The organism is Pseudoalteromonas sp. SG43-5 (assembly GCF_014164345.1).
GTDB classification, from domain to species: Bacteria; Pseudomonadota; Gammaproteobacteria; order Enterobacterales; family Alteromonadaceae; genus Pseudoalteromonas; species Pseudoalteromonas distincta.
Map to the genome: position 1 here is coordinate 1 of NZ_JACJFA010000016.1, position 57671 is coordinate 57671.

At 39.5% G+C, this 57671-nt stretch carries 45 protein-coding genes and 2 riboswitches (1 of these 47 running past the window's edge); of the genes, 18 read left to right on the forward strand and 27 right to left on the reverse strand.

The genetic code is table 11. The features are described from left to right. Positions 1-154: 154 nt before the first annotated feature. The 6 genes from H5161_RS15200 to H5161_RS15225 all read right to left on the reverse strand — a co-directional run bounded on the left by H5161_RS15200 (position 155) and on the right by H5161_RS15225 (position 7414). The gene (locus H5161_RS15200; RefSeq protein WP_182769600.1) at positions 155-1468 is read right to left on the reverse strand and encodes a PAS domain-containing sensor histidine kinase; all 1314 of its coding nucleotides are present in this window, start codon (positions 1466-1468) and stop codon (positions 155-157) included. Then, entirely contained in the window at positions 1468-2799 is a 1332-nt protein-coding gene (locus H5161_RS15205; RefSeq protein WP_182769601.1) for a sigma-54 dependent transcriptional regulator, read from the reverse strand. The genes H5161_RS15200 and H5161_RS15205 overlap by 1 nt, the downstream gene beginning before the upstream one ends. Positions 2800-2870: 71 nt before the next feature. Further along, positions 2871-4079, reverse strand: coding sequence for an ABC transporter permease (locus H5161_RS15210; RefSeq protein ID WP_182769602.1), 1209 nt, complete (start codon positions 4077-4079; stop codon positions 2871-2873). A gap of 11 nt (positions 4080-4090) precedes the next feature. Then, positions 4091-5404, reverse strand: coding sequence for an ABC transporter permease (locus tag H5161_RS15215; protein ID WP_182769603.1), 1314 nt, complete (start codon positions 5402-5404; stop codon positions 4091-4093). Positions 5405-5407: 3 nt separating this feature from the next. Beyond that, the gene (locus H5161_RS15220) at positions 5408-6118 is read right to left on the reverse strand and encodes an ABC transporter ATP-binding protein (RefSeq protein ID WP_004335374.1); all 711 of its coding nucleotides are present in this window, start codon (positions 6116-6118) and stop codon (positions 5408-5410) included. A gap of 42 nt (positions 6119-6160) precedes the next feature. Then, positions 6161-7414 carry an efflux RND transporter periplasmic adaptor subunit gene (locus H5161_RS15225; protein ID WP_182769604.1) on the reverse strand — a complete coding sequence of 418 codons (1254 nt, stop codon included), beginning with the start codon at positions 7412-7414 and terminating at the stop codon, positions 6161-6163. 698 nt (positions 7415-8112) lie between these two features. Here H5161_RS15225 and gltB point away from each other — a divergent pair. Both gltB and H5161_RS15235 read left to right on the forward strand, forming a co-directional pair. Beyond that, the gene (gene gltB, locus H5161_RS15230) at positions 8113-12570 is read left to right on the forward strand and encodes a glutamate synthase large subunit (RefSeq protein WP_004335377.1); all 4458 of its coding nucleotides are present in this window, start codon (positions 8113-8115) and stop codon (positions 12568-12570) included. Between the two features lie 9 nt (positions 12571-12579). Next, positions 12580-13995, forward strand: a complete 1416-nt coding sequence (locus H5161_RS15235; protein WP_004335378.1) for an FAD-dependent oxidoreductase — start codon at positions 12580-12582, stop codon at positions 13993-13995. A 59-nt stretch (positions 13996-14054) separates the two neighbouring features. Here H5161_RS15235 and H5161_RS15240 read toward each other — a convergent pair whose 3' ends face one another. After that, positions 14055-14591 (reverse strand): hypothetical protein, encoded by a 537-nt coding sequence (locus H5161_RS15240; protein ID WP_182769605.1) that lies wholly within the window; start codon positions 14589-14591, stop codon positions 14055-14057. A gap of 266 nt (positions 14592-14857) precedes the next feature. Between H5161_RS15240 and H5161_RS15245 the strand changes: the two genes are divergently transcribed. Next, positions 14858-15880: a GGDEF domain-containing protein gene (locus H5161_RS15245; RefSeq protein WP_404936167.1), complete on the forward strand. Its 1023-nt coding sequence runs from the start codon at positions 14858-14860 to the stop codon at positions 15878-15880. Between the two features lie 13 nt (positions 15881-15893). Here the strand turns inward: H5161_RS15245 and H5161_RS15250 are convergent, their stop codons facing one another. The 4 genes from H5161_RS15250 to nadK form a co-directional block, all read right to left on the reverse strand. Beyond that, positions 15894-16217, reverse strand: a complete 324-nt coding sequence (locus tag H5161_RS15250) for a hypothetical protein (RefSeq protein ID WP_182733692.1) — start codon at positions 16215-16217, stop codon at positions 15894-15896. 32 nt (positions 16218-16249) lie between these two features. Then, positions 16250-17923 (reverse strand): DNA repair protein RecN, encoded by a 1674-nt coding sequence (gene recN / locus H5161_RS15255; protein ID WP_182769606.1) that lies wholly within the window; start codon positions 17921-17923, stop codon positions 16250-16252. Between the two features lie 75 nt (positions 17924-17998). Then, positions 17999-18556, reverse strand: a complete 558-nt coding sequence (locus H5161_RS15260; protein ID WP_182695626.1) for a hypothetical protein — start codon at positions 18554-18556, stop codon at positions 17999-18001. 77 nt (positions 18557-18633) lie between these two features. Beyond that, positions 18634-19518 (reverse strand): NAD(+) kinase, encoded by an 885-nt coding sequence (gene nadK / locus H5161_RS15265; protein WP_004335384.1) that lies wholly within the window; start codon positions 19516-19518, stop codon positions 18634-18636. 154 nt (positions 19519-19672) lie between these two features. On the opposite strand from nadK, the gene H5161_RS15270 reads away from it, so the two are divergent. Together H5161_RS15270 and grpE are read left to right on the forward strand one after the other, a co-directional pair. Further along, positions 19673-20638, forward strand: coding sequence for an HrcA family transcriptional regulator (locus H5161_RS15270; RefSeq protein WP_004335385.1), 966 nt, complete (start codon positions 19673-19675; stop codon positions 20636-20638). 58 nt (positions 20639-20696) lie between these two features. Then, on the forward strand, positions 20697-21308 hold the full coding sequence (gene grpE, locus H5161_RS15275; RefSeq protein ID WP_024597391.1) for a nucleotide exchange factor GrpE: 612 nt from the start codon (positions 20697-20699) through the stop codon (positions 21306-21308). Positions 21309-21334: 26 nt separating this feature from the next. On the opposite strand, the gene H5161_RS15280 is transcribed toward grpE, so the two are convergent. Beyond that, the gene (locus H5161_RS15280; RefSeq protein ID WP_182197406.1) at positions 21335-22537 is read right to left on the reverse strand and encodes a Bcr/CflA family efflux MFS transporter; all 1203 of its coding nucleotides are present in this window, start codon (positions 22535-22537) and stop codon (positions 21335-21337) included. Positions 22538-22735: 198 nt separating this feature from the next. Between H5161_RS15280 and H5161_RS15285 the strand changes: the two genes are divergently transcribed. Further along, positions 22736-23533 carry a M48 family metallopeptidase gene (locus H5161_RS15285; RefSeq protein WP_004335391.1) on the forward strand — a complete coding sequence of 266 codons (798 nt, stop codon included), beginning with the start codon at positions 22736-22738 and terminating at the stop codon, positions 23531-23533. Positions 23534-23644: 111 nt separating this feature from the next. Here H5161_RS15285 and H5161_RS15290 read toward each other — a convergent pair whose 3' ends face one another. The 3 genes from H5161_RS15290 to H5161_RS15300 all read right to left on the reverse strand — a co-directional run bounded on the left by H5161_RS15290 (position 23645) and on the right by H5161_RS15300 (position 27094). After that, the gene (locus tag H5161_RS15290) at positions 23645-24661 is read right to left on the reverse strand and encodes an alpha/beta fold hydrolase (RefSeq protein ID WP_182769607.1); all 1017 of its coding nucleotides are present in this window, start codon (positions 24659-24661) and stop codon (positions 23645-23647) included. A 198-nt stretch (positions 24662-24859) separates the two neighbouring features. After that, entirely contained in the window at positions 24860-25648 is a 789-nt protein-coding gene (locus H5161_RS15295; RefSeq protein WP_149602436.1) for a nucleoside-binding protein, read from the reverse strand. Positions 25649-25780: 132 nt separating this feature from the next. Further along, a complete protein-coding gene (locus H5161_RS15300) occupies positions 25781-27094 on the reverse strand; it encodes a Na+/H+ antiporter NhaC family protein (RefSeq protein ID WP_182769608.1) in 1314 nt (437 codons plus the stop codon). 354 nt (positions 27095-27448) lie between these two features. Between H5161_RS15300 and dapB the strand changes: the two genes are divergently transcribed. From dapB to ribB, 6 genes are all read left to right on the forward strand, one after another. Next, positions 27449-28252: a 4-hydroxy-tetrahydrodipicolinate reductase gene (gene dapB / locus H5161_RS15305; RefSeq protein WP_004335398.1), complete on the forward strand. Its 804-nt coding sequence runs from the start codon at positions 27449-27451 to the stop codon at positions 28250-28252. A gap of 361 nt (positions 28253-28613) precedes the next feature. Beyond that, positions 28614-29759: a glutamine-hydrolyzing carbamoyl-phosphate synthase small subunit gene (carA, locus tag H5161_RS15310; protein ID WP_182769609.1), complete on the forward strand. Its 1146-nt coding sequence runs from the start codon at positions 28614-28616 to the stop codon at positions 29757-29759. A gap of 16 nt (positions 29760-29775) precedes the next feature. Beyond that, the gene (gene carB / locus H5161_RS15315; RefSeq protein ID WP_039487473.1) at positions 29776-32994 is read left to right on the forward strand and encodes a carbamoyl-phosphate synthase large subunit; all 3219 of its coding nucleotides are present in this window, start codon (positions 29776-29778) and stop codon (positions 32992-32994) included. 48 nt (positions 32995-33042) lie between these two features. Next, on the forward strand, positions 33043-33519 hold the full coding sequence (gene greA, locus H5161_RS15320) for a transcription elongation factor GreA (RefSeq protein ID WP_004335404.1): 477 nt from the start codon (positions 33043-33045) through the stop codon (positions 33517-33519). A gap of 158 nt (positions 33520-33677) precedes the next feature. Continuing rightward, entirely contained in the window at positions 33678-34736 is a 1059-nt protein-coding gene (locus tag H5161_RS15325; RefSeq protein ID WP_182733697.1) for a S66 peptidase family protein, read from the forward strand. Between the two features lie 76 nt (positions 34737-34812). Next, a riboswitch (FMN riboswitch) is annotated at positions 34813-34984 on the forward strand. Positions 34985-35230: 246 nt separating this feature from the next. After that, on the forward strand, positions 35231-35884 hold the full coding sequence (gene ribB / locus H5161_RS15330) for a 3,4-dihydroxy-2-butanone-4-phosphate synthase (protein ID WP_182671740.1): 654 nt from the start codon (positions 35231-35233) through the stop codon (positions 35882-35884). Positions 35885-35964: 80 nt separating this feature from the next. Here ribB and H5161_RS15335 read toward each other — a convergent pair whose 3' ends face one another. Together H5161_RS15335 and H5161_RS15340 are read right to left on the reverse strand one after the other, a co-directional pair. Further along, positions 35965-36621, reverse strand: coding sequence for a nitroreductase family protein (locus H5161_RS15335; RefSeq protein WP_182715806.1), 657 nt, complete (start codon positions 36619-36621; stop codon positions 35965-35967). Positions 36622-36982: 361 nt separating this feature from the next. Beyond that, positions 36983-38008 carry a zinc-binding alcohol dehydrogenase family protein gene (locus tag H5161_RS15340; RefSeq protein ID WP_182715805.1) on the reverse strand — a complete coding sequence of 342 codons (1026 nt, stop codon included), beginning with the start codon at positions 38006-38008 and terminating at the stop codon, positions 36983-36985. Between the two features lie 133 nt (positions 38009-38141). Between H5161_RS15340 and H5161_RS15345 the strand changes: the two genes are divergently transcribed. Genes H5161_RS15345 through rhlP form a run of 3 tightly spaced genes read left to right on the forward strand, consistent with a single transcriptional unit; the run spans position 38142 to position 40278 of the window. Then, positions 38142-39077, forward strand: coding sequence for a LysR family transcriptional regulator (locus H5161_RS15345; protein WP_138489302.1), 936 nt, complete (start codon positions 38142-38144; stop codon positions 39075-39077). Between the two features lie 13 nt (positions 39078-39090). After that, positions 39091-39435 carry a lactoylglutathione lyase gene (locus H5161_RS15350; protein WP_182715803.1) on the forward strand — a complete coding sequence of 115 codons (345 nt, stop codon included), beginning with the start codon at positions 39091-39093 and terminating at the stop codon, positions 39433-39435. Positions 39436-39453: 18 nt separating this feature from the next. Next, entirely contained in the window at positions 39454-40278 is an 825-nt protein-coding gene (gene rhlP / locus H5161_RS15355; protein ID WP_182720065.1) for a rhombotarget lipoprotein, read from the forward strand. A gap of 67 nt (positions 40279-40345) precedes the next feature. Here rhlP and H5161_RS15360 read toward each other — a convergent pair whose 3' ends face one another. From H5161_RS15360 to H5161_RS15380, 5 genes are all read right to left on the reverse strand, one after another. After that, positions 40346-41236 carry a dienelactone hydrolase family protein gene (locus H5161_RS15360; RefSeq protein WP_182715802.1) on the reverse strand — a complete coding sequence of 297 codons (891 nt, stop codon included), beginning with the start codon at positions 41234-41236 and terminating at the stop codon, positions 40346-40348. 99 nt (positions 41237-41335) lie between these two features. Continuing rightward, entirely contained in the window at positions 41336-42292 is a 957-nt protein-coding gene (locus H5161_RS15365) for an alpha/beta hydrolase (RefSeq protein ID WP_259398708.1), read from the reverse strand. 36 nt (positions 42293-42328) lie between these two features. After that, positions 42329-42499: a hypothetical protein gene (locus tag H5161_RS15370; protein WP_182715800.1), complete on the reverse strand. Its 171-nt coding sequence runs from the start codon at positions 42497-42499 to the stop codon at positions 42329-42331. Between the two features lie 144 nt (positions 42500-42643). Beyond that, positions 42644-45793 carry an efflux RND transporter permease subunit gene (locus H5161_RS15375; protein WP_182715799.1) on the reverse strand — a complete coding sequence of 1050 codons (3150 nt, stop codon included), beginning with the start codon at positions 45791-45793 and terminating at the stop codon, positions 42644-42646. 2 nt (positions 45794-45795) lie between these two features. Continuing rightward, entirely contained in the window at positions 45796-46974 is a 1179-nt protein-coding gene (locus H5161_RS15380; protein WP_182738327.1) for an efflux RND transporter periplasmic adaptor subunit, read from the reverse strand. A gap of 169 nt (positions 46975-47143) precedes the next feature. Here H5161_RS15380 and H5161_RS15385 point away from each other — a divergent pair, with 169 nt between their 5' ends. After that, entirely contained in the window at positions 47144-47407 is a 264-nt protein-coding gene (locus H5161_RS15385) for a YkgJ family cysteine cluster protein (RefSeq protein ID WP_007375812.1), read from the forward strand. Positions 47408-47790: 383 nt separating this feature from the next. On the opposite strand, the gene H5161_RS15390 is transcribed toward H5161_RS15385, so the two are convergent. After that, positions 47791-49644, reverse strand: a complete 1854-nt coding sequence (locus H5161_RS15390) for a TonB-dependent siderophore receptor (RefSeq protein WP_182769611.1) — start codon at positions 49642-49644, stop codon at positions 47791-47793. A gap of 340 nt (positions 49645-49984) precedes the next feature. On the opposite strand from H5161_RS15390, the gene H5161_RS15395 reads away from it, so the two are divergent. Beyond that, entirely contained in the window at positions 49985-50473 is a 489-nt protein-coding gene (locus tag H5161_RS15395) for a peptide-methionine (S)-S-oxide reductase (protein ID WP_182715797.1), read from the forward strand. Between the two features lie 289 nt (positions 50474-50762). Here H5161_RS15395 and H5161_RS15400 read toward each other — a convergent pair whose 3' ends face one another. The 4 genes from H5161_RS15400 to H5161_RS15415 form a co-directional block, all read right to left on the reverse strand. Next, entirely contained in the window at positions 50763-51314 is a 552-nt protein-coding gene (locus H5161_RS15400) for a DUF4136 domain-containing protein (protein ID WP_024595193.1), read from the reverse strand. Positions 51315-51422: 108 nt separating this feature from the next. Further along, the gene (locus H5161_RS15405; protein WP_182769612.1) at positions 51423-54200 is read right to left on the reverse strand and encodes an ATPase; all 2778 of its coding nucleotides are present in this window, start codon (positions 54198-54200) and stop codon (positions 51423-51425) included. Continuing rightward, entirely contained in the window at positions 54197-54745 is a 549-nt protein-coding gene (locus H5161_RS15410; protein ID WP_024605891.1) for a condensin complex protein MksE, read from the reverse strand. The genes H5161_RS15405 and H5161_RS15410 overlap by 4 nt, the downstream gene beginning before the upstream one ends. Before the next feature lie 3 nt (positions 54746-54748). Then, positions 54749-56020 (reverse strand): hypothetical protein, encoded by a 1272-nt coding sequence (locus H5161_RS15415; RefSeq protein ID WP_182769613.1) that lies wholly within the window; start codon positions 56018-56020, stop codon positions 54749-54751. 222 nt (positions 56021-56242) lie between these two features. Here H5161_RS15415 and nhaD point away from each other — a divergent pair, with 222 nt between their 5' ends. Next, positions 56243-57490, forward strand: a complete 1248-nt coding sequence (nhaD, locus tag H5161_RS15420) for a sodium:proton antiporter NhaD (protein ID WP_101217585.1) — start codon at positions 56243-56245, stop codon at positions 57488-57490. 101 nt (positions 57491-57591) lie between these two features. Then, a riboswitch (Lysine riboswitch) is annotated at positions 57592-57671 on the forward strand (it continues 93 nt past the right edge of the window).

Genomic DNA, 57671 nt, shown 5'->3' on the forward strand with positions numbered 1-57671 from the left:
GTTCGTTAATCATAATGTGCCCTCAAACAAGATTTGAAGATCTGATCATGACATTGAGATTTAGTTCAAAAAAATCCCCGCTAATTTCTTAGCAGGGATTTGTGTATAAGAGACAGCTTTTTAAGTGGCTTTGTTGTTTTTAATTTGTGTAAATTTATGAATAAGGAAGGCTCACTTGAACGTTTAAGCCGCCCTCTATTTTGTTATGTAAACTTATATGCCCTTGGTGCGCTTCTGCTATTTCTCTGCATAAGGCTAACCCTAAACCACTCCCCGTACTTTTTGTAGAATAAAAGGGCACTAAAGCATTTGCCATTACTTGCTCGCTCATTCCTTTGCCGCAGTCGCTTACATTTATAACACAAGCTTGGGGTACAAACTCGACCTGAATATGTATTTCATTAGCATTGGAACCTGACTCGTGTGAATTTTTTAATAGGTTTATGAGCAGCTGCTCGAGTTGTGTTTGATCAGCTTGTAATTCATTGTGTGAATTTTTTATTTCGTAGCTAAATTGCCAGTGGTTTTTTAAATTATTGAGGGTGTTTTGCCAGTTAACCCGCGTTTTTTGTGGCTGAGGTAATTTAGCAAACTTGCCATAGCCTTGTACAAATTCAGTTAAATGACTAATTCGCTCATCAATAGTTGCAAATACACGGGCAAGACGAGACTCATCAACTTTATTTGCGAGCAATTGTGCGCTGTGTAGCATGGATGACATAGGGCCGAGTGAATTATTTAATTCGTGGCTAATAATGCGTATTACTTTTTTCCACACCGCAACTTCTTGACGACTAAGTTCACGGGTTAACTGTTTAAATATATATAAATGATGCTTTTGATTATTAAGTAAAAACTCCCCAGTGGCTAAATGCCAAGTTTGCGAGTCTTGATTCTCTATTTCTATATTAAAGAGGCCATCAATACCGTGCTCTATAGCTGCTACTAATTGCAGAGGCGAATTTTCGAGTAATTTACTTAGCTGCATACCTTCAAGGCGAGTTGCGCTATTAAATAAACTACGGCTAATTAAATTACTAAATACCACCGTATTATTATCATTGACCAGCAATAACGCTTGCGGCGAGCTTTGCAAAACTTTATCAAGCATTAACTCGCGCTGGTAAATCCATTGTTTTTCTTGGCGAAGCTGTTTTGCGGTTTGATTATAAAGTTGGCATAGTTTTCCAAGTTCATCATTACTTTTATACGCAAGCAAACTGGAGAGCTCACCATCTTTAAAATTAAGTAATCCGGTTTCAAGCGATTGCATGCCAAGCTTTATTGGCTTGGTGAGAGCTCTTGAAAGCAGAGTGCTAAATGTAAGCGTTAGTAATATTAAAAACAGAGTGTAGTAAATATCAAAGCCACTTAGCGCGGCAATAATAACAACAGGCAGCGCGCTACAAAGCCCGCAAATTAATACAACCTTTTGGCTTAGGGTAAAGTTGCTAATAATGTTTGGCATTAATAATCAATACCCATTTTTTGTAATCGACGATAAAGAGCTTGTCGGCTTAAACCAAATTCACGGGCCACTTTGGCTATAACACCTTGATGAGCGCGCATTGCGTGTTCTATTTCCTGTTTGGTAGGCTCTGCTTTTGCTTCTTGTTGAGCAGTAACCGGTGACGATAGTGCAAAGTCATCGACTTTAAGCGCACCTGTAGGTTTTAGTACCGCTACACGCTTACAAGCGTTTTCTAGCTCTCGAACGTTACCCGGCCATTTGTAGTGTTGAAGTGCTTGCTCTGTGTGTATAGTCAGCTCTCGGTGAGGTAAAAAATGGCTAATAAGTGCTAAAACATCATCTTGTCTTTCACTTAGGGCAGGCAAATTGAGCTCAATTACATTAAGACGATAATATAAGTCTTCCCTAAATCGACCTTGTTGAATTGCTTGTAGTAAGTTTTCGTTAGTAGCCGATATAACCCGCACATTTACCTTTCGTGTTTGTGTTGAGCCTAAACGTTCAAACTCGCCGGTTTGTAGTACGCGTAGTAATTTTATTTGTCCTGAAAGTGGTAAATTACCAATTTCATCTAAAAATAACGTACCGCCATCAGCTGCTTCAAATCGACCAATACGTTGTTTGGTTATCCCCGTATATGCTCCGGCTTCAGCGCCAAAAAGTTCGGCCTCTATAAGTTCTTGCGGAAGTGCACCTGCGTTTACCTTAATAAAAGGCTGCGATACAAGCGGGGAGTTTTTTTGAATAATATGCGCAATACACTCTTTGCCACTCCCATTAGGGCCTGTAATTAATGCAGATATATCAGATTTAGCCACTTGAAGCGCCATAGTAACCAGTCGTTCCATCGCAGTACTTTTAAATATTAGCCCAGCAAGGTCTGCATTTTTAAATGTACCTTCACGTTCTTGTTGATGGCGATTATGCGTCGCCATTATTTTTTTAGCACTGCCTAGCTCTATTAAGTTACTGATACAAACTAGTAGTTTTGCATCATCCCAGGGTTTTGGTAAGTAATCAGCAGCACCGGCTTTTACAAGCTCAATGGCGGTGGCAAGTTCGGTCCAGGCTGTAATAAGTATAATAGGTAGGTGTGGGTTTATTTCTCGTAGTTCATAAAACAACGCTTTACCTTCTTCGCCAGAGGTGGTGTCGCTGGTAAAGTTCATGTCTTGGATTACAAGCTCAATTCGCTGATAGCGAACTATTTGCAAAGCATCAAATGGATTTGTTGCAGTGACTACCGAAAAATCGTGGATCTCGAGCAACAATGAAAGTGCGTCGAGTACTGCTTGGTTATCATCAACAATGAGTATTTTATGAGTCATAGGTTATTTTTATAATTTTTTAATGGCTACACTGCCTTACTAAGCAGTGTAGTATAGTGATTTACATATTATTAAATAGTGCGAGTTGCAATACTGGGCGAAATATTGGCAGCGCGTTTAGCCGGCGCTAATACTGCAAGTAAACTCATTAAAAATACAGCAATGGCGGTAACGGCTATATAACTTGGCGGTAGTGCGGCTACAGAAAAATACTGCATTAACATTTTCCCAAGTAGTATTGCTGTTACTACACCTAAGGCTAAACCTAGGCTACAAATTAATGCATTTTCTACTAAAAAGTAGCTAACAATAGCTGACTTTCTTGCGCCAAGTGCTCTGCGTGTACCAATTTGCTTAGTACGTTTGCTAATATTAAATAAGGTTAAGCCAAAAATACCGAGAGCGGTTATAAGCACTAAAATAGTGATTAATACTATGAGCATGCGCATCATAAGGCGATCTTGAGCGGTATACTCATTTTTTAATTCATCAAGCCCTTTAATGTTGTTAATAACGCGTTTGCTGTAATTTTCGAGCATGGCATTTTCTATTTTTTTCATTACAGCTGCTCGCTGACCAGGCTTAGTACGAACGGCAACTTGTGCATAACTTGCTGCTTTAATATAAGGAATTAACGCAAGATTATCGGGTTTACTGTCTTTGAGCCACGGGCCTTTCATTTTTCCGATCACGCCAATAATTTTAAGTGGTAGGTCGCCAAAATAAACTATTTTTCCTAAACCATCTCCATCAGGGTAGAGCTCATCAAGTAAGGCTTTAGTGACTATAGTGACGTTGGTGCGCTTTTGTGTAATTTCGTTTGTAACGAGCACTTCATCTTCGGTAAAGTTTCGCCCTGCAATTAAGTTAACGCCGTAGGTATTAATTGCGTGGTCATCTATAAAAATATAAGCGGTCCTGACACTTAGGCCTTCTTGTGGAGCAGGTTTTAAATTAAAGCTCGAAGCGCTGCCACCCCCTGATAGCGGAATACTACTGCTTAATGCGGCATCAGCTACGCCTGGCATTTTTCTAAGCATGCTTTCATCAAGCTCAAACTGCTGGCTTAAGTTAATATCAGTACCAAAGGTCATTACATTAAACTTAAATATATCTTGCTCAGGGTAGCCCGTTTCTTGGTTTAAATAGCTAATTCTATCTTGAATAATAAACGCAGCGTTACTGACTATAGCTGTGGTAATTGCAATTTGAATTAGCAGTAATACAGCGCCCACCTTTGAGCGGCATAAGGCGTTAAATATAGGTTTTATTTCTAACATTGTGACATTCCTTATTGGCTCTTAAGATAAATAGCAGGATTGGTTTTACACACTAACCAAGCTGGGTAAAAACCAGCTAAAATGCAGGTTGTAATTGCAATCAATGGGGCGCTCAATAGCATGGTTAAATCCATTGTCGCTAAGTTTTCATAGTAGTCGTAGCTTTGCCCTACGCCCATTAAGCCAAGTTGTGCTAGTACAATTCCTAGCATGCCACCTATAAAGCCAAGCAGGGCGACCTCAACTAAGTGCTGTAAAAATATTTGCCTTTTACTAGCACCTAATGCGCGTCTTACACCTACTTCTGGCGCTCTGCGTAAAAACTTAGCTAAAAGTAAACCTAAAATATTGGCTAAGCAGACACCTAAGAACATAAAGCTCAGGCCCACTAAAATTTTATTGTCTTCGGTGACGACGTTGTTGTATTGCATCCATTGGTTTACATCGCGAAGTTTATACTCAAGTTCTTTACGATTAAATCGACCACGTTTTTGTTGTTCTTGCATATAGGCTAATAAGTAATTTTGATAGGCTTGTTTTTGTTCAAGCGTATTTAGCTCTGCCCAAAACTGGATCCATACTTGCTCAGATTGCAGTTTATCTGCAAAGGTTGGTGTGTTTTCGTGTTTCCATCCGTTGCTATTGCCCCAACTTACTAGCTCTTTTGTCTTTATTAAGCTAAAGGGCATAAATAACTCTTCTACTTGATTAAATGCACCGTTATTTAAATCATAATATTTAATATTGAGAGGCCAATGGTTAATAACACCAACTACTTGATAGCTTGCATCATCTAAGTAAATCAGTTCTCCGACAGAGTTTTTTCCAGCAAATAGTTTATCGTTTATCTCTTGGGTAATAACAACCACAGGTGCGGCAGAGTCTTCTTGCTCTTTGCTCCAAGCCCCCCCGTATAAAAATGACAAATTAAACATGCTAAAAAAGTCAGGCGTTGTCATGCGAGCATTACCTATAAAAGGTTTTATTTTGTCGGAGTCTAGATAAACTGAGAAACCGGTACGCATCATAGCCACTTTTTTCTCTGGCGTGGGTGCGTTTAATAAGTTCTCAGCATCTTGATAGGTCAGTTGCAGTGGCATGTTATCTTCTGTCCACCACGTACTACCATCGTCCATTGTTTGTAATTGCACACTGTAAAGTTGGCTGCTTTTTTCTGGTATAGGATCGGCCGACATCATGTGATAAACACTAAGGCTGGTCATTGTTATGCCTATACCTATCGCAATGGCAAGTACCATTAAAAAGCTAACCAATGGGGTGCGCTTGAAGCTGCGCCAACTTAAATCTAAATAATGAATAAACATTAGTTAAACCCCCGATGCTGTTTTTATAGTTTGCGCGCCTTGATAAAGTGTAAAGTCGGCAAGTTGCCCATCAACTACTTGAATATTTCGCGGAGCACGGCGGGCTAATTCGCTATCATGCGTTACCATTACAATAGTGGCACCGTCGCGATTGATTTGTTCAAGTAACTCCATAACTTGGCGAGCCATTAAGCTGTCAAGGTTACCTGTTGGCTCATCGGCAAGTAAAAAACGAGGTTCACCAGCAAGCGCACGGGCTATTGCCACACGTTGTTGCTGGCCACCGGAGAGTTGCTGAGGTAAGTGTTTAGCGCGAGATGCTAAACCAACTTGTTCAAGGCATTGCTCAATTCGACGTTTTCGCTCATTTGCTTTAATCCCTCTATAGCGAAGAGGAACTTCTATGTTTTCATATAAATTTAAATCGGGGATCAAATTAAAGCCTTGGAATATAAAGCCAATTTTTTGATTACGTAAATCAGCACGTTGGTTATCGTTTAGGCTACCAACATTAACGCCATCTAACAGGTACTCACCTTCGTTAAAAGGCTCGAGCATACCTGCAATATTTAAAAAGGTTGTTTTTCCTGAGCCGCTAGGACCGGTAACAGCAATAAATTCGCCTTCGTTTACTTGCAGGTTAAAGTCTCGAAGCGCATGGGTTTGTACCATTTCTGTTTGGTATACTTTACTTACATTGTTCATTTGTAACATGGTTGTTCCTAATTATTTTTAGCGTTGGTTGAGAACGTCTGTTTAATTTAATAAAATCGTATCGGCTTGCTTAAAGTCGCTGTAGCTTGAAATAATAATTTCATCGTTTTCTTTAACACCGCTTAAAAGTTCAACCGCATTAATGCTGGTGGCGCCTATTGTAATAGGTATACGCTTTGCAATATTGCCTTCTACCTTATAAGCAAAAATTCCGCCTTGCTGCATAAAAGCGCCGCGTTTTACCTGCATTACACCTTCTCGGTTGTCGAGTAAAATACGTGCAGTTAAGCGTTGGTTTTGACGGATGTTGTTAGTAACACCTTTAAATCGGACGCGTGCTGTTACTTCACGATTATTAACTTCTGGTGATATGGCGGATAAATTCCCCATCGCTGTTTCATTGCCTAACTTAAGCTCTACTTCCATACCGAGTCCTAATTCGTTGGCGTAACTTTCAGGTACTTGGAGTTCGACTTCAAAATTACTTAAGTCGACGAGAGTCATAAGAGGTTGGCTTTGCGTCACTGCGGCTTTTTGTTGCACTAATAGGTTACCCACAATCCCTGTAACGGTAGCCTTAATAGATAGGTTTCTTACTTTTCGGATTAAGTCATCAACAATAAGTTGTTGGCGGATTACATCACTTTTAGCTGCTTGTAGTTCAAAGGCGAGCGTGTCTTTGGCAAGTAATACCTCTTGTTGTGCATGCTTATATGTGAGCCTTGCACGTGATAAATCATCAACTGCTTTTTCAAGATCAATTTGGCTGATTAAGTGCTTTTGAATTGATAACTGCGCACGACGATTTTCGCGCTCAGCGGCGTTAAGCTCAACTTGTGCCATATCGAGTGTTTTATTTAAGGTGAGTGTTTGGCGTCTTGCTTGCAAATGTTGCCTTTGCTGCTCGCCTTCAAGCCTTTTAAGTACAGACTCCTGTTGCTTTAATTCATTAGTCAACTCAGGACTTTGCAGCAGGGCAAGTGTGTCGCCTTGCTTTACTGTATCACCGGCCTTTACTTTTAAATCTATAAATCCACGTTCCGGGCTATAGATTTGAGGGGCATTGGCAGCAACAATTTTACCACTGGCGGCAATGTCCCGAATAAGTGCTTTAACATGTACTTTTGCAATTTGCACTATTGAGCGGCTAATAGAGCTTTTAGCGCTATGGCTAGTTAAAAAAATATAAGCAATTGCAGAGACCACAATGAAAACAATCGCAGTGATTATCGCGTATTTTTTATAGCTTATAGGAGCCTTTACTTGTACGTCTTGTGCGCTGGTATCTTTAATCATTTAATTTCCCCTACCTTGCTTTTATGTATTCTTCGCACAGCAGTAATAAAGCTGCTGTGCAAATTGCGGCAATAGGAGAGAGTAAAAATAAGCTTAGAGTAAACATAGTAATTCCAATTAGCGATTATATATAAAGCTATACGATTAATATGCCAACAATTATGGTATTGATATTTAAGTGATTTTATTTTTTTGTTCTTTAAATTCATGTCCGCGGACAGTTTGTGTGTCCGCATCGGACACTGGTTTAAATAAAAATTCACTATTAACGTACAAAAAATGACATGAACTTTCATAACTATACTAATGAGCTGCAATAATCGGGGATGTTAAGCCATTAAAGTAATGAAATAGCATAAAACTATCTAAATGTTAACTGAATAGCCCTTCATTTATTGAATACTTATTCACTTTTGCTTGTCTTTACGTTTACGTAAGCTGCGACTTTGAGCGCTTGTGTTTTTTACAATATGTTAAACTTGACACCAGTGTCATGAAAAAATAGTGGTTAAAATAACGCTAAATGTTAAAAATAATGATAAAAAGAAATCTTGCTATGAAGTGAGAAATATTCAAGAATGTGAATATGTATTCAAAGTGCTATTGACTCTATTTAAGATAGAGGCTAGTTTTGTCCGTCTGTTAGCAAATCGTCGAGCAGTTCATCCACGCTAACAGTGCAGCAAGGGGAGGGGTCTATGTTATACGACTCAAAGTTAGAAAAAGAAAATTGTGGCTTTGGCTTAATAGCCCAAGTTAATGGTCAAGCTAGTCATAGGCTTATTCGTACTGCTATTACGGGGCTTGATCGCATGCAGCACCGTGGCGGTATATCTGCCGATGGTAAAACAGGTGATGGCTGTGGTTTATTATTACAAAAACCAGATAGCTTTTTCCGTGCAATTGCCAGTGAACATAATTGGCACTTAGGCAAAAACTACGCAGTGGGTATGATATTTTTAAATTCAGACCCTGTTTTAGCACAAGCTGCAAAACAAATACTTAGCGAAGAATTAGAAAAAGAAACGCTAAATATTTTAGGTTGGCGTGTTGTACCAACCGACCCATCTATGTTGGGTCCTATTGCTGTACAGCAATTACCAGGTTTTGAACAAATTTTTGTTAGCGCGCCAGAAGGTTGGCGTTCTAAAGACTTAGAGCGTCGCTTATATGTAGCACGCCGCCGCGCTGAAAAGCGCATTGTTGATGATGAAGCTTTCTATATCGCAAGTCTATCTGGTTTGGTAACTATCTATAAAGGCTTAATGATGCCTGCAGATTTACCTAATTTTTATCTAGATTTAGCTGATATTCGTATGACAAGTGCGATTTGTGTTTTTCATCAGCGTTTTTCTACTAATACACAACCGCGTTGGCCTTTAGCTCAACCTTTCCGCTATTTAGCACACAATGGTGAAATTAATACTATTGAAGGTAACCGCCAGTGGGCACGCGCACGTTCATATAAGTTTGCGTCACCGCTTATTCCTGATTTACAAAGCGCAGCGCCGTTTGTAAACGAAACCGGTTCTGATTCATCAAGCCTAGATAATATGCTTGAGCTGTTTTTAGCTGGTGGCATGGATTTATTCCGCGCTATGCGTATGCTCGTGCCACCTGCATGGCAAAAAAACCGTGCAATGGACGATGATTTACGTGCATTTTACGACTTTAACTCTATGCATATGGAACCATGGGATGGCCCCGCCGGTATTGTTATGTCGGATGGTCGTTTTGCAGCGTGTAACCTTGACCGTAATGGACTTCGCCCAGCACGTTATGTAATTACACAAGATGGTTTTATTACGCTCGCATCAGAAGTGGGTATTTGGGATTACACTGCCGATGAAGTGGTTGAAAAAGGCCGTGTTGGTCCAGGTGAATTATTAGTTATTGATACTAAACTTGGCAAAATCTGGCACTCGGATGAAATCGATCAAGATTTAAAATCTCGCCATCCTTACAAGTCATGGCTTGAAGAAAACGTTAAACGTTTAGTTCCATTTGAAGAACTTACTGAGCAAGACGCTGGTAATCGCTCATTTGATGACGAAACGCTAGCTAAATATCAAAAAATGTTTGGTTATACCAACGAAGAGCTTGATAGCGTTATTCGTGTAATGGGTGAAAACGGCCAAGAAGCGACAGGCTCAATGGGTGATGACACGCCATTTGCTGTGCTTAGTGAAGGGCATCGTTCACTTTATGATTACTTCCGCCAAAAATTTGCGCAAGTAACAAATCCACCTATCGATCCACTACGTGAAAACCATGTAATGTCGCTTGCAACCTGTATTGGTAGTGAGCAAAACGTATTTAACGAAACAACGGGCCACGCTAAGCGCCTACAGTTTGATACACCAATTTTAATGTACGCAGACATGCAGCAGCTATTAAATGCTGATGAAGCGCACTACAGCTACTGTAAAATTGATATTACCTATACAGTTGAAGAGGGTTTAGAAAACGCGGTTACGCGTATTTGTGACCAAGCACAAGAAAAAGCAGCTGCGGGCTGTATCATGCTTATTTTAACTGACCGTAACTTTGATGAAATAAATTTACCAATTCCAGCAGCTATGGCTGTAGGTGCGGTACAAAAACGCTTAGTTGATAACAACTTGCGCTGTGAATCAAATATTATCATTGAAACTGGCAGCGTGCGAGATGCGCACCAGTTTGCTGTGCTATTAGGTTTTGGTGCTACGGCAATTTATCCATACCTTGCGTATGAATCGTTAGTTGCGATGAGCGACAGCAAAATTATTGATAAGTCGTATTGCGAAGTGACCCTTGCTTATCGTAAAGCCATTAATAAAGGCTTGTACAAAATTATGTCTAAAATGGGCATAAGTACGGTTGCATCTTATCGTTGTTCAATGTTGTTTGAAGCGGTGGGATTATCTGATGCGATTATTGAAATGTGCTTTAAAGGCGTTGCAAGTCGTATACAAGGTGCATGCTTTACCGACTTTGATGACGATCAGCAAAGTTTGCACAAACTTGCTTTAAGTAAGCGTAAATTATTAAGCCACGGTGGTTTATTTAAGTACGTTCACGGTGGTGAGTATCATGCTTATAATCCAGATGTTATTCAAACCCTGCAAAAAGCGGTTCGATCAGGTGATTATAAAGACTACAGTGCGTACGCTGATTTAGTTAATAATCGTCCAATTGCGACTTTGCGCGATATGTTAGCGCTTAAACTACCTGAGCAAGGTATAAGCATCGATGAAGTAGAGTCTGCAGAAAACCTATACAAGCGTTTTGACTCAGCAGCAATGAGTATTGGTGCGTTATCACCAGAAGCTCATGAAGCGCTAGCAATTGCAATGAACCGCTTAGGTGGTTGTTCAAACTCTGGTGAAGGCGGTGAAGATAAACTGCGTTATGGTACAGAGAAAAACTCGCGTATTAAACAAGTCGCTTCAGGTCGATTTGGTGTAACGCCTCATTACTTACGCAGTGCTGACGTTATTCAAATTAAAGTAGCGCAAGGTGCAAAACCAGGCGAAGGTGGACAATTACCGGGTGAAAAAGTAACGCCGTATATTGCTAAGCTTCGTTATTCGGTACCAGGTGTTACGTTAATTTCGCCACCACCACATCACGATATTTACTCAATTGAAGATTTAGCACAGCTAATTTTCGATTTAAAACAAGTAAACCCTAAAGCACTTATTTCTGTAAAACTTGTTTCAGAGCCAGGTGTGGGAACCATTGCAACAGGTGTTGCTAAAGCATATGCCGATTTAATTACTATTTCTGGCTACGATGGCGGTACAGGCGCAAGCCCACTTACTTCTGTTAAATATGCGGGTAGCCCATGGGAGCTTGGACTTGCTGAAACACAGCAAGCACTAGTTGAAAATGGCCTTCGTCATCGTATTCGCCTGCAAACAGATGGTGGCTTAAAAACAGGTTTAGATATTATTAAAGCGGCAATTTTAGGTGCTGAAAGCTTTGGTTTTGGTACTGGTCCAATGGTTGCCCTTGGGTGTAAATACTTACGTATTTGTCACTTAAATAACTGTGCGACCGGTGTTGCAACACAAGACGAAACACTTCGTCAAAAGCATTATCACGGCTTACCAGAAATGGCGATGAACTACTTTAAGTTTATAGCGCAAGAAGCGCGTGAAATTATGGCTAGCCTAGGCGTTGCAAATTTAACTGACTTAATTGGCCGTTTAGATTTATTAGAAGAAATTGAAGGCAAAACTGCAAAGCAGAAGAAAATTGATTTATCGTCTGTTATTGCTCAGCCGAACAACCCAACTGGCGAAACGCTTTATTGTAGTGCGCCTAACAGTTCGCATTATCTAGGTAAGTTAAACGAAAGTTTATTAGCTAAAGCGCAAGAGGCAATTGATACGTCAAGCGGTATCTCGCTTGTGAGTCGTATTTGTAATACTGACCGCTCTGTAGGTGCAATGCTTTCGGGTTATATTGCTGATAAACACGGTAATCAAGGTATGGCGGCAGACCCCGTAGCAATTGAATTACACGGTACGGCGGGTCAATCGTTTGGTGTTTGGAATGCCGGTGGTCTTGAAATGACATTGGTTGGCGATGCTAACGATTACGTAGGTAAGGGCATGGCAGGCGGTAAGTTAGTTATTCGTCCACCACTTGGCTCATCTTTTGAAAGTCATAAAGCAACCATTGCTGGAAACACATGTTTGTACGGCGCTACAGGCGGAAAACTGTTTGCAGCGGGTTGTGCCGGTGAGCGCTTTGCAGTTCGTAACTCAGGTGTGCAAGCGGTTGTTGAAGGTGTAGGTGACAACGGTTGTGAATACATGACCGGTGGCGTTGTGTGTGTACTTGGTAATGTAGGTGTTAACTTTGGCGCGGGTATGACTGGTGGTTTTGCTTATATTTTAGATGAGCGAAATGATTTTGAAAAACGCATTAATCCAGAGCTTGTAGAAATAGTAACACTAGACGAATTAACGTCGCATCAAGAACATTTACGCGGCTTAATTGCTGAGCATTTAGAGCTTACGGGTTCGTGCAGAGCAGAAAGCATTTTAGCTAACTTTGAACTGTACTTACCGATGTTCAAATTAGTAAAACCAAAATCAAGCGACGTAAAAAGTTTACTCGGGCATCGCGCTCGCAGTAGTGCCGAACTACGTGTTCAGGCGCAATAAGGGGGCAGTATGAGCGAAAATGTATATCAATTTATAGACGTGCAGCGTGTAGACCCACGCAAAAAACCAATCTCGTCACGTAAAAAATCTTTCGTAGAAATTTACGAACCCTTTTCAGAAAATCAGGTTAACTCACAAGCTGATCGTTGTTTAGATTGTGGTAACCCGTATTGTGAGTGGAAGTGCCCAGTACATAACTACATTCCACAATGGTTAAAGTTAATACGCACAGGTCGTATTATAGAGGCAGCAGAGCTTTCTCATCGTACAAATAGCTTACCAGAAGTGTGTGGGCGTGTTTGCCCACAAGACCGTTTGTGTGAAGGTTCGTGTACATTAGATGAAGAGTTTGGTGCGGTTACAATTGGTAATATTGAAAAATACATTACCGATGAGGCATTTAAAATGGGCTGGAAGCCTGATATGTCTTATGTAACTTGGACCGACAAAAAAGTAGCTATTATTGGTGCAGGCCCAGCTGGTTTAGGGTGTGCTGATATTTTAGTTCGTAACGGCGTAAAACCAGTAGTGTTTGATCGTCACCCAGAAATTGGCGGACTACTCACGTTTGGTATTCCTTCTTTTAAACTTGAAAAAGAAGTGATGCAAAAGCGCCGTGAAATTTTCACTGAAATGGGCGTGGAGTTTAAGTTAAATGTTGAAGTAGGTGTTGATATTACGCTTGATCAAATTTTAGCTGATTACGACGCCGTATTTTTAGGAGTTGGTACGTATCAAAGTATGCGTGCAGGTCTTGAAAATGAAGATGCACCAGGTGTTCACGATGCACTCCCGTTCTTGATTGGTAACACTAACCGTGTAATGGGCTATGACGAGACTAAGCAGCCGTGTATTGATATGGCTAACCAAAAAGTAGTTGTACTTGGTGGTGGTGATACAGCGATGGACTGCGTGCGTACGTCTATTCGTCAAAATGCTGCAAAAGTAACGTGTGCTTATCGTCGTGATAAAGAAAATATGCCTGGTTCTAAACGTGAAGTTAAAAACGCCAAAGAAGAAGGCGTTATATTTACCTATAACGTTCAGCCTAAAGGCATTGTATTGAACGATAAAGGTAAAGTAACTGGCGTTAGAATGGTTAAAACTAAATTAGGCGAACCTGACGCAAATGGCAGAAGTCGTGCTGAAGAAGTACCTGGTTCAGAGCATGTGATTGAAGCTGACCAAGTTATTATGGCATTTGGTTTCCAGCCTCACAAAATGGATTGGTTAGAAAAATACGATGTAGAAATAAACCACTGGGGCGGCATTAATGCTCCAGAACAAGGTGAATTTACACATCAAACAACGAACCCTAAAATATTTGCTGGTGGCGATATTGTGCGTGGTTCAGATTTAGTGGTAACCGCTATTTTTGAAGGACGTAATGCTGCAGAAGGTATTATGGATTATTTAAAAGTCTAATTGTTCGTATTAATAAAATGAATAAGAAGCAAGCCAACTGGCTTGCTTTTTTATTTGTTTTATTCGAATGTAATGTCAACGTAGTTAGTAACAAACGGTATTATATTAATATCACCTGTAGCATAACTTTCTTTAGCGACACCTTCCGTTCTTACTTTCATATAGTAACTACCAGAAGGAACTACCTTGTCATAGTGGGTTGTTCTTGTTTCGAGCCAAATACGGTTGCTTTGGGCATCTATTAACCAGCCTTGAGGGCTAATCTCATACATATAAGCCTTACATTTTACTTCACCTACACGAGGATGCAGGCACTTATTTATAGCAACTCGAGTTTGTTTTTTTTGATTTTCAGCTGTACTAGCTAACGTTATTTGGCCATAATCTCTAGCTTCTTTTGTTGCTTTATACGCTAAAACTTTTGTTTGCGTCGTTGTATAAGCACTTTGATTTGAAGAGTTAATTGATTGGTTGCTAGAGCTAGATACACTATTTACAGCACCGTTAATACCATCTTTAACTGCGCGAGTTATATCATTACTTTTACAGCCACTCAGTACTATTAGTGCAGGAACAAGAAGAGCAAGTTTATTCATTTTTAATCCTTAACGTTATTGTTTTATCCTAGGCTTTATTTCTTTAAATAAAGCGTATTACATCATGGGATCATACATTACAATAACCGTATTCATCCCTGATAAAGGTAAATAATGACTAAAATATACACTTTTATCAAGCCTAAATAACTAATCTTTGGAGTTGATTTAAATATAAAGTTGGTTCATTATCGCACGCTGTTTACGGTTTGCTTACTTTTTACATACAAGTAGGCTTTTATACATTAATAAAATAAATAGAAATTATGTACGAATATTCAAACAAATCGGAAAGGAAACTCATTGTTCGATTCTTCTCTTCAATAGGGTTTATAGCAACGTTTTCGATGGCTAGCTTAGCATTTATTAATAGCAGTTATTTATTAGCGTGTACCCTGGTTGTTTCTTCGTTTGTTTATTTATTGGCATTTAGCATAAGTAGGGGAGTAGAGAAGTCAGGCACTATAATTTTATACAACCTTTATGCACTAATGTTTTACCTAGTCCTCACTGGTGGAGCACAAGGAACAGGGCCTATATGGATATTCATAGTGTCTCCTGTTACTTATTCAATACGCGGACTTAAACGAGGTACATTTGATATAATTTTGTTTTTATTAGCGATTGTTTTAGGCTTTTACTGCGCTGATACATTCAATATATATGACTATAGTCCGGAACAGTTTCCTATCAGAATCATACTCGCTTTTATAATTGTCGCGTCGCTGAGTGGCTACTACGAGTTTTCAAGAGAAAAATACAGCAGTAAAATAATTGCTTTGAGTCAAAAAAATGAATTTTTAGCAACTATAGATCCACTCACTAACCTGCCAAACCGTCGCTATACCATGAATAAGCTTGTGGCTTTTAAAAGTGAGCTGAAAGATAATAATACTCCCTTTGTAATTTTATTAGCTGATGTAGATAATTTTAAAAAAATTAATGATCAATTCGGCCATGATTTTGGCGATGAAGCACTTATTCAGTTAGCTAAAACCTTTGATAAAAGTATTCCAAAAAATGCGATTGCATCACGTTGGGGCGGAGAGGAGTTTTTAATTGTTATCCCAAATGCAACAGTTGAGCAGGGGGAGCAAGTTGCAGAAAAAATCCACAACGCCCTTGAAGCTTCAGCTGTGAGCTTATTTTCAGATAGTACCAATATTACGCTAAGTATTGGTGTTATCTCTGCAAGTGCCGAACGCTCAATTGATCTTGATATCAAGCGTGCTGATGAACTACTTTATAAAGCAAAAGCGCAAGGTAAAAACAGAACATGTTCTTCTTAAAAGTTTATCTACTTTAATCCATTGAAAACGAATCAAGTGATGGCTTTATTTTAGCCTTTCTGCGCTTTACGCTCATGTAACACATTGCATTACAGACAATCTGCATTGTAATTAATAGCCAATAACTTATGCCTAAGTCACTTAGGTTATTTACTTTTTCGCTAGTAAAGTAATAGGCTACAGCGATTATCTGAAGAACTAAAAAGCTATTTAAAAACCTCAGTAAACGCTGTTTAAAGTAAGTATGCTTATATTTACTAAAAATAATTAAACAGCTGCTTAGCGCTAATAAAAACCAACTTAAAATGATACAAAAATTAACTAAAGTACTGTGCATTATTTAATCCTTCAAAGCTCTATTAACCAATATTAGGCATGGGCCATTATTAGTTCTTTAGCATTCGCTTTAGCTGTTTTACTGATATTATCACCACCAAGTAAGCGAGCTATTTCATTAATACGACCATCTTTATTCAAAGGCAGCATATGAGTGAACGTTTCGCCTTGTGCTATTTCTTTAGCTACAAAAAATTGTTGGTGTGCGCTACTAGCAACTTGCGGTAAATGGGTAACACAAATCACTTGAGTAGACTTACCTAACTGGCGCAATAGTTTGCCTACGGCTGATGCTGTAGGGCCAGAAATACCTACATCAACTTCATCAAAAATAAGCGTTGGGGTTGTTACTTTTTGGGCAATAATTACCTGTATAGCAAGGCTAATTCGCGAAAGCTCACCACCTGAGGCTACTTTAGCTAACGGCTGAAGTGGTTGCCCCGGATTAGTTGATACTAAAAACGACACATTATCGTACCCTAAGCTATTAGGTGCGCGGCTACTCTCTTGAGTTAAAGCTATTTCAAATACACCGTTTTCCATCGATAAATTAGCCATGCTTTCACTTATTAGTGTGTTAAGTGTATTAGCATACTCATAGCGACTTTTACTTAGTTCATCGGCAGCTTGCTTATAACTAATTAACGCGCTTTCTATTTCTGACTCTAGTTGCTCCAGACGATTACTATTATTACTTATTGACTCAAGCTCCTGAGCAATCGATTGATGAAACTCAACTAGCTGCTGTGGTTTTATGTGATGCTTACGCGCTAAATCCATCGCACCGCTTAGTCTATTTTCTACTTCACCTAAACGAGCAGGATCTAAATCTGCTTGCTCAGTATAATTTCGAACTTCACGGCTTGCTTCTTCAACTTGTACTGCGGCTTCACTAAGGAGCGCTGCTACGCCTGCTAAGATTTCGTCGTATTGAGCCAGCTCAGCGAATTGTTGGGCACTGTGCTGCAGCATTGAACAAGCATTTTGTTCATCACTTTCATATAAGTATTGTAATTCACGTTGGCACGATTCTAATATTGTTTGGCTGTTACTAAGTTTGTAATGCTCGGCCTCAATTAAATCAAACTCACCTTCTTGTAAGGCAAACTCATCGAGCTCTGCAACTTGGTATTCTAACAATTGTTTTTGCGCTGCTTGTTTCTGCTGTTGTTGCTCTAAATGTTTAAATTCTTTTTGTAAGTTAGCAAACTGTTTATAGTTGTTATTTACATCATTTACTAAGTGGTGATGCCCTGCATAGGCATCTAAAAGCTGTAACTGATGCTCAGCTTTTAATAAGTGTTGGTGGGCATGTTGTCCATGAATAGATATTAAATATTGACCAAGTTCTTTTAATTGTGATGCGGTAACGGCACTGCCATTAATATAGCTTTTACTGCGTCCATTTTTGCAAACAACACGACGTAATAAACATTCATTATCGTCATTGTTTAACATATGTTGCTCTAAAAACGATTGAGCTAGCGGTAAATCTGTTAGGTCAAATTGAGCGCACACTTCTGCTTTATCAGAGCTTGGGCGCACTGCTGATGCTTCAGCTCGTTCACCTAAACATAATGATAGCGCATCAATAGCAATAGATTTACCAGCACCTGTCTCGCCAGTGATCGCGGTCATACCGCTGCGCCATTCTGTGCTTAAATTACTAACAATTGCAAAATTTTTAACTTCTAAACCAATTAACATACTGTTTATCCATCCAGTCAATTAACTGTTAATTTATACAGTGTTTTGGTTTTTTGCAAATTAATTTTTTATTATTTATGCAACGCTTACATCTTGAGTAAATTGTGTATCAGAAGTTTTTGGGGAGGTATCAATTTGATCATCAACAATATCAGTAGCTTGTATAATGTCTTCGGTTTTAAGTAGTCCGATAAGTGGAGGTAAAGTATTTAGGTAAAAACTCTTATTGTATAAAATTCCTTGCTGAGGTAACTCAGATACAAAGTACTGTATATTATCAATCAATGGCTGGATTATATTCGTTTGATTAGTTTTAATTAACTCGTTGGACAACGTATTAATTAGTAGGTCAGCGGTATCTTCAAGTTGTTGCAAATTCTCGTCTGTATGCGATTGCACAACAAAAAAATTATTTACAATAGCTTGAATACGAGGAACGTATTTTGGGCGAATTATTTTAGCATCAAGAAGATCATTAAGTTTTACTCTAAGGCGTGAATTTACATGCGAAACACGTTCATTAAATAGCTTTTTTCTAGCTTCGATTGCTTTTTTGCGATTACTCTCAATTTTGAGGTAACTGTATAAAAGTGTAATTAATAGCAGTAAAGCAAAGAATACTACATAAGTCATTGCCGTTTGTTCCTGAAATGTTTAATTTTTAGTTGTTACTAATATTTTGCTCTATCGTTTAACTTTTGGCAATAAAATTAGTACAAACGACTACCCCAATTTAGTTTTGTACGTAAAACGTTGTAGTACGAGTAATTTTTTGGATGAATTAAACGCAATTGTTTATCCGCTTTTTTAATTACTACCTCATCGCCGGGTAATACGGCAAGCACGACATGGCTGTCGCAACTTACCTGTAGGCTATCTGTATTTTCTAGGCTTAGCTTTAAACGAACTTCATTATCGGCATCGACAACTAAAGGTCTGCTAGATAAGGTATGAGGAAACATAGGTACTAACGATATTGCATTTAGCTCTGGCGTTAAAATTGGCCCGCCACCTGAAAGTGAATATGCCGTAGAGCCAGTAGGGGTTGATACTATTAAACCGTCAGAGCGCTGAGAAAACACAAAGTCATTATTTATAAAAGCTTCAAACTCAATCATATGCGCTACTTTATCGGCATGAAGTACCGCTTCGTTAACGGCTGAGTTTGCACTCTTTAATTCGTTGTGGCGATATACTTCTACTTCTAATAAAAAGCGTTTTTCTTCAAGGTACTCACCACTGAGGACTTGCTCTAAGCTCGCTTCAAACCCTTCAGGGTTTAAATCAGTTAAAAAGCCAAGGTTACCTCTATTTACACCAATAACAGCAATGTTAAAGCGCGCAAGCACGCGTGCAGCACCAAGCATGTTACCGTCACCGCCTACAACAATAGCTAAATCGGCTTGTTCTCCTAAGTCGACTAACTTAACAAGTTTGTCATGAGGGATATCGTCTAATTGACTCCCTGTGCGTTTTTCTACTATTACCTCAAAACCAAGCGCAAGTAAAAATGTATGTAAGCGCTGAAGGGTAGCAGCGGCTCCCGGGTGATTAGGTTTGCCAATTAGGCCTATGGTATTAAAAGGAGAGTCCATAATGTACGCACAAAAAGATTTAATAATTGTAGAGTAACTCAAAACAGAAGTGTTTGAAAATACAGATTATAGCAATATTATAAACCTTCAATTTTATTCGCAGTGAGTTAACTGCACGACTTGAAAAACAACTAAACGCCCCGATATCTCTTTCATGCAACAAGATGTAGATACCATGAAACTAAACTCACGAGATCAGCAAATTTTTTCAGCTGTTATGAACATGTACTGTAATGGTGAAGGCTTGCCTGTTCCATCAACAAAAATTGCCAAGCTCAAAGGCATGGCAGTATGCTCGGCTACGGTTCGTAATGCTATGGCTCGCTTAGAAAAAGTGGGGCTATTGTATTCACCTCATACATCTGCAGGACGAGTGCCCACAAATGAAGGGTTTGATTATTGGTTTGACGAGTTTTTTCCACTCGCTGACATTGCTAATTATTGGCAACCAGAGCAATCACAACTCGTTGAACTAGCGCATGGTTTGAGCCAAAAATACCAAATATGTTGTTGTGTTGGTTTACCACAAGCCAGCTCGCAGCAAGTGTTTAGAGTAGAAGTGCTTGATTTTGATTCTACCGACTGGCTTATTCTATTAATAGACAGGGCTGGGCAGAGCCACAACATTTGTATTGATAAACCTCATGATTCGTCAGATTCTGTTCGTTATCAGTTTGCAACATGGTTGAATACCGTATTTAGCCAACAAACTCTTATGGAGGGTTTGTATCGTATGCAGGCGATGGCAAATACAGCGCCTCGAAATTGTCATGATTCGCTTAATCAATGGACGCGACAACTAAGTCAAAAATTAGGCTCAGATAATAGTATTGTAGTTGGCGAAAATTACCTCTATAAACAAATCGATTGTGAGCAAAGTTTAAATATTGGTGTTTCGTTTTTAAATTATGTAGAAGATAAACTCGCTTTTAAAAACGGTGTATCGGTACTTAATAGCGAAAAATTGCCTTTTACTGAGTGTGATGAATTGATCGTAATAAGCGTGCCGTACTTTCAAAATCAAGAATACCAAAGCCGCTTTTGTATAATTTGCCCTAAATCAGCGCAAATCGAAGAAATAATTCGAGAATTTAAATTAATTGAGGCATCTAACTCTTGAATCTTTTTATTCAATCCCCATAATTACCGCAGTTGTAAAGAATTGGAGCACGTATTTTATGTCTGAGCAGACACAAAACCCTGAGCAAGAAGTAGAATTAAACGAAGAAATTTCTAAAATGCAGGCTGATGTAGAAGCAGCAGTAGAAGCCGCTGATCAACATGCAGAAGAAGAGCAAAGCCCTGAAGCAGAAATAGCTATGCTATATGCAGAGCTTGAAGCTGCTAAACAAACTATTGCTGATCAAAAAGATGGTGTTGTTCGTGCTGCAGCAGACGTAGACAACATTCGTCGTCGTGCAGCACAAGATGTAGAAAAAGCGCATAAGTTTGCACTAGAAAAATTTGCTAACGAATTACTACCTGTAATTGATAATCTTGAGCGTGCTATTGAGTTTTCTGATAAAGAAAATGAGACTTTAAAGCCGTTGCTTGAAGGTATCGATATGACAGTTAAAAGCTTTAACGATGCTGTTGCAAAGTTTGGTGTTGAAATTGTAAACCCTCAAGGTGAGCAGTTTAATCCAGATTTTCATCAAGCAATGTCAATTCAACCAAGTAACGATGTAACACCTAATACAGTACTTGCTGTTATGCAAAAAGGTTACACATTGAATGGTCGTTTATTACGCCCTGCAATGGTTATGGTTTCTAAAGCTGCTGATGCTTAATTGAATTATTAGTTTTAAAAAATGCCTCATATTGAGGCATTTTTTTTGTCTTTTTTATAGTGAATTAACTGTACGAGCATAGTAAGCAAAACAGCGCTGAACATTAAACTTGAAAACGGCACTGCGCTTTTTGCATGCATAATAGCGAGTAGTGGGCCAACTAATGCGCCACTGCCAAAACGAAGTGTGCCAATTACGGCCGTTGCCGTGCCTGTGTTTTTTTCAAACTTCATTAATATTAGCGAGTCAGCATTACTTGCAGTGACGCCTAAGCTCATCATTAATGGCGCAATAGCAGCCACAATATAATAAAGTGATAAATGCAATAAGCTAAATGTTAACAAAGCCAGCCCCGATACAAATCCAAATGTAAGCCCAATATAGAGCATTTTTCGAGAGCCCAGCCTTGGTACAATTCGCGTATTTAAAAAGTTACCAAACATCAGCGCCATTACGTTAAAGGCAAATAACACACCAAATAACTGTTCTGACACTTCATATAAATCTAAATAAATAAATGGTACTGAGGTCAAAAAGCAAAAAAATCCAAACGATACAAACATAGAACTGAGTATGTCGGCACGTGCATCTTTATTACTGAGTACTGTTTTATAGCTATCAAAAAATAGAGCGAGACCCTTTTTTTCGTTTTTGTGAATAGGAATATCAATTAGATACACTTGCACAAACGCCAATATTAAAAAGCTATACCCAGCAAGAACCAAAAATATGGTTGACCAAACAGAAAATCCTAAAATAAACGAGCCAACAGAGGGGGCAACTAACGGCGCTACCATCATAATCATCGACACATACGACATTCCCTTAGCTGTATTTTGCTGATAAATATGGCGAATAATACCCGGTACTACTACCGTTGCTGCCGCTCCCGTAAATGCTTGCACTGCTCGAAGAGTCCAAAAAGCATGGATTTCGGTGGTAAATGCCAGTGCAAGTGAGCTTGCACCAAATAAGGTTAAGCCGATACGTGCAAGCTTACGGCGGCCAATTTGATCGGCAATGGGGCCAAAAAATAGCATCCCTAATGAATAGCCTGCTAAGTAAATACTCAACGATATTTGTACATTGGGCATATTAGTGTGTAAATCGTTTGCAATTACCAGCATGGCAGGTAAGTACATATCTATCGCCAATGGCGTAATCGCCACGATACTGGCTAATAAAGGCAATAAAATACGGGTATTAAAAGACGAGGCTGAGGCGTCCATGTGTAAACTCAACAATCACTAAAAACAAGGGTTATAGTGTAACAGGGCATTGTATTTGGATAAACTTAGTTTGCCCGCTAAGTTTATCGTCATATTGCTTTTTTTTTAATATAACGGTACATAAAGCAAATATTTTAAATTGGTACTGTGTTTGCTATTCTACAAGCAATAAAAAATTCATTACTTAAGAGAATTATCATGAAAAAACTAGTACTTGCAGTATTAGCGACAGCCGTTTTAGCCGGTTGTAAAACGTCACCAACAGGACGTACTCAAATAGCGCTTTACTCAGATCAACAAATGAGTGAAATGGGTACTGCTAGCTTTGCAGATATGAAAAAAAGCCAACCAATTAATAAAGATGCTAAAACAAATTCTTATGTAAATTGTATTGCTGAAAAAGTAGTCGCTGTATTACCAAAAGAATACGCGTCGCAAAATTGGGAAGTAGTAGTATTTGAAGATGAATCTGCTAACGCTTTTGCACTACCTGGTGGTTACATTGGGGTTCATACGGGCTTACTAAAAATAGCCACCAATCAAGACCAACTAGCAACAGTACTAGGGCACGAAGTAGGGCACGTAATTGCTGAGCATTCTAATGAGCGTGTTTCACAAAGCTCTATTTTAGATACCGGTATGCAGCTTGGTAGTGCTGCACTTGAAATGGGTAATATTCAATACCGTAACGAAATTATGCAAGGCTTAGGTTTGGGCGCACAATATGGAGTTGTTTTACCATTTAGCCGCTCTCACGAATCAGAAGCCGATACTATAGGTCTGGATTTAATGGCACAGGCGGGGTTTAATCCACAAGAGTCGGTTACACTTTGGGAAAATATGAGTGCAGCGGGCAGCGGTACAACCCCTGAGTTTTTATCTACTCACCCAGCGCCAAGTAACCGTATTAAAAATCTACAAGCGCAAATGAGTAAAGCACTTAGCGAGCAAAGCACTGCTAAAGCACAGGGTAAAAACCCACAATGCACACTGTAGTTAAGCGCTTTACTATCTGAAGTAGTGTACGTTTAGTATTAATGCGTAATTAAAATAAAACCCCTGTAAGTATTTTACCTACAGGGGTTTTATTTTAGTTTTTAAGCGTGGTTATTCAGCAGCAAGTGCTTGTTTAAATACATTTTTAAAGCGTTCGAAATCTTCAATGTGCGGCAAGTGCCCTAAATTATCCAGTTCAAATAATTGTGCGTCAGGGATAAGTGTGGCAGCGTGTTTGCCTAATTTATCATATCGACCAAGCTCGTAATCAACACCGTCTTTTTTCCAGTTACGGCCAGGGCCGGTTCTATCGCGTGTACCAATAATTAATTTAACCGGTACAGTTAAATCTTTAAATTCGGTTATTACAGGTTGAGTGAAAATCATATCGTATGTTTTTGCATTTACCCATGCCATTTGTTCTTTATCCGGGCCTTGTATTTGCCCTGTTATAAAGTCGGTTAAGGCTGAATATGTGGCATTCCACTTACCATCGTAGTAATTTTTTTGTTGGTATTTTCTTACGCCTTCTGGCGTTTTTGAAAATTCGTTTTTATAGAAAAAATTTGTATCTTTGTAATCAACATACTGCAGGTAGTTTTCAAGCCCAATAGGGTTAAGTAAAATTAATTTACTAGTTGTGTTTGGGTACATTAGTGCAAAACGACTCGCTAGCATCCCACCCATAGAGTGCCCTAATACAATTGACTCTTTTATATTAAGTGAGTCCATTAACGCATGAGTATGATGAGCAAGAGCCGCAAATGAATACTGGTAATTAGTTGGTTTAGATGATTTTCCAAAACCAATTTGATCAGGAATTAATACGCCGTAGCCTAAAGATTGCAGGTATTGCGCAGTGGTAGTCCAGTAATCTGCATTAAAATTTTTGCCGTGCATAAGCGTCACTGTAGGCATGTCGGATTTGGTAGGCTTTAAGTAAATATACGCCATTTTAAGGGACTGTTTTTGTGACTCAATGTTAAAGTAATTTACTTTAAAGTCGTACTGATAACTGCTTAAAAGTGCATCATAAGAAAGTGAAGAGGTATCTAGCGTTGTGCTCGCTAATGCATTGTTTGTTAATAACAATAAAGTAGAAAAGCAAATAACTTTAATCGACGACATTTGGTTACTCCAATTAAGGACAAATAATATGAGCTCTAATATATAAAACTCAGAATAATTCATTATAGTAACCAAACATTAAGTACTATTCAATTGAGGCTTTGTCATGCTCAACGTTGTTTAATTTGGAGATGAAAAAAGCGAAGCTAAAATAGAGCTTCGCTTATTAATGTAGGGTAAAACGAGTATCGTTAAAGCTTAAAACGTCCACTCAATATGGATTTGTGGCACTGACTCAGTGACTTCAGTACCTAGTTTATTGTGCCAGTATTGTAATTCCATACCCAACAGTAGTGTGTTTTCTTTCATTTGAAGAGCGTGGCCCATATCCCATACTAAAATAGGCTGTGCGAGTATCCACGCCTCTACATCGTTACCAAATTCATCTTCACGCTCTGCAATGTATTCAGCGTGGCCTTTAAAGCTAAATTTTTGTGAGCCAATATTAAAAGGGTATTCAAAGGCAACATCAAGCATCCAGCTATTTGTTTCAATAGGAGCCCCGCCTTTTGCTACACCTTCACTATCGTCAATGTAAGCTGTGAATAGCGTTTGAAAAAAGTTAAACCCAGGTACATCCCAGCTTAATTTAACACCAGGCAAGTATTTCATTACTTTAGCGTCGCCAGCAACGTTAATACCACCGGTAAGGCCCACATCTAATAATGCGCCTGCGCCAATTTTTTCGCCGCTAATGGCCGATAAGCTTACCGTTGAATACCACTCACCATAAAAATCAGCATCTTGGTAACCATCATCGGTATCGTCTTTACTGTAATCGATAAAAAAGAAGTTATCGCCGTAATCGTAACCCGATGCATGTTGAACCGAGTAAACAGTGGTGTTTGACTCTTGCTCAGTGAATGGGTTTTTTTGGTCGCCATTATTAATATGTAGTGCTGTGCTGCTCCAATTAGCCGCAAAAGCAGAAGACGATAAAGCAATTGATGTAAAAGTAACGAGAGGAAGTAATTTTTTAAATTTCATATCTGTATTTAACTATAATTTTAGTGACACGCGAAGGCGCGCATTATAGCAAAAGTGATTGATATGTAGAGTATTATTTTAACATATGTTGCAGCTTACTTATTAAGCTGCAACATAGTGTCGGTGTTTAAACTATGCTTTATTACGGCGTAAGCAAATAACTGCAATGGCTGTAAATGCTAAAATAAAGCAGTAATAAGAAGACGTTGATACTTCCCACGGGCTAATTTTAAACGTAGCACCTAATAACAATGCTTGGGCACCGTATGGCAATGAACCCTGTGTAACACAGGCAAATATATCAAGTAAACTGGCAGAGCGTTTACCGCTTATTTCACCGTCATCTGCTAGCTTTTTAGCAATAGGACCCGCGACAATAATAGACACTGTGTTATTAGCAATACATACATTACTTGTTAAAACTAATGCGGCAATACCTAATTGGTCAGCTACTTTACGGTGCCATTTTGCAATGATTTTAGTAATCGCTTGAATTTTTTGAGCAATGTAATCAAGGCCACCATTAATACGAATAAATTCAGATAAGCCACCAATAAACATAGAAAGTAAAAATATTTCCTGCATATCAGTAAAGCCTTTGTAAATGTCTTTTACAAAGCTTGCGCCTTCGTAACTACCGGTAAAGCCCATTAATGCGGCAAAAATAATACCGCTAAACAACACTACAAATACGTTCAAGCCGGCAACTGCTAACACTAAAATAAAGGCATAAGGAAGTACCAACCAAATATCATAGTCTTTAGTTTCAACTACTTGTGCAGCAGGTGTTAAATAAAACAATAAGCCAATAGTCAGTATTGCAGCAGGGACAGCAATTTTAAGATTCTCTTTAAACTTGTCTTTCATTTCACAGCCCTGCGTGCGCGTAGCTGCAATAGTGGTGTCTGAAATAATAGATAAGTTATCGCCAAACATAGCGCCAGATACAATCGTACCTGCCATTAATGCTGGGTCTATACCTGTTTTAATTGATACCGCATAAGCGATAGGGCCAATGGCGCCAATTGTTCCCATTGACGTACCCATTGCTGTTGATACAACGGCCGCAATTAAAAACAAACCAGGGAGCAATAACGAAGGTGGGATAAGTGATAATCCTGCATTTACTACCGCATCTACTCCACCGGTTGCACTTGCCACAGCCGAAAAAGCACCTGCAAGTAAGTAGATTAAACACATGGTAATAATATTGTTGTGTCCGGCACCTTTAATAAAGGTCTCTACACATTGGTTTACCGTGCCTTTATTTAAAATAAACGCAAGCATGATGGCGGGCAATATAGCAACAGGTGCAGGTAGTTGGTAAAAAGCATAATCAACCCCTTGCGATTGCAAATACAAACCTGAGCCTAAAAATAGCGCTACAAAGGTAAGTAGGGGAAGTAAAGAAAGTATTGCTTTGTTTTTATTAAATGATGGCTGCATCATAATCCTCATAACCAGTAAAATTTATCACAGCCAAAACTCCTCTTTTAGCTGAATTTAGCAGTACAACTTTTTATTTTAAAAAGTTGTTAGCCGCAGCGTCCGCAAGCCAAAGACCAAATCGACGCGAAAGAGAAGTTTAAATGTATAGATGGCTAAAGTAAACTGGTATTGTTATTATTATTAAATTAAAAGGTCACCTGACTATTGCATGACTTTTAGATAATATCTATAAAGCAACGCGATTTTCAGCGATTAATATTTATCCAACTGCATAAAAATACCCACCTGCGTATTTTGCAATGTCCGGATATATAGCTAATAAACGGATTCAAATAAAATTAGGTAAAAACCATGACTACAAATCGAATAGGTGTTTTTGGTGCTAACGGCAGAATGGGCTTAGCCCTATTAGAAGCCGCGACAATTAAAGAGCAAACACAACTTACAGGCGCATATGTTCGTAGTGGTTCATCGCTATTGGGCATTAATGTAAATCAAGTAAATAGCGCAGCCGATAACAGTGTTAGCTTTAGCGACGAAAGTACAATAGATGATGTAGATGTTTTAATCGACTTTACGCTGCCAGCGGGTATGAAAAACCATTTAAAAACAGCTGTTGCACAAAAAATTCCTATGGTGATTGGCACAACAGGTTTAACAAATGATGATATGGCGCTATTACACGATGCCGCTAAACATATCCCTATTGTATTTGCGCGAAATTACAGCGTAGGTGTCAATGTATTACTTAACCTTGTGCAAACTGCAGCGACTAAATTTGGTGACGATTTAGATATCGAAATATTTGAAGCGCATCACCGTCATAAAATAGATGCACCATCGGGTACTGCACTGGCAATAGGTGAGTCAATCGCGCAAGCGAAAGGCTGGGATCACGACGAGGTTGCGGTATATGACCGAAGCCAAGTAGAAACAGCGAAATCTCAAAATGAGATTGGTTATTCTGTCCTAAGAGGGGGCGATATAGTAGGTGAACATACCGCATACTTCGCTACAATGGGCGAAAGGCTTGAATTAACACATAAAGCAAGTTCGAGAATGACGTTCGCTCTAGGTGCTATAAGGGCTGCAAGCTGGTTAAAAAACAAACCTGCTGGACTTTATGATATGCAAGATGTGCTAGATCTTAAGTAGTTTAGTTACTATTTTAACTGTTTGGGTCTAATTTCACCTACAGTGACTTATTTGTAACAATTAACCAAATAATGTTAGACCTAAATAGCAACTTCATGTAATATGCAGCCAATTTGCCAAAAATTACTAAATGCGTGTTTCCAATTATACCCAAGTGGCTAGTAAATCCAGGGTTTCAGTGGGAATGAAAATAGTTTTAGGCAAGAAAAATGATTGAAGGTTGAATGCTTTACATCTGCATCATTTAAGACTGCGTAAAACAATTTAAGCTCACAAAAATCTGGTTTTGACGATCCCTCTGGGTATTGGCGGGGTGTTAAGCAATTGCTTACTCCCGTTTTTTACTGTTAGGAGGTTTAACTTGACTAAATCCGCTCTGTTAGTCCTAGAAGACGGCACAGTGTTTCGCGGTACTGCAATCGGCGCTGACGGCATGTCAGTCGGTGAAGTGGTATTCAATACGTCTATGACTGGTTATCAAGAAATTTTGACTGATCCATCATACGCGGAACAAATCGTAACTTTGACGTACCCACATATCGGTAATACGGGTACCAACAGCGAAGACGAAGAAGCGAATCAAATTTGGGCTAAAGGCCTAGTGATCCGTGATTTGCCACTGCTAGCAAGTAACTTTCGTAACGAGCAATCGTTAGATGATTACTTAAAAGAACGTAATATTTTAGGTATTGCGGACATCGACACCAGAAAGCTAACTCGAATTTTGCGTGATAAAGGCGCACAAAACGGGTGTATTGTTGCCGGTGACGAGCTAGACGAAAATAAAGCGTTACAAGCCGCGCAAGCCGCGCAAGCCTTCCCAGGCTTAAAAGGTATGGATTTAGCAAAAGTTGTCTCAACCAAGGAAAATTTTGAGTGGCGCGAATCAAGCTGGACATTAGGTGAAGGATTTAAAACCCTTGACGCTGCTGATGAAAAGTTTCATGTTGTTGCCTACGACTTCGGTGTAAAACGTAATATTTTACGTATGCTTGTAGACCGTGGTTGTAAACTTACAGTAGTACCAGCGCAAACTTCTGCCGCTGACGTACTTGCTTTAAACCCTGATGGTATCTTCCTATCTAATGGCCCTGGTGATCCTGAGCCATGTACTTACGCTATTGAAGCCATTCAAGCCTTTTTAGAAACCGACACACCTATTTTTGGTATCTGTTTAGGTCATCAGTTATTAGCCCTTGCCTCAGGTGCTAAAACAGAAAAAATGAAATTTGGCCACCACGGTGGTAACCACCCAGTTAAAGACCTAGACCGTAATGTAGTTATGATCACAGCTCAAAACCATGGTTTTGCAGCTCAAGAATCAAGCCTACCAAGTACGCTTCGTGCCACGCATAAATCGTTATTTGATGGAACGCTTCAAGGTATTCATCGTACTGATAAGCCTGCGTTTAGCTTCCAGGGTCACCCTGAAGCAAGTCCAGGTCCACACGATGCAGCACCATTATTTGACCACTTCATCGATTTGATGCAAGCGCGTAAACACTAATTTAACTGGAGTAATAATGCCAAAACGTACCGACATAAAAAGCATTCTTATCTTAGGCGCAGGCCCAATTGTAATTGGTCAAGCTTGTGAATTTGACTACTCTGGTGCTCAAGCGTGTAAAGCACTTAGAGAAGAAGGCTATAGAGTTATATTAGTTAACTCAAACCCTGCAACTATCATGACCGATCCTGAAATGGCCGATGCTACCTACATCGAACCAATTCACTGGGAAGTGGTAGAAAAAATTATTGAAAAAGAAAAGCCAGATGCAGTACTGCCTACAATGGGTGGTCAAACAGCATTAAACTGTGCACTTGATTTAGACAAGCACGGTGTGTTGGCTAAGCACGGCGTTGAGCTAATTGGCGCAACGGCGGATGCAATCGACAAAGCAGAAAACCGTGAACGCTTTGACGTAGCAATGAAAAACATTGGCCTTGAATGTCCTCGTGCTGAAATTGCTCACTCAATGGAAGAAGCTAAAGATACAATGAGCCGAATTGGCTTACCATGTATCATTCGTCCTTCTTTCACCATGGGTGGCACCGGTGGCGGTGTTGCTTACAACATGGAAGAGTTTGAAGAAATTTGTGAGCGCGGTTTAGACTTATCGCCAACAAACGAATTATTGATTGATGAATCACTGATTGGTTGGAAAGAGTACGAAACAGAAGTTGTACGTGATAAAAACGATAACTGTATTATTGTTTGTACCATTGAAAACTTTGACCCTATGGGTGTTCACACTGGCGATTCAATCACCGTTGCACCAGCGCAAACGCTAACCGACAAAGAATACCAAATTATGCGTAACGCCTCTATGGCGGTATTACGTGAAATTGGTGTAGAAACTGGCGGTTCTAACGTGCAGTTTGGTATTAATCCTGAAGATGGCCGTATGGTTATCATTGAGATGAACCCACGCGTATCACGTTCATCTGCACTTGCATCAAAAGCAACGGGTTTCCCAATTGCTAAAATTGCTGCAAAGCTAGCAGTAGGTTATACGCTTGACGAGCTTCAAAACGATATTACTGGCGGTAAAACTCCAGCATCTTTTGAGCCTTCAATCGATTACGTTGTAACAAAAATTCCTCGCTTTAACTTTGAAAAATTTGCCGGTGCTAACGATCGTTTAACTACGCAAATGAAATCAGTTGGCGAAGTAATGGCGATTGGTCGTAACCAACAAGAATCATTACACAAAGCATTACGTGGTCTTGAAGTGGGCGCAACAGGTTTTAACCCAATAGTTGCACTTGATGACCCTAAAGCGAAAGAAAAAATCATCCGCGAATTACGCGAACCAGGTGCTGAGCGTATCTGGTACATTGCCGATGCAATGCGCCATGGTATGAGCGTTGATGATGTTTATGAGCTGACTAAAGTTAATCGCTGGTTCTTAGTACAAATAGAAGATATTTTAAAAGACGAAGCAAAAATTGGTGAAGTAGGTATGGCTGGTTTAAATGCCGACTTCCTACGTAAACTTAAACGCAAAGGTTTCGCAGATCCACGTATAGCTGAAATTGCTGGTGTATCTGAAGCTGAAATTCGTAAAAAACGTCACTTATTAAACATCGTGCCAGTATACAAGCGTGTTGATACGTGCGCCGCAGAATTTAGCTCAGACACAGCTTACATGTACTCATCTTACGATGAAGAGTGTGAAGCAAACCCAACAGATAAAGACAAAATCATGGTTATTGGTGGCGGTCCTAACCGTATCGGCCAAGGTATTGAATTTGATTACTGTTGTGTACATGCCTCGCTTGCGCTTCGCGAAGACGGTTATGAAACCATTATGGTTAACTGTAACCCTGAAACGGTTTCTACCGATTACGATACATCTGATAGACTATACTTTGAGCCAATTACACTTGAAGACGTACTCGAAATCGTACGTGTTGAAAAGCCAAAAGGCGTTATCGTGCAGTACGGTGGTCAAACACCACTTAAATTAGCACGTGAGCTTGAAGCGAATGGCGTTCCAGTAATAGGTACTTCGCCTGATGCGATTGACCGTGCAGAAGACCGCGAACGTTTCCAACAACTTGTTGAGCGTCTGAACTTACTTCAGCCAGAAAATGCAACAGTAACTTCAACTGAAGAAGCACTACTTAAATCAGTCGAAATTGGTTTTCCACTAGTTGTACGTCCGTCGTATGTACTAGGTGGTCGTGCAATGGAAATTGTATACGATGAAGACGATTTACGTCGCTACATGACCGAAGCTGTATCTGCATCAAACGAAGCACCTGTATTACTGGACCGTTTCTTAGATAACGCAATTGAAGTTGACGTTGACGCAATTTGCGACGGTGAGCAAGTAATTATTGGCGGTATCATGGAGCACATTGAGCAAGCCGGTGTTCACTCTGGTGACTCAGCATGTTCATTACCAGCACATTCTTTATCGCAAGAAGTGCAAGATGTAATGCGCAAGCAAGTAACAGATATGGCGCTTGAGCTTGGTGTTGTTGGCTTAATGAATACACAGTTTGCTGTAAAAGATGGCAAAGTGTACTTAATTGAAGTTAACCCGCGTGCCGCACGTACTGTACCGTTTGTATCAAAAGCAACCGGTGTAGCGCTTGCAAAAGTGGCGGCTCGTTGTATGGCGGGTCAGTCTTTGGCAAGCCAAGGTATTACTAAAGAAGTGATCCCTCCTTATTACAGCGTTAAAGAAGTTGTTTTACCATTTGCTAAGTTTCAGGGTGTGGATCCAATTCGTGGCCCTGAGATGCGCTCAACGGGTGAAGTGATGGGTGTTGGTGATACTTTCGCCGAAGCATTCGCAAAAGCACAATTAGGTGCAAGCAACACTTTACCACGCGGTGGTCGCGCGTTATTATCTGTTCGTAATAGCGATAAGCCACGCATTGTTGAATTAGCCAAGATTATGACCGACTTAGGTTTTGAACTTGACGCAACGGGTGGCACGGCACAAGCTCTTGAAGAAGCTGGCATTGAAGTACGACGTGTAAACAAAGTATATGAAGGCCGCCCGCATATTCTTGATTATATCAAGAATAAAGAGTACAGCTATATCGTTAATACCACCGAAGGTCGCCAAGCGATCGAAGATTCGAAGGTGTTACGTCGTGGTGCATTGCAAAATAAAACCAACTATACGACAACCTTGAACGCGGCTTTTGCTAACTGTACTGCTAACAAAGCAGATGACCGTAGTAAAGTAACGTCAGTTCAAGAGCTACACCTGCGATTGAACTAAGGAAATGTGCCAAGGCCAACTAGGGCCTTGGTGTTAAGTGAGAAAAGTATGCAATCAATTCCGATGACAGTTCGTGGCGCAGATTTACTGCGCAAAGAGCTTAACGAATTAAAAACAGTTACCCGTCCAAAAATTATCGCCGACATTGCTGTTGCGCGTGAACACGGTGACTTAAAAGAAAACGCTGAGTACCACGCTGCACGTGAGCAACAGGGTTTTTGTGAAGGTCGTATTCAAGAAATTGAAGCTAAACTTTCAAATGTTCAGATAATCGACGTAACTAAAATGCCAAATACGGGCAAAGTTATTTTTGGTACCACAGTAACTATAGTAAATGTAGATACGGATGCTGAAGTAAAATACCGTATTGTAGGCGATGATGAAGCAGATATTAAAAACAACTTAATTTCTGTTAATTCACCGATTGCACGTGGCTTAATTGGTAAACAAGTAGACGATGCAGTGTCTATCCAAACGCCAAAAGGTATCGTTGAGTACGAAATCATTGAAGTTGAGTATCTTTAACGCATAACTCACTTTAACGTTTTAAATAAAAACCGATGTATTTACATCGGTTTTTTTATGCCTTAAATAAATCACTATACTGATAAAGGTGTTCATATTGCATAAAGAGTGAGCATGATGATATAGGTACATAATCACTTCATTAAAAGGAACACTCAATGGCTAATATACTTTACCCAGCGCCTTTAAAAGTAGGCTCTAAAATTGCTATTTGCTCGCTTTCATCTGGGCTAAAAGAAAAGTATCACGGACGATTAGATATTGTTATAAATGGACTACAACAACGAGGGTATAATGTTGTTGAAGGCGAGTTTTTACGTCAAAACAAACCACGTGAACAGCTTAATGCTAAAGCGCATGCTAAGCAGCTAATGGGTTTTTTATTAGATGATGAAATAGATGCGATTATGCCGCCAATGGGTGGTGAGCTGGCAATGGAAATACTGCCACTACTTGATTTTAACGCCATTAAAGAAGCAAAGCCTAAGTGGTTAGTTGGTTTTTCTGATGTGAGTACTATTGCATGTGCACTCACTGCTAAGTGCCAATGGGCAACCCTTCACAGCGCCAATCTTATGCAATTACATCCAGATGAAAAAAATCCGTATAGCTTACAAATATTTGAAACTCTGACCTACGAAGCCGGTAGTAAATTTGAGCAAGGTCCTTCTTCTTTATACCAAAAAAATAAGCCTAATTACGCGCAAAACCCGAACGAATTACTCAGCCCGAGTGAGCCCACAAACTGGCAATGTTTAAACTACACAGATAAACGTACCATAGAAATGTCTGGCCGGTTATTTGGTGGGTGTTTAGATACCGTAGGTTTATTGCTCGACTCGCCATTTTTAGCGCTGCATGAGTTTAAAAAGGACAGTGCGCCCGAAGGGCTTATTTTATACCTCGAAAATTCAGAACTTACACCAACAACCGTTGCACGATTTTTACTGTCATTAAAATTAGCCGGAATATTTGATGATATCAATGGCTTGGTTTTAGGGCGAAGTGAAATAACACAAGGTCATTACGATGCCTTTGATTATCGCCATGCGTTAGATGTAGCGCTAGGTGGGTGTTTATTTCCTGTAATTTTTGATGCCGATATAGGGCACGTTCAACCTAACTTAAATTTGGTCAATGGTGCTACCTGTACGCTAGTTGCTGATATAAACGAAGGTATAGTAGATCGCGCATCGTTAAATATTCAACTTTCGTAGTTTTTATTGTATTTAGTTTTGAAAAACAAATAAATACAAGCGTATAATATGCCTACAGTAAGTGCTAATGCTTACTGTAAATTCTCAGGGCGGGGTGAAATTCCCCACCGGCGGTATGTTTAATGTTTTTTATGACTTAAACGAGCCCGCGAGCGCTTTATTTAACTTATTTTAGGTTAAGTAAAGGTCAAGCAGATCTGGTGAGATGCCAGAGCCGACGGTTACAGTCCGGATGAAAGAGAATATGGCTTATTATACTAAAACCAATTTTATTAAAGACATGACCGTTGTATCGCGTTAAGTGAGCTATTTTTCTTTGCGCTATAATTAGTCACTAATTTAATGTTATTGGTATAACAGTGTGCGCTGCATTTTGCTGCGTGCTTTTTGTTATTTTATTTAAGCTATTTTGGTAGTGATCGCTTTAAATTTAAGTGATGTATTACTGATCCTTTCACAGTCCTGAATCTATTATTTTTATTTGGAATATAATGATGATTCAGTCTCTACTTACTCAATTCGGCGAAAGCCATACCCGCGTACAAAGCGCAATCACTGCACTACAGCAAGGCCAAGGCGTACTTGTTGTTGATGATGAAAACCGTGAAAATGAAGGCGACTTTGTTTTTTCAGCTGAGCATTTAACGACTTCTCAAATGGCCGAAATGATCCGCGAAGGCAGCGGTATTGTTTGTTTATGCATGGGGGATGAGCGCATTAAACAGCTCGACTTACCGCAAATGGTAGCTAACAATACGAGTCAAAATAACACCGCTTATACAGTCACTATTGAAGCTAAGCATGGCGTAACAACAGGTGTGTCTGCTGCTGATAGAGTAACTACTATAAAAGCAGCGACAGCGGATAATGCAAAACCAAGTGATTTATCGCGCCCAGGGCATGTATTTGGTTTAAAGGCACAAACGGGTGGCGTATTAGTGCGTCGCGGTCATACCGAAGCATCCGTTGATTTAATGCAACTTGCCGGCTTAAAACCATTTGGCGTAATTTGCGAGCTAACAAATCCTGATGGCTCAATGGCGCGCTTACCTGAGGTGAGTGATTATGCTAATAAACATAATATGACCGTGGTTTCTATTGAAGATTTAGTCCAATACATTCAGGCTGCACAGCGCAAAGTAAGTTAAACTGCTTTAAAGCAAAAAAACCACTTATTTAAATAAGTGGTTTTTTAATATTGTTATCATTTAAGTTTATAACGTATTACTTATAAAACCTGAATAACTTGCTCTTTTGCTAAGCGAGATTTAGGTAATTTAGCATTATAATCTTCAGCGCTATCATGATAGCCAAGTACTAATGCGACGTCGCATACGTAACCATCAAGTTCTTTTTCAAAGACTTCGCCAATCAGCTCGGCATCTACGCCTTCCATTGGGGTTGAATCAATGCCTAAACGTGCAGCGGCATGCATAGTGTTACCCAGTGCAATGTAAGTTTGTGCTTTAGTCCACTCTTCATTAACGCCTTGCTCATCAGTATTCATATCAACAAACGCATAAGCACCAAAAGCTTGTTCGCGATTTTCTGCTTTAGTACGGCCATTTTTAATATCTGCATCAATAACTTGTGCGTAGTCATCGCGGGTATATTTAGGATTGTGAGCGAATAATATTATATGCGAAGCTGTTTTAATATGTGGCTGGTTAAACGCAAATTTATTAGCAAATGTACTATGCATACGCTCTTTAGCCTCATCTGATTCAATTACGATGAATTTCCAAGGCTGCGAGTTAATAGATGATGGAGATAGGCGCATAGCTTCGTAAATAACGGCTAAATCGTCTTGAGATACACGTTTCGTTGCATCGTAACGTTTTGCTGTGTAACGCTTTTCTAAGTCATTAAGAATAGGGTGAGTCATTAGTTTCTCCATTGAGTAGGTGTTTTACCAGTATTTACTATGTTGAGTCAGTTTTAGTAAAAACAAACCCTTTTAAAAATTTATTACAAAAATAATATCGTGTTTTTAAATCACTCTACTTATTTGATTCAATTGATATCTACGTAAAGTAAGGCCTATCAATATAGCTAGGTACGGATAGTAGTGGGTTATTACAATATGATAAACAGGTATATGGTTGAATCATTATCAAATATTATTAGGTAATAGTTTCTTTAATAAATATAAATACAGCCATAGCCACCCAAAATATTGGCTGAAGACACCAATTACATTGGTGCCTTCAATTAATTCAGGCTGCGCGTGTTTAGTATTTATGGAATTAAAAACCTTCCAACACTATTTTGCCAATAGAGCGACCTTCTTCAAGTTCTGCGTGTGCAATACGCAGGTTAGCCGCATTTATAATGCCTAAATTTTTACCAATCGTTGTTTGAATATGGCCCTGATCAATTAACTCAGCAACATGATTTAGTAACTTGCTTTGCTCAATTAAATCTTTGGCATTAAACATTGAGCGGGCAAACATAAATTCCCAATGTAGCGATAAGCTCTTCATTTTTAATTTACTCACATCTAATGACTCAGGATCGTCAATCATTGCAATTTTACCAAATGGTGCAAGTACCTCCGTATACGCTTCAAAGTAAGTATCAGTACTGTGCAGACTTGCTACATGTGTTACCGATCCAATGTTTAATGCGTCAATTTGAGCCGGTAATGGTTTTGTATGATCAACAACATAATCTGCGCCTAGTTTTTTAACCCATGCTTGTGAGCTTTCACGCGATGCAGTGGCAATCACTGTTGCACCAGTAATCGCTTTAGCAAGCTGGATAAAAATAGAACCAACGCCGCCTGCGGCACCTGTTACTAAAATAACTTCGTCTGATTTTGTTGTTGCATCAGCTGATTGTTTTACAATGTTTAAATGCTCAAATAATAATTCGTACGCTGTTATTGCAGTAAGGGGTAATGCAGCAGCTTCAGCATCGTTTAAGCTTTGTGGTTTGAACCCTACAATGCGCTCATCCACTAATTGAAATTCTGCATTACTACCTGGGCGGGTAATATCACCTGCGTAGTAAACAGCATCGCCAGGTTTAAATGCCGTTACAGCATCGCCGATGGCAACAACTTCACCAACAGCATCCCAACCAATAACTTTTATTTCACCATCAGCAGGGGGCATAGATACACGCACTTTGTAATCTGCTGGGTTAACTGCAATAGCTTTAACTTTAATTAATAAATCACGACCTGTTGCAACTGGCTGTGGTAATTCAACATCAATTAACGATTCAGGATTAGAAACAGGAAGAGATTTTTTATAACCAATGGCTTTCATAATAAGTGTCCTAATTTGTTTACATATAAGGTGCAAGCCATGCTTTGGCTAGCTGATGGATATATAGTAGACCTTGCTTTAATATAGATAAACCGCATAATTGTTGTATCATTATCAAATATAAATAGATAATATGAACATAGAAGATTTAAAACTTATTTTAAAAGTAGCTGAGTTTAGAAGTATTACGCTCGCAGCTGCTAAGTTAGATATGCGTACAGCCACAGCAAGCGCGGCTATTAAACGTGTTGAGGCAGCCCTTGGTAGTGAGCTATTTGTTCGTACAACACGTCATTTAAGGTTATCGGCTGCTGGGGAGCGCTACATACCACAATGTGAGCAGGCTTTAGCTGTACTTGAGCTTGCAAAGCAAAATCTAAAAGGTGAGCACGACGAAATTGAAGGCGAGCTGCGGGTTGCCCTTTCATCTGACTTAGGCCGTAACTTAGTGATCCCATGGATTGATGAACTCATGGACACTTATCCAAAGCTAAGTTTAAGAACGCATATAAGTGATAGTAATATCGACTTTTACCGTGACTCAGTTGATATAGCGCTTCGTTATGGCTCGCCTAATGATGCTAGCGTTTATGGATTCAAAATTTGTAACGTACCGCGCTTGTTATGTGCAACTGACGAATATCTCTTACAGAACGGGGCTCCCATGCATCCCGATGATTTAGCGTCGCATCAAGGTTTGTTTTATCAGTTGCAGGATATTATAAATAATACGTGGGAATTCACCGATGGTGAGTCAAAATATAAAGTTAAAATGAATGGCAGGCGCGCCTCAAACGATGGCGATTTAGTAAGGCGCTGGTGCGTTGCGGGTAAAGGCTTGGCTGTAAAATCAGCCCTTGATATAGCCGATGATTTACTCAATGACAGGGTGGTTACTGTAATGCAAGATTATCAACATGTTAATGGTGAACTTTGGCTTATTTGCCCAAGTAGGCAGTCAATAACCCCAGCGGTGCGTTTACTACGTGATGCATGCAGAGCAAAATCCCAAGCTATTTTGCAGCAGTTAGTAAATAAAGGAATTATTGATAAAAGCGTACTGAGCTAATTTAGGAAGAGTTATGCAAGTTGATGATATTAGAGTTTTTATTCCCTGTAAAAGCTATGAACAATCTCAGCGCTTTTATAAAGCGCTTGGATTTAAGATTGAAGATGCTTCAAATGATTTATGTGTGTGTACCTTTGGCGAATGTACGTTCTTTTTACAGCGTTATTATAATAAAACGTTTGCTGAAAACTTAATGCTGCAACTTTGTGTGTTAAATATAGATGAAGCATACGAACTCATTAGTAACCTAAACGGTTTTGACATCCGCTTTGAGGGTATAAAACAAGAATCTTGGGGTAGCGTTATTTACTTATGGGGACCATCGGGTGAGCTTTGGCACGTAACTGAATTAAATTAAAAATAAAAAGGAATAAATATGAAATTTAATAAATATATAATCATTTTGATGGCGGCCTTACTTGCTTCTTGTAGCTCGTTTATGAGTAACAATACAGGTAAAAATACACAATCTAGTAGCTTAATGGATTTTTTATATCCTGATCAACAAAGCCGTGCTACCTATAAACCTGAAATACCTGTTTTAAAACTCCCTGTTACCGTCGGAATTGCATTTGTACCGTCTAAAAACTGGCAGCCAGACGGGTTAGAGACCCAAAACCAAGTCGAATTACTCGAAAAAGTAAAAAAGTCATTTCTTCAATATGATTACATTGACCGCATTGAAGTTATACCAAGCACCTATTTAAAGGGTGGTGAAGGTTTTGCAACACTCGAGCAAGTAGGGCGACTTTACGATGTAGATTTAATCGCACTGGTTTCATATGATCAAATTACGCAATCTTATGAAAATAATGCAGCCTTACTTTATTGGACAATAGTGGGTATGTACGTTATTCCAGGCAATGAAAATACAATCCAAACCTTTGTGGATACAGCTGTTTTTGATATTAAAAGTAGAAAAATGCTATTTAGAGCACCTGGTATAAGTAAGCTTGAAAAAAGAACAACAGCAATAGGTATTGATGAAACGTTATCTGAAAAGTCGGCTGAAGGTTTTAATCTAGCGGTTAGTGATATGAGTACTAATTTAGATGCAGAACTAGCAAGGTTTAAAACACGTGTTAAAGAAGAAAAAATTGCAAAAGTCGAAAATAAAGATGGCTCCAGCAGCGGTGGCTCTTTGAGTATTTATTTACTCGTTTTGTTGTCGTTATTAGTTATGCGTAGCAGAAAAGTTTAAAGCAAAAAATAGCTAAGTACTTTAATAATGCCACCTACTTTGAGCCGGTGGCATTATTTTTTATTCGCTAACTTAGCTTTTTATTAAAAAAGTCAACGGTACGTTGCCATGCAAGCTCAGCATTGTCTTTATCATATCGACCAGTAGAGTCATTATGAAATCCATGATTTGCCCCTTTATACATGTGCATAGTGTACTCAACGTTATTAGCTTTTAAATCTTGTTCGTACTGTGGCCACGATGCGTTTACACGTTTATCCAGCTCACCTAATTGAATCATTAATGGAGCTTTAATATTTTTACGTAAACTTTCACTGGCAGGAGTGCCGTAAAAAGGCACTCCGGCGCTGATTAAATTACTATCTACAGCCGCTAAATAGTTAACAATGTAGCCACCAAAACAAAAACCAACAGCGCCGAGTTTACCGTTACTGTTGGCATGCGATTTTAAAAAGTGCGCTGCGGCTATAAAATCGTTTTGAATTTTAGCGCGGTCCATGGTTTTTTGCATAGCGCGTCCCTCATCATCGTTACCAGGGTAGCCACCCAGTGGAAAGAGCGCATCGGGTGCAAATGCAATAAAACCTACCTTCGCTAAGCGTCTTGCTACATCTTTTACGTATGGGTTTAATCCACGGTTTTCGTGTATCACAAGCACAACAGGAAGTTTACCTTCTATGTTTTTAGGGGTTGCTAAGTAACCTTTGCCTTTACCGTGCCCGTCTGGCGAATCGAATTCTTCGTACGTTGCTTTAATATCATCGTCATTAAACGACACTTGTTCAGCCAGCGCGTAATTAGGTAATAATGCTGATGTAAGTACAGCCATTGAAAAACCAAGTGCAGCAAGCCCCCCGAGTTTTTTCATAAAAGTACGACGGTCCATTAAACCGTGGGCGTATTCGTCATACCAATCAAAGGCTTCTTGAGGAATGTGATCAGAGGGAGATGTATTCATGGCTGTTCCTTAATTTTATTATGTTATTTAAATACCATAACGTATTAGGAATAAAAAACGAGCAATATTTTCTCTCAATTATTAGGACTGTTGCCAAAGCTATCCGTCAAGCAAGGAAAGGAGCACATTCCTTTGTTGTTTGGATATTAAAGAAACCATTTTGATGTGATTTAAATCTTTTACCTCATAAATACTCACTTTTGGATTATTAAGAGTAAGCAACCCATTATATGGACTCACTTTGTCTGCATTACTTGAAAAGATGTAAGTTTGCCTAGCATGAGGGTTCTTATTTAGATTACTTAATATAGCGAGTTTAGTAAGAGGTACTTCACTTTTTTCAATTATCTTAACGGCAACTTCATTTATATAATCATCGCCTAATAGTTTGCTATAAATAGGGTGTGATAAGTTAGCAATTGTGTTTAGTGCGGCCTCAAAATTAATCATTGGGGCATAAAGTATATGCTTACTAATGTTCAGCTTAGATGCCAACTCAACTCCCGCAATTGCGCCCATTGAGTAACTAATTAAGGAGATATCAGTGTAGTTTTCTTTATTTACATAATTGATTAACACATCAAGAGAGTTTAAACCAAATCTAAACTTATCGTATTGATTACTAGCGGGCATCACTATTACATATTTTCCCGTAATATGACTAAGCCATCTTGCTTGCATGGTGTAAATCAAACTGTCTACGCCATATCCCGGAAAGATAATTAAAAGTCCGCTACTTGAATTACTTGGTAAATTATCTGAAGTAAGTTGGTATTCAAAAACATCATCTTCAGTGCTTCCTTCAACAATCAAACTTAACGAAAGTTTATTACCATCGAGTAGGTAGCTTTCGATATCCTTAGGTGAGATAAATCTAAAATCAAGACAATCTACTTCGCTGCTACAATAATGGGTTTGTACTCCAGATAAAGCGATAGAGCTCTCAAATTCTTTAGGGAGAACTTTCTGCGGAGGCTTAGTTATTTGATAAGCAATATAGCTCTGGCACCCGCTTAAAAAAATAACTAAAGAAATAATCAGTATGTATAAGCGCATTAAAGTCCCTTTAATTTTCAAGCTAAAATTTTTTGATTAATTAATGCCTGATAGGCCTTGGTCAATACCCAGCAAAAACTCTAAACCTACAAACGCAAACGATATTGCAACGGCGCCTAATAGCATTAAGTTGCGGTTATTCTTTTTGTAGCCAATTGTGGTTAGTACAGCAAATACAGTAAATAAAATAAGTTGAAGTGTACCCATTATTATTCCTTTTGAGGGTTATATTTATAGAGTTAAATTATCAGTAAGGTAAAGACTTGGCAAATAGGTGAATATCATTTTTAAGCTAAAAATAAAAAGCTCGACATAATATGCCGAGCTTTTTTGGTTGGGATGTTACTTAATTTAGCTGTGAGTAGGCGCTGGTTGGGCATCTACTAGTGGTGGCTTGCCACGCATTTTACGTACTAATCGTTTAGCATCTTCTAGTGCAACATACTGGCACGGTATAAGTATCAGTGTAATTACTGTGGCAAATAACACACCAAAAGCAAGTGATACAGCCATTGGGATAACAATTTTAGCTTGTAAACTCGTTTCAAAAATAATTGGCATTACACCAATAAAGGTAGTGATTGAGGTAAGTAATATCGCTCTAAAGCGACGAGCACCGGCTTGCATTACAGCATCCTTAATCGCAACACCTTCAGCGCGTGCTTTGTTTACAAAATCAACCATAACGAGGGAATCATTTACGACCACACCCGCTACAGCAATAATGCCAAACATCGATAAGCTACTCATGGTCATACCTAAAATCATATGCCCAAACATCGCGCCCACTACACCAAACGGAATAACCGACATTATAATAAGTGGCTGCGAGTAAGAGCGAAGCGGAATGGCTAACAAGGTAAATATAATCATCATTGATATACCAAAATCACGAAGCTGCTCTGAAGCGCTATCCATCTCTTCTTGAATGCGCCCAGCTACATCACTTGTAACGCCAGGGTAGCTCTTAAGTAATGTTGGTAAGTATTCATCACGAATTTCTTCTGCAATCGCAAATGGTTCGGCTTTGTCGGTATTTACCGCAGCCCATACGTTTACAGTGCGTTTAGAGTTTTCTCGGCGAATACGGTTTACACCGTCAACCAGCTTAACTTCGGCTACTTCACTTAGCGGTACTTCAGCGCCTGTAGGTGTAATAATACGCACACTTGCTATGTCACTTATTGAGTTACGTTCGTCTTCTGGATAGCGGATCATGACTTTAATTTCTTCGCCTTCACGCAATATTCGCTGCGCTTCTAAGCCGTAGTAACTAAAGCTAACTTGCGACGCTACATCAGCAAGCGTTAAACCCATGCTGTAAGCGAGTGGTTTTAAATCAAGTTGCACTTCGTCGGTAGCGCTTTGCATTGAATCGTTTACGTCGCCAACGCCTTCCATTGTTTGTAATTTGGCTTTTAATTTACCAGCCACTTCTTTTAGCTCGTCAGCATTTTTGCCTTCAAGTTTAAAGCTAACGTCGCCATCATCTCGACCGCCATTCATTATACTGTCTTGAATGGTCATGGTTTTAATGCCGGGTAGAGCGGGCATTTGCTCACGCCATAATGCACTTAGGGCAAAGGTGTCGATAGGGCGTAAATCAGGCTCTACCAAAATGGCCATAATATTTGCTTCAGTTCGTCCGCGAAGGCTTACCGATAAATCGCGGATCATCGGTTTACCGTATTGCTCTTGTAGTTGCTGATCGACCTGTAACAACACGCTTTCAATTTTACGTGCGGTTTCAAGCGTTGCTTGCTCAGATGAGGCAAGGTTCATTTCTATATCAATACGCGGAAAGTCGTGCGGTATTTTAGGGTTTGGTACAAACTTAACTAAACCACCTGCAAACATACCTGCGCTTACAATAAGTAAACACATAAAGCCAACAATTACGGTATAGCGATAGTGAATACAGCGGCCAACAAAAGGAAGGTAGTAGTTATTCACAAAGCCTTTTAAACCACTATCAATCACCATACGTAAGCGATGTAATAGGTTTTTAGGATTTGGTTTACGTGGGTTCATTGCTGCAATATGGGCAGGTAAAATAAGTTTTGATTCAATGAGTGAAAAAATCAAACATAAAATAATAACGCCACCAATTGCTTTAGAAAAAGCAGCGCCAGGGCCTGTTGCCATTGTTTGCGGTAAAAATGCCGCAATGGTAGTTAATACACCAAAGGTTGCTGGCATCGCAACACGTTTTACACCGCGTACAACGTTATCAAGTGTGTGACCGTATTTTTCTATTTCGGCACTGGCTGATTCGCCCACAACTATGGCGTCATCAACAACAATCCCGAGCACAAGTATAAAGGCAAAAAGAGAGGCTAGGTTAATTGTTACATCTAAAAAGCCAATAGGCATAAACAAAAAGGCGCCCAGAAAAGACACCGGTAAACCCATCATTACCCAAAATGCTAAGCGTAGCGGTAAAAATAGTGCCAGCACTAACATTACTAACAAGCCACCCCAAATCATGTTATCGACCATCATATCGAGTCGACCTTCAAGGTAGTAAGTTAAATCAACAATAGGAGAGAGCTTAACACCTGCTGGTAAAAGCGGCTCTTTAGTTGCCATGTAGCTTTTAAGTACTTTTGCTACATCGGTAATGTCTTGATCTTTTGATGCGTTTACTTCAAACGAGAGTGAATTCTTACCATTGTATTTTGAATATTGTAGACCTTCTTCAAAGCCATCATTAATAGTTGCAACATCGCCTAAATAAATTTGTGCGCCATCAGCAAGGGTAATAAGTGGCAGTTTTTCAAACTCAAAACCACGGTAGGCTTGTTTTTCAACACGCATCGAAATATAACCATTTTCAGAGCGTATTTGTCCCGCCGACATATTTGCCGAAAAGTTTTGCACCGCGCCTGCAATATCTCTAAATGTTAAGCCATATTCGCGCAGTTTATCGGGGCTGACTTCTATACCAATTTCATATTCTAAGCCGCCGTTAAAATTAACAAGGTTAACGTGAGGCAGTGCTTGTAGCTCGTCTTTTATATCGTTGCCAAGCTCTTTTAACTGGTAGTTACTCATGTCGCCGTAAAGCGCGAGTATCATTACCTCTTGCTCAAACTTATCGCGGCGCACAACAGGGCGCTCCATTCCCGCAGGAAAGGTGTTTATTGAATCAACTTGTACTTTAATTTCATCAAGTACTTCTTGTGGATTGTATTGTTCTTCTATTTCAATCCACGCTTGTGAAAAACCACGGTTAGAGTACGTAATTAGGCGTTTAATGCCTTCAATACCTTCGAGGTTTTCTTCAACTTTTATGGTTATGCCTTCTTCAACCTCTTGCGGGGCTGCACCTGGGTAAACTGCTTGTACGCTTATCCAGTTGCTTTCAAACTGTGGGAACATTTGTTTGCGAATGGTCATCGCCATTAAAATACCGCCCACTAATATAAATATCATTAGTAGGTTGGCTGCAACGGGATTTCGGGCAAACCATGCTATTAACCCTGTTTCACGAGTGTTCATGATTATTCCTCTTTCAGCGCAAGTTGAGTTACATCAGTTTTATCAGGCGCAATATCTTCAATTTTTACTGCCATACCTTCAGTTGGGTATTCAAGCGCTGAGGTAACAATTTGCTCGCCATTGTTTAACCCTTGGCTGGCTATAATCATGCCGTTTTGTTCGCGTATAATATTGAGGGTTTTAAACGACAATGTTAAATCGTCATTTAAAATTACAATTTTATTATCTTTAACTAAGTGGTGCGCAACAATAATTGCGTTATCAAGCGGGCGACCTTCAATGGTAGCGTTAATGTACGAACCAAAACGAAGAGGGCGTGTTTTATCGCCATAAGGTGTTGCAAGTTGTGCTACCAAATAGCTCATGCGGCTTGTTTGATCAACCACACCTTCGGTGCGAATTACTTTGGCTTGCCACATTGTTTGTTTACCTGCGTATTCTGCGTTAAATGTAACATTTGAGCCTACGCCACCATTTTTTAAATATTGCAGTTCTTGATCGGCAACCGGTAAACGTACCTCTGCAACTGAGGTTGCGCTTAGTGCGCCAAAACTATTACCTGGGTTTACTACTGACCCCAAGCTAATTGTGCGCTCATTAATAATGGCATCATAAGGGGCTTTAATATAAGTACGCTCAAGATTGCGGCTAGCACGCTTAACACTTGCTTGAGCAGAGCGGTAACGCGCTAATTTTTCGGCCAGCTGTGGTTTTCTTAAATAAAGTTCTGATGCGATAGCGTCGCTTGAGTCTGACTTAATGCGCTCCCACTCAGCTTGAGCGACATGTGCTTGCGCGCGTTCTATTTCAAGTGCTGAGCTTGCTTGTGCTAAACCCGCTTGCGCTTCAATAAAGTCTGCTTCGTAATCATTTGCATCAATTCGTGCTAAAATATCGCCTTGCTTTACAAACGCGCCTTCAACAAATTGATCTGATACCGAAATAACTTGCCCGCTAACTTGTGCTATTAGCTCGGTACGATATTTTGGTTTAACAATGCCGTACGATTTAACATCGAGCGTTATAGAATCTAAAAGTACGCTTTGTGTTGCTACTAAAGGACGTAAATCTTGCTCTGGCTTTTCTTCGGGTGGTTTTTTCATTGCCATAAAGGCGAAAGCTAAAGCAATACCGCCTGCTAAAACAGCGATTGGGAGTATTATTTGTTTTGTAGTAGCCACAAGGCATTCCTTCATAATTGGTGGTGACAGAGCAATAATACGCAATAAAGTGTTTACAAGCTGTTTTAAGATGTAACAAAGCATTACATGTGTGTGTTACAACTCACTATGCGACTAATTAAGTTCCTAAAAAGAAATTAAAGTAAGTGTTTTTTATACCGAGGAAATTATGAAAACCGAATCGATGAATTGCAGGCTAGGCTGCGGCGCATGTTGTATTGCGCCAAGTATTAGTTCGCCTATTCCAGGTATGCCAAATGGTAAAAAAGCCGGAGAGCGTTGTATTCAGCTGGACGAACGTAATTTATGTAAGTTATTTGGTGATGAAAGTCGACCAAAAGTATGTAGCGATTTTAGTGCCACGCTTGATGTGTGCGGGTCTACAAATGCACAAGCCCTAGCGCTTATTACAGAGCTTGAAGAGCTAACTTAATCCTCGTTTTTAATACACATCTATTTACACTTATTTTATTACTGAGTATTTATTTTACGTCATTCAAAGCTGCGCTTTTCACGCGAGCAAGCTCTACGTTTACCGCCAAAGTGTAGGCTTGTGTTTGTTTTGTAGACGTGAAGCTTGCTTACGTGACAGGCAAAGCCTGTAAAACTGATTTATTCACAAAGAGGGGAGGAGGCGCTGCGCTTTTAGAGGAGGAGATTAATTTAAAGTAATAGTTGGCTTTTGTTTTTCTCATTTACTCCTAATTCTTTTCTCTTTGTGTAATATTTTTTCCTAAAAACTGCACTTTTATATAAATAAACACAGCGTTTACAAACCAAAGTATAAATTGAGTTCGTAAACGCTGGCTTTATTTTCTACCAGCTATACGTTGCGCTTAACGTATATTGCTCACCGCGCCCAGGTGTACCTGGTATTTCTTCAAACGACTCATCCCATAAGTTATCTGCCGCTAAGGTGATAAATAAATTACTCAACTGTGGCGGCGTTATTTTAAGCGTTAGCTGGGTAAATAACGCATTGTCATTGCCGTTTCTAAGTGCATTTTTGTGTTGTGTACGCCATTCGTTATCTATTCTAAATTCTAAAATATCAGTTGGGTTGTACACAGCGCCAAGTGTTAAACGGTGATCAGGAAAGTTTAACGCGTAAAAGCTGGCATCAATATCGGCTGCGCCGTAGTTTTCTGATTTATGTAAATAGGTGTAGCTTGCTATAAGCTTTGCTGTATCAAAGTGCTTAGTCGCTAAAAATTCAACCCCTGCAGTATCAATATCTACTGGGTTTGCAAAGCGCGCTGAGGTTGAATCAAAATTAAAGGTCCAATCGGTCAAGTTATTATCTTTTCGATAAAAAATAGCCGAGTTTAACTGCCAGCTTTGTTCTTCAAGTAATAAACCTAGCTCCAAGTTTGATGTGGTTTCGCGCTCAAGGTTGTAGTTACTTCTAAATAACCCGCCAGAGTCGCTGCCGCCAATGGCTGTGTAGCCTGCAACTTGACTCGCCTCTGCGTACGATAAATAAAACGTGCGCTCAAAACCTTTGCTGTTTTGTGTATTAAGCGTTATATCACCAATAAGTGACAGTTCAGAGTCGTCTCTATTTGTATCGTCAAACGCAGCACCTAAACGAAATGTAAGTTGTTTATTATCCTCAAGCGCCATTTTGTATTCAGGCAATACGCTTAATTTATAATACTTACGTGAGGTAAAGTTGTTTTCAAGTGTGGTTGATTCAATCGAGTCATCAATAAATTGTGCAGAGTAATTTATTGCCAGTGCATCGCTTTGTGCATGGCGACCCGAAAGTCCAAACGATTTAACTTCGCTTTTATGAAAAGCTTCAAATGCACTAGGATTTTCGCGCGAGTAAATATAGTGATCGTCATGGGTACGATAATAAGCAGATACTTCAAAGTTGCTGTTATCAGCGTAGTTTTGCTTGTGATTAAGCATCCAAAGACGGGTTTCTAAATCTTCAGTTTCGTTAACGCCAAAAGGGGTGTACAAGTTAGGCCAGCCAAAAAACTTATCTTGTGAGCCAAAAAACAAATCTGTTTGGCTATGCTCGCTTGCTAATTGCACGCGAGCTGAGGCGCGCGAGAAGTCATGATCGCCATTATCAATGGTGCCATCACTTTGCGAATGAGAATACTCACCTTCAAAGCCCAGAGTATAGTTAGCTAAGCTATCAAGTTGTGTGTTTTTAGCAGCGTGAATACTTTGCAGATTAAAGTCGTTTGTACCAGTACCAAGGGATACACTACCGCCAGTAATAATCGGTTTCCAACCAAACGAAACTGTACCTACAGAGCTATTCATACCGTAAAGTGCGTTATCGGCACCGGTTAAAACATCTGGGCCGGTTAGCATTTGCGGTGCAATGGGTATTTCAGCAAAATAATGCCCAGATTGCGGGTCAAGCAGGGTAACGCTTCCTACTCTAAAACCGGTGTTTTCGAAAATACCGCCGCGTATAGTTACATCAGCCTGCGCCTCAGCCATATTACGCGATTGTAAATCAACACGGGGGTCATATTCTAAATTAGAAATAGGCGAGTCGAATGTACCTACTGGCAACTTATTTGCAGTGGGTGAGGCCTCAACCGTTATTTTCTCGATTGCCGACTCATCAGATAGCGTATTAGCATTAGCAAATGCAGTAACGCTGCATAATATTGCAGGTATTATAAGGTGTGGTGTGCGATTCATGTGTTTCTCGTCATTTTTTATTTGTAGCTGCGGTTACAATTAATTTCAAAGCTTATATTTGAGCATGATAAAATAATTAAATGTAACAGCAGTCATTTTGTGCGCGATTGTACATTAATTTGTTAATAACTGCATTTGATAACCATTTACGTAATACCGGCTTTATTAAAAACATGGTCATTCTATCGTATTAAATAGCGCACTCACTGCGTTAAAAGTTATTTATATAGAACAACTATATGTCATAATTTTCGCCTTGTTATTGCGCTATTTTCTTGGCGCTATAATAGAACATTATTTTAATGCAATCGGTATAATTACTTATTAGGTAACATTTATAATGGATACGACACAACAAAATACTATTTACTTTGCTGGTGGCTGCCTGTGGGGCGTACAAGAGTTTTTAAAGCACTTACCAGGCGTAATAAGTACTGAAGCAGGTCGCGCTAATGGTACAAGCAAAACCACTGACGGCGAATACGATGGTTATGCCGAATGCGTAAAGGTCATTTTTGATTTAAAAGTCGTTAGCCTAAATAAGCTGTATGATTACTTTTTTGAAATTATTGACCCATACAGTATTAATAAACAAGGGGATGACGTAGGCCCTAAATACCGCACTGCCATTTATAGCAAAAACCAAAGCCATTTAGATGCAGCAAGCAATTATATAAACAAGCGCAGTGATGCCGATAAAATTGTGGTAGGGGTAGAGCTGCTAACTAACTACGTGCCAAGCGATCCTGAGCATCAAGACCGACTAACTAATCACCCTGATGATTACTGCCATATACCGCTTGAGTTACTGCATAAGTATAAATCGTAAATTTAACACGGTGTTTTTTTGTAGACGTGCAGCTTGCTGACGTGACGAGCGCAGCTCGTAATTTAAGATGGAATATAGCGCTATAAAGTAATTAGAAGCTATCGCTTCTCGCGCAAGCAAGCATAGCGCCTACAGGTAAAGTTTAATCCGGTATTTTGTAGACGTGCAGCTTGCTGACGTGATGAGCGCAGCTCATAATTATTTAAACCTGAAGTCCCAAAAATACATACCCACAAAAAAGCTCACGTACTGTGAGCTTTTTTAAAACTTACTTATAGCTAATTTTAACTTACTGCTGCTTTTGCGGCGGGAAGTTACTTAATATTTCGCTCACTGTTTTATTAATTGATGCTTCACGTTGTTCTGGCGATTGGTTTTTCTTTAATCGGCCTTCTTTTGCGCCGCGCCATACTAGCTGGTTAGATTCACGGTCTACAATATCAATAATCAGTGTGCCCACTTCGTATTCACGCGCGGTTGTGTCACGTTGAAAACCAGTACCCCAATAACCCCAATGCGGGCGGTAGTTTACATTAAATGTATCTACTTCAAGCTCTTTATCTACCGATGCATGATAGTTAACAAGTACATCAGCATTTGCTGCATCAACTAAGCTCATACCTAGTGTTTGGCTCAGTTCTGCGTTAACGGCAGTGCGAACACGTTTTTCCATTAGGCCATTAATTTGGTAATTATTTGTGTCTTTAGTTAGGCTGGCGTTTTCTACCCAAGCAAATGTTTTAAAATTACTAAAGTTGGCTGATTTATCGTAATCCCAATCAGGGGTTTGTGTACAGGCCGTAAGTAGTGCTAGCGCTGCAACAATAAGTATATTTTTCATTACGTTTGCTCCAATAAAATGCATTAATTTAAAATAACACACATAGTTTAAATGTGTATTATTTAAACGTCCTATATTTTAGTTTAGTTGGTTTGCCTTAACGGCCAATTAATTGTGTTCAACTTCAATCCAATCTTTTTCATCTACCCAGTTTTGTGCACCGTCTTTTACCGAGCGAATCGGCACAATGTAGTCACAACTTATTTGCGGCTTAACTGAGGCAAATATAGGAACAAAACCAAAGCTTAGTGCGGTTTCTATAATTGCTTTTTGATTTTGTGGGTCAATGTCGGCCGCTTCATCTATGTAAATAGGTATACGGTATAGGTTTTGTTCCTGATCGCTTAATAAGTAACGAATAAACAACATGCCACACAATAACTTAATCGTAATACGTGTGCCGTTTGAACCTGCAGAATCTATTTTTTCAAAGTGTTCGGTTTCACCTGCGCGGTTAACCACTTCAAAGCGAATATCAAATAAATCGGTAAGTGTTAAGCCCGCTTTATCTGAGGCGAGTTTAATTAAGTGATCTTTCGCTTCGTTTACCGCACTTTCGCTGTACGGTTCTTGGCTAAGTAAATCAAGCGTGTCACCTTGCTCAAACTGATGCGACGTGCTGATAATGGTATCTATACTATCAACCAGCATTTTGCGCGGTATGACGTTAATTTTAAACGCTTGCAGGTTTGAAATACGGTGCTGGCTAATGCCTTTATTAAAGCTATTCATTTCGCGGCGAAGTCGGTCTAAATCTTCTCGCAAGCCTTTAATCGTTGCGGCAACCTCGGTAAGCGCAACACGTGCTTGGCGCTCAACGGCATCGCGTTCGTTATCAATATTATGAAAGGCGCTTATTAGCTTTTGGTATTTAGTAAACTCATCGTTTTCATTGTCGAATTTAGTAATACCCGCGTTATATACATGCAAATAGGTGTTGCGTACGTTTATGTCAAAATTACGCAGCTCTTGGCAGTCTTTATTAAAGTGATGAACAAGGTCGCTTAAGTTATCAAAGTCGACTGTAATATCAATCATGTATGGAGTTACTTTGCCGCTGTATAAATCAAGCGTATGATCAATTCGCTCGCTTTTAACTTGGCGCAGACGCTCAGTTTGGCGATTAATTTGCTCTTGTTTCGACTTAATTAACGAGCGACGATCGGCAATTGAGCCACTATTTTTTTGAATATCTTGCAGGTAGTCGTCAACTTGTTCGCGCTCAGCTAATAACTGCTCTTTTAGCATGGCTTGCGCTTCAACCGACTGCTGCATTACCTCAAACTGCTCTAAGCGTTTTAGGGCGCCCTCGAGGCTCATTAGCTCATCGTATAATTCGTCTTTTTCTTTTTGTTTGTCGGCAACGTTTGCAGCAACATCGCGCTGTTGCTTAAACTCTTTAAGTGAATGCTCAAGTGCGCTTAGCTGAGCGGTTAATTGCTCTTTGTTTTCGCCGCTTTGCATTTGCACAGGCGAGAGCTTTTTAAGTTTAATGCTCGCACCTGGTAGCGTTAATACGCCGCCTTTAACGTTTTCACTTAATAGCGATAAAAATTCCCCAAACGCGTCTTCGTCATCAATGGTTATATCGCCATTAGTGGTGGTTGCAAACGAGAGAATATCTGGGTTCAAAATCCGCGATATTTCTTCCACTTCTTTTAACGATAAGTCTTCGCGCATACGGGTAAACAAATTAAACTCAAGGTTTTTAAGTTGCAGTTTTAAGCTCTTAATTTGTTTTTGTGTTTCGCTAATGCGGTAGTCAAGTGTGTGTAGGCTTTGCCCTTGTGCGCTTGTTATAGAGTGCGAAAGCGATTCGTAATCTTGTTTTAACTGAGTCAGGCTGGTTTTAAGCGTGGCTTTATTTACCAGTTCAAACTCGCTTTTAAGCGCATCGTAATCTAAGAACCACTGCTCAATTTGAGTTTGTCTGCGCTCTATATCACGCGATTGCTGTACGTATAGGCTTTGTTTTTGCTCAAACTCGTGTTTTTCGTGCTCTATATCTTCAAGGGCTATACCCAGCTCATTAAGTTGCGATTCTTGATAGGTATCAAAATCAATCAGTGCTTGGTCAATTTTAGGTGCGTATGCGGCTAATTTACCTTTAAGCACGGTTTGGTTTTCAAGCATTGATTCAAGCGCTGCTATTGGCTCTTGCATTGACTCAAGGGCTTTTAATTCGCGTTTTGAGCGGTTTACTTTATCAAACGAGCGACGCCATACTTCATAAAAGTCGACCTTAGAGTTCGACATATGGCGTTCAAACACGCGTAGCATAAAGCGTTTTACGTCGCTTGCGCCCAATTTATGTAAGTTAAGAATACGTCTAAATATTTCTTTATAAATAGAAGAGTCTTGTACATTATTTAGCGGGATCATTTTTAGGTTAATGTCGCCGTCAAAAGGCGTTGCGCCGCCAGTCAACAGCGCGTTTAACTCTTGTGCTTTAAGCTCAATAGGGTTGTAGTTAAGCGATTTTAAATGGTTGAACAGCTTGGTAAATTTAATAATAGTTTTACCTTGCGTATACTGCTCTAAATCAAGCTTACCTTGATAACAAAAGTACTGATGCGCGTAACCGGCAATTTTACCAAGTCCTGCAACTCCAATTACTACCGAGCCATGAGGCAAGTTAGCTTCTAGTAAAATGTAGGACTGATCGGATGAAAAATAAAACTTACGGGTTTCATCTAAATCGTGTCCGTCCCATTCTGTTAAGCGCAAATCGTTAATAAGCGGAAACTGCAGGGCGTTAATAACCGAGCTTTTACCGGTGTTATTGGGCGCGCAAATAGAGCTGCTTTTATCAAGCGGGATCACACATTTTGCATAGCCTGCGGTGTTAAGTAGGGCGAGTTTGCTTAGTCCGTATAGATTTTTCATTCCTCGTCCTCTGTAATGTAGGTTTCTTCGTTTACTTCCATGAGTGCATCTATGTAGCGGTGAATTGGCGCTTGTAGCATAAAGCCGCCTTCTACTTCACGGGCTAAACCTAAGCGCACCATGCGCAGGTAAACGTCTTTACGCAAATCCGATCCCGAAAATATCTCAAGCTGATCAAACAAATGTTTGTTAATTTGCACCAGCGTTTGCATAAGCTCTAAATCGTTTACGTCGTCAAACAATGCGCGCATTGGATCTTTACCCGTATTGGCGTAGTGCTCAATTAAAATGTAAATGGTGAGTGCGATAGCGCGAGATATTTTGCCCATATTGGGTGTGCTTTCGTCGCTACCAAAATAATAAAAGCCACGGCTATCGTGTTTTAAATCGTTACCTAAAGCGGTAAATAGGGCGGTGTAGTCTTCTATGTGTTGGTCAAGCTCTTGCCACATTACGTTGTCTTGCTCGCAAATGTGATAACCCGCTACTAATTTTTTATTAATGGCTTGTAGATGAGTTAGCTCGTCTAAGTTTATGTGTGTCATGGTTTATTTACCTGCCTTTGGATCTGGCTGAGGCTCTGAATTAAATGGATATAAAGAAAAGTGCTGACCGGCAATTTTTACGCGGGCTTTTTCATCGCTTTGAATTATTTTAATATCGCTGTCGCTGACCAATTTTTGATACAAAAATAGCATTTCGTCGGCATCGAGATCTGGATAGCTTTCGTCTAAAAATTGCAGCAAGGGCTGCGGCTTTTTGCGTTTTTTATTAAAGCGCTTAGCAAAGCTGGTTTTAACATCGTTGTAGTCAGGAATATTAGGCGTAACAAATGCAGGCACGTCTTGCTGGTCAGGCAATTGGTATTCTTCGTGTTCAAATTCAACCAAGCTTGCCATGTAAGCCACAATATGGCGTTGCTGACCAAGCGAATATCGCTGCGCGTCGCTTACAAAATGTGGTTGCACAGCACTTAGCATATTGTCTACGCCATTTTTACGTACAAGCCCAAGTACTTTGGCTGCTTGGCGAGTAATTAAGTTATTACGGCGTAGCTCCTCGCGCAGTGGCATAAGCATATCGGCACTTTTACGTAAGCTTTCTCGGCCCATTAAATGCATTTCGAGTATACGGGTACGTAATTGCTCCAGCATACGTTTGTCGTTATACGCTTTACCTGAGCGCTCAATGTGCAGTATTTGCTTACTTATTTGCTCTTCAATGAGGGTAAAACATGCATGAAACTCACCACGAATATCAACCATTTCAAGCATTGGCTCTATGTATTCGTCAAAGGCTTCTATTACCGCTTTATAACGCTTTTGCAGCGATTGCACTGCATTATTTGATTTGGCTTGTTCAACAATATTTAAAATAGCGTTTTCGTTGTGCGTATAGAGCTTCATTATTTTACGCACCCGATCATCCATAATGCGGCTGTAGCGTCGTAAGTCGTCAAAGTCTTCTATTTCGCCAGCGTTATCTAGGCGGTTACCTAAACGAGCAAGGTCCTCTACTAATACGCTAATTTCTTGCGCTAAACCTAAATGCTCTTCTTGCAGTAAAAAAGTAGCAAAATCAGCAATAGCACGATTTATTTCAAGCTGAGAGGATTTAGCCAGTGGAATTAAAATATCTTGGTTTAACAAACGATTTGTTTCTTTATAAATGCGTTCGTTTGACCACGTAGGCTGCTTTTGCTTAATCGCGTTTTGTACGTCTTTTAGGCTAAAGTCAGCCATTTTAAAACGTTTAAATAATAGCTCTAATACACCCCAATGTTCGGTTATGGTGTTTAGCAGCTTTTTAGCTGGGATCATAAGGGGTTACAACATCCTAGTATTTTATTATTGAGTTCTTTTAGAAGACTCATTATTACGTATTTTTAATTAACCTTGTCTGTATATAGTATTCGTTTTTAAGACCATTTAATAATAGTTTTTGCATAGAGGCAGTGCTAAAATTCGCGCCGAAAATAGGCACATGAAATGGAATGTTATTTGTGTGTTCTTTAAAACTATATCAAAGGTTGTTTAACTACCATGGTTTCCTCGATTATTCTAACCCTGATAGCGATTGCATTTTTACTGATCGTTATAGAAGATATAATCCATGTAAATAAAGCTAAAACCACGCTGTTTTTTGGTACGCTTTGCTGGATTCTTCTTTTTATATACCCCCTACACGGGCAAAGCCCCGATACGATTCAGCATCTTTTAAACGAAAATATTTTAGAAATTGCCTCATTATGGCTATTTTTAATGGCTGCAATGACCTTTGTCGCGTATTTAAATTCAAAGGGGTTTATAGAAAATATTGTGCACCGTGTTATGCCAAAAAGTATTAGCGAAAAAAAGCTCATGTTTTTGGTGGGTGGTTTTGCGTTTTTGTTTTCGTCGATTTCAGACAACGTAACAGCGACGCTTATATCGCTTGCGGTTGTTATGTCGTTAAAGCTTGAACCTAAAAAGCTCGTTAAATACGCCACGCTTATTGTGTTTGGAGTGAACTCAGGTGGGGTATCGCTAATAACAGGTGACGTAACCACACTAATGATATTTTTAGATGGCAAAGTAACCATTGCTCATTTATTACTACTTATAGCGCCAGCACTTGCAAGCGTTATGCTGCTTGCTGCGTTACTGTCTATAGGTATGAAAGGGCGTGTTGAGTTTGCTAGTGCAGGTAAAACCCGCATTGAAAAAACCGACATAACCATTGCTGTTATATTTTTATCTACCGTAGTGAGCACACTTACGTTGAGTGTAATTTACAGCGTACCGCCTTTATTAACCTTTTTGTTTGGCTTATCAGTGATGTTTTTAGTGGCGCAATTTTTAATGCGCAAAAAAGACATAAACAAAGACATAATCGATTTTGTTCGCGATATAGAATACGACACATTATTGTTTTTTGTAGGTGTACTTTTACTTGTTGGCGCACTTAAAGAAATTGGTATGTTGAGTAAATTTACCGACCTATACACGGTAATGGCACCAGAATACGCAAACTACTTAATGGGCATATTATCAGCTGGGGTCGATAACGTACCGCTTACCGCTGCATTATTAAAAGCCAATATAGTAATGAGCCAACAACATTGGTTGTCGTTTACGTATGCAACGGGTGTGGGCGGTTCAATGCTTATTATTGGTTCGGCTGCGGGCATTATTGCCATGAGTAAAGTTAAAGCGCTTACCTTTATGAGCTACTTGCGTTTATCGCTGCATTTATTAATTTGTTACACGGTTGGATATGCGGGCTCGTATTACATGGGCAGTTTTATTTAACTCATAAATTATTAAATGCTTGACAGCTAGACGTCTAAACGATAACTTTCAAAGCCCCGCTACTTAGTGGGGTTTTGTTTTATTAGCCACTGGTTAATAAAGCATTCAGAAGAGGTGCGATACTTAGGTACTTAATGTTAGGCGACGAAAGCCGATGATCATTAAGGAGGGAAGTACTCGC

Bases quoted from the DNA above. Each gene is read 5' to 3' on its own strand.
- H5161_RS15365 (WP_259398708.1), bottom strand. From the start codon at position 42,292: ATGCGCTTATACATACTGATTATTTCTTTAGTTATTTTTTTAAGCGGG.
- H5161_RS15360 (WP_182715802.1), bottom strand. From the start codon at position 41,236: ATGAATACATCTCCCTCTGATCACATTCCTCAAGAAGCCTTTGATTGG.
- H5161_RS15395 (WP_182715797.1), top strand. From the start codon at position 49,985: ATGGATACGACACAACAAAATACTATTTACTTTGCTGGTGGCTGCCTG.
- greA (WP_004335404.1), top strand. From the start codon at position 33,043: ATGCAATCAATTCCGATGACAGTTCGTGGCGCAGATTTACTGCGCAAA.
- H5161_RS15295 (WP_149602436.1), bottom strand. From the start codon at position 25,648: ATGAAATTTAAAAAATTACTTCCTCTCGTTACTTTTACATCAATTGCT.
- nhaD (WP_101217585.1), top strand. From the start codon at position 56,243: ATGGTTTCCTCGATTATTCTAACCCTGATAGCGATTGCATTTTTACTG.
- H5161_RS15215 (WP_182769603.1), bottom strand. From the start codon at position 5,404: ATGTTTATTCATTATTTAGATTTAAGTTGGCGCAGCTTCAAGCGCACC.
- H5161_RS15405 (WP_182769612.1), bottom strand. From the start codon at position 54,200: ATGAAAAATCTATACGGACTAAGCAAACTCGCCCTACTTAACACCGCA.
- H5161_RS15415 (WP_182769613.1), bottom strand. From the start codon at position 56,020: ATGATCCCAGCTAAAAAGCTGCTAAACACCATAACCGAACATTGGGGT.
- H5161_RS15370 (WP_182715800.1), bottom strand. From the start codon at position 42,499: ATGGGTACACTTCAACTTATTTTATTTACTGTATTTGCTGTACTAACC.
- H5161_RS15335 (WP_182715806.1), bottom strand. From the start codon at position 36,621: ATGACTCACCCTATTCTTAATGACTTAGAAAAGCGTTACACAGCAAAA.
- H5161_RS15375 (WP_182715799.1), bottom strand. From the start codon at position 45,793: ATGAACACTCGTGAAACAGGGTTAATAGCATGGTTTGCCCGAAATCCC.
- H5161_RS15205 (WP_182769601.1), bottom strand. From the start codon at position 2,799: ATGACTCATAAAATACTCATTGTTGATGATAACCAAGCAGTACTCGAC.
- gltB (WP_004335377.1), top strand. From the start codon at position 8,113: ATGTTATACGACTCAAAGTTAGAAAAAGAAAATTGTGGCTTTGGCTTA.
- H5161_RS15240 (WP_182769605.1), bottom strand. From the start codon at position 14,591: ATGAATAAACTTGCTCTTCTTGTTCCTGCACTAATAGTACTGAGTGGC.
- H5161_RS15220 (WP_004335374.1), bottom strand. From the start codon at position 6,118: ATGTTACAAATGAACAATGTAAGTAAAGTATACCAAACAGAAATGGTA.
- H5161_RS15270 (WP_004335385.1), top strand. From the start codon at position 19,673: ATGCAACAAGATGTAGATACCATGAAACTAAACTCACGAGATCAGCAA.
- rhlP (WP_182720065.1), top strand. From the start codon at position 39,454: ATGAAATTTAATAAATATATAATCATTTTGATGGCGGCCTTACTTGCT.
- H5161_RS15200 (WP_182769600.1), bottom strand. From the start codon at position 1,468: ATGCCAAACATTATTAGCAACTTTACCCTAAGCCAAAAGGTTGTATTA.
- H5161_RS15340 (WP_182715805.1), bottom strand. From the start codon at position 38,008: ATGAAAGCCATTGGTTATAAAAAATCTCTTCCTGTTTCTAATCCTGAA.
- H5161_RS15390 (WP_182769611.1), bottom strand. From the start codon at position 49,644: ATGAATCGCACACCACACCTTATAATACCTGCAATATTATGCAGCGTT.
- H5161_RS15400 (WP_024595193.1), bottom strand. From the start codon at position 51,314: ATGAAAAATATACTTATTGTTGCAGCGCTAGCACTACTTACGGCCTGT.
- H5161_RS15235 (WP_004335378.1), top strand. From the start codon at position 12,580: ATGAGCGAAAATGTATATCAATTTATAGACGTGCAGCGTGTAGACCCA.
- nadK (WP_004335384.1), bottom strand. From the start codon at position 19,518: ATGGACTCTCCTTTTAATACCATAGGCCTAATTGGCAAACCTAATCAC.
- H5161_RS15245 (WP_404936167.1), top strand. From the start codon at position 14,858: ATGTACGAATATTCAAACAAATCGGAAAGGAAACTCATTGTTCGATTC.
- H5161_RS15285 (WP_004335391.1), top strand. From the start codon at position 22,736: ATGAAAAAACTAGTACTTGCAGTATTAGCGACAGCCGTTTTAGCCGGT.
- H5161_RS15325 (WP_182733697.1), top strand. From the start codon at position 33,678: ATGGCTAATATACTTTACCCAGCGCCTTTAAAAGTAGGCTCTAAAATT.
- grpE (WP_024597391.1), top strand. From the start codon at position 20,697: ATGTCTGAGCAGACACAAAACCCTGAGCAAGAAGTAGAATTAAACGAA.
- H5161_RS15345 (WP_138489302.1), top strand. From the start codon at position 38,142: ATGAACATAGAAGATTTAAAACTTATTTTAAAAGTAGCTGAGTTTAGA.
- recN (WP_182769606.1), bottom strand. From the start codon at position 17,923: ATGTTAATTGGTTTAGAAGTTAAAAATTTTGCAATTGTTAGTAATTTA.
- H5161_RS15350 (WP_182715803.1), top strand. From the start codon at position 39,091: ATGCAAGTTGATGATATTAGAGTTTTTATTCCCTGTAAAAGCTATGAA.
- H5161_RS15250 (WP_182733692.1), bottom strand. From the start codon at position 16,217: ATGCACAGTACTTTAGTTAATTTTTGTATCATTTTAAGTTGGTTTTTA.
- H5161_RS15280 (WP_182197406.1), bottom strand. From the start codon at position 22,537: ATGGACGCCTCAGCCTCGTCTTTTAATACCCGTATTTTATTGCCTTTA.
- H5161_RS15225 (WP_182769604.1), bottom strand. From the start codon at position 7,414: ATGATTAAAGATACCAGCGCACAAGACGTACAAGTAAAGGCTCCTATA.
- carB (WP_039487473.1), top strand. From the start codon at position 29,776: ATGCCAAAACGTACCGACATAAAAAGCATTCTTATCTTAGGCGCAGGC.
- H5161_RS15210 (WP_182769602.1), bottom strand. From the start codon at position 4,079: ATGTTAGAAATAAAACCTATATTTAACGCCTTATGCCGCTCAAAGGTG.
- H5161_RS15410 (WP_024605891.1), bottom strand. From the start codon at position 54,745: ATGACACACATAAACTTAGACGAGCTAACTCATCTACAAGCCATTAAT.
- H5161_RS15300 (WP_182769608.1), bottom strand. From the start codon at position 27,094: ATGCAGCCATCATTTAATAAAAACAAAGCAATACTTTCTTTACTTCCC.
- H5161_RS15260 (WP_182695626.1), bottom strand. From the start codon at position 18,556: ATGACTTATGTAGTATTCTTTGCTTTACTGCTATTAATTACACTTTTA.
- H5161_RS15385 (WP_007375812.1), top strand. From the start codon at position 47,144: ATGAAAACCGAATCGATGAATTGCAGGCTAGGCTGCGGCGCATGTTGT.
- ribB (WP_182671740.1), top strand. From the start codon at position 35,231: ATGATTCAGTCTCTACTTACTCAATTCGGCGAAAGCCATACCCGCGTA.
- H5161_RS15290 (WP_182769607.1), bottom strand. From the start codon at position 24,661: ATGTCGTCGATTAAAGTTATTTGCTTTTCTACTTTATTGTTATTAACA.
- dapB (WP_004335398.1), top strand. From the start codon at position 27,449: ATGACTACAAATCGAATAGGTGTTTTTGGTGCTAACGGCAGAATGGGC.